This window comes from Streptomyces sp. NPDC008163 (genome assembly GCF_042956885.1).
Lineage (GTDB): Bacteria > Actinomycetota > Actinomycetes > Streptomycetales > Streptomycetaceae > Streptomyces > Streptomyces drozdowiczii_A.
The window spans coordinates 1-54,625 of sequence record NZ_JBIBHG010000007.1 but is presented as its reverse complement, the minus strand read 5'-3'; the positions used below and the strand labels follow the sequence as shown (position 1 = coordinate 54,625).

Here is a 54,625-nt window from a genome sequence, read left to right as displayed (position 1 = left end):
GCGCCACATCGACCACATCGGCGGCCCCGACCGGAACGTCATCTCCTCGCGGACCTCGAAGCCGTGGCGGCGGTAGAAGGTGAGGTTGCGGCTGTTGCTCGACTCCAGGAAGACCGGGCGCCCGTCCGCGTCCGCCCGTTCCAGCAGGCCGCCGAGGACCACCGAGCCGCGTCCCGTCCCGCGTGCGTCGGCGTGGGTGCCGATGTACTCCACGTACCAGTGCGCGGGGCGGGCCGGGTGCCGGTGCTCCAGGGACAGCAACCGCCCTGCGGTACGCGGGAGTTGTGTGCGGGCCGCCCGCAGCAGCGTGCCCGCGTTGCGCAGCAGGTAGGCCGTCGGGAGCTTCCACGCGCCGGGCTCCGCCCAGACGGCCGCCACCGTGCGGTCCCGGTCCGTCCACACCCGGCCCGCCGGGACCTGCTGTTCCAGGTGCGCGGTGAACAGCAGCCGCAGCCGCCGGTCCCGGTCCCGGGGCATCAGCCAGGACCAGACCGGGTCCTCGGCGTACGCGCTGGCCAGGACGCCCGCGAGCGCGGGGACGTCGGACGCGGTGGCGCGGACTATGTGGTCGGTCATGGCCGGGGAGCGTAGCGGCGGTCCCGGACCGGCGGCCAGCGTCCCGGCAAGACCGGCCGACCGGCCAATGGGGCACGACTTTCGGCTATCACCGTGCGGGATCTCGACTGGGTGCCAGGGCCATGTAAATCTGCCGGTGCCTCAGGAATACCTCCGCGGTTCGCCCGCCGTTCGCACCGGCGGCCTAGTTTTCGCAGGCGCGCAGACGTCCCTCCCCCTTGTGAACCACTCTCCCCCAGAGGTGCCCCGATGACCCTTCAGATCAGCGAGATCCCCTGCCCGGACACCGACGCCGACGACACCGGCGAGCTCACCAATGAGATGCGCATCAGCCGCCGCCGGATGCTGCAGACGGCCGCCGTCTCGCTCGGCGCACTCGCCGCGGGGCCGGTGGCCGACGCGGTCGGCGGCGCCCGGGCCGAGGCGGCCGAATACCGCTTGCCCAGAGGCTTCAAGGGCGATATCTCCGACCTGAAGCACGTGGTGATCCTTATGCAGGAGAACCGTTCCTTCGACCACTACCTCGGCCAGTTGAAGGGGGTGCGCGGCCACGGTGACAAGCAGGTCCTGACGTTCCAGGACGGCACCGACGTCTTCCAGCAGCGCGACGCCACCGGCGCCATCGTGACGCCCGCCGTCTCGACCGCCACCTGGAGCGACAAGCACAACTTCTACGGCGCCAACGGCGGGCGCTGGAACACCTGGGTACAGGACAAGGGCGACCACTGCATGTGGTACTACACGCCCGACTACATGCCGTGGATGTACTCGCTCGCCTCGCAGTACACCGTCTGCGACATGAACTTCTGCTCGCTGCACGGGCCCACCATCCCCAACCGTTACTACCTGATGAGCGGCGCGGCGGGCGGCGAGACGACCAACGCGGGCCAGAACAACTACACCCGCCGCTGGACCACCGTCCCCGAACAGCTCCAGCAGGCGGGCATCAACTGGCGGGTCTACTCCGACAACAGCGGCAACGGCGTCGGCGGCAGCCTCCAGAGCGGATACGTCGGCGAGTACGGCTGCAACGTCACCAACAGCTTCGCCGCCTTCGACCCCCGCACCGCCGACCCGGCCGAGCTCGAACCGGGCACCGGCCGGATCTGGAAGGCCAACTCCTTCGTCTACGCGGGCGCCACCACGCCGAACGACGACTCCGAGGCCAATCTGGACGCCGTCCTGCGCGACCTGATCGCCGCCTGCGAACCGGGCGCCGAACACCCCCTGCCCGAGGTGTCCTGGGTGGTCATGCCGGCCGCCTGGAGCGAGCACCCGGGCTTCGACACGGTGCACGGCGAGCGGTACATGAACAAGGTGCTGAAGACCCTCCAGAGCAACGAGGACATCTGGAACCACACCCTGGTGATCATCACGTACGACGAGAACGACGGGAAGTTCGACCACGTCCTGCCGCCCCGGCCGGAGGCCGGCACCCCCGGCGAGTTCTCCGGCACCACCCCGTACGGTTTCGGGCCGCGCGTCCCGATGGTGCTGGTCTCCCCGTGGACGCGCGGCGGCTACGTCGCCTCGGAGGTCTTCGACCACACCTCGACCGTGAAGTTCCTGGAGACCTGGGCCGCGCACCTGGGCAAGCCGTTCACCTGCCCGAACATCACCCCGTGGCGCCGCTCCATCGCCGGCGACCTGACGAGCGCGATCGACTTCGCGCACCCGCGCCCCGGCCCCGTCGTCATCGCGGACCCGGTCACCGGCACCCCGCCGAGGCCGCCCCGCGACCGGATGGAGCCGCGCGGCCTCTCCTTCCACCCGCACGCCGTGCTCACCGAGGACCGGGCCGCGGGCACGGTGACCGCCGCCATGACGCTTACCGGCGGTCCGGAGGGCAAGGCGGTGAGCCTCCAGGTCTTCCCCGACCGGTACCTCCCGTTCGAGAACATCCCGCACACGGTGAGCGCGGCGGCCCCGCGCTCGTACACCTGGGACACGACCGCCACCGACGGCCGGTACGCGTTCTCGGTGTACGGCCCCGACGGGTTCCTGCGCTCCTTCGCCGGGCAGCTGCTCCCCGAGGACGCGCACACCCACCACATCGGCCTGCCGCGCGTCGAGCCGCGGCTGGTCCGGGGGTGGCGCCCGGTGGTCCGCCTGGCGCTGCACAACGACGGCCGCCACCCGGTCCGCTACACCCTGGAGGCCAACGACTACGCGGGCGGCACCCGGAAGGTCACCGTCCCCGGTGGTCACTCCGCGGTCGTGGACTGGCCCACCGAGCACGGCTACTACGACGTGGTGCTCACCGCCGACACCGGCACCGGCTGGACCCAGCGGTACGCGGGCCGGGTGGCGACGGTGAACGACCGCTGACGGACGGGGCTGGCCCCGGAGCCCCGGTCAGCCCGCCAGCTCCGCCAGGACCGCGTCGGTGAACGCGGGCCACACCTCGACCGCCCACGGGCCGAAGGCCCGGTCGGTGAGCGCGACGCAGGCCGCGCCCGCCGCCGGGTCGACCCAGAGGAAGGTGCCCGACTGCCCGAAGTGGCCGAAGGTCGCGGGGGAGGAGGAGGCGCCCGTCCAGTGCGGGGACTTGGCGGCGCGGATCTCGAAGCCGAGGCCCCAGTCGTTGGGGTTCTGGTGGCCGTAGCCGGGGAGGACGCCCTTGAGGCCCGGGTGGACCACGGTCTGCGCGGCCAGCACCGTGCGCGGGTCGAGGAGGCGGGGGGCCTGCACCTCGGCGGCGAAGCGCGCGAGGTCGGCGACCGTGGAGACGCCGTCCTTGGCGGGGGAGCCGTCCAGGGCGGTCGCGGTCATCCCGAGAGGTTCCAGGACCGCCTGTCGCACGTACTCCGGGAACGGGATCTCGGTGGCCTTCGCGATGTGGTCGCCCAGCACCTCGAAGCCCGCGTTGGAGTAGAGGCGCCGGTTGCCGGGCGGGGCCATCACCCGGTGCTCGTCGAACGCGAGGCCGCTGGTGTGGGCGAGGAGGTCGCGCACGGTCGAGCCCTCGGGGCCCGCCGGTTCGTCCAGCTCCACGGCACCCTCCTCGTACGCCACCAGCGCCGCGTAGGCCGCGAGCGGTTTGGTGACGGAGGCGAGCGGGAAGCGGTGCGCGGTCGGGCCGTGCGTACCGGCGACCGTGCCGTCCGCTCGTACGATGGCCGCCGCGGCGGTGGGGACGGGCCAGTTCTCGATCATCGCCAGGCTCTGCATGCGTACGAGAGTAGATTCCAGGTCCCACCTGTCGGAAACCGCACCCGGTGATGCTTGCTTCGAGTGCACTCCAAGGTCTTAGCGTGGGGGTATGACCGTGATGGAGACCACCGCGAGCCGGACCGACCTCTGCGCCTCCGCCCCGTCGGGGCACCCCCGCCCCGACGGGCAGGACCGCTACACGATCAGCGAGGTCGCCGCGTTCACCGGCCTGACCGCCCACACCCTGCGCTGGTACGAGCGGATCGGGCTCATGCCGCACGTCGACCGGTCGCACACCGGCCAGCGCCGCTTCAGCAACCGGGACCTCGACTGGCTCGCCTTCGTCACCAAGCTGCGGCTGACCGGGATGCCGGTCGCCCACATGGTCCGGTACGCCGAGCTCATACGCGAGGGCGACCACACCTTCGAGGAACGGCAGGAACTGCTGGAGGCGACCCGCCGCGACGTGAAGACGCGGATCGCGGAGCTCCAGGACACCCTTGCCGTACTGGACTACAAGATCGACTTCTATGCGGGCGCCCGCCGGGCGCCGGAAGGGCCGAGTGCCTGATGACTGACAACAAGATCGCCACCGTCGAACTCGGCCGGGGAGGACCCCGCGTCGGGGTCCAGGGCCTCGGCTGCATGGGCATCAGCGAGTTCTACGGGGACACCGACGAGGTTTCGGCCCGCGAGACGCTGGAAACGGCGCTGGCGGCGGGCGTCACCCTCTTCGACACCGCCGACATCTACGGCAGCGGAGCCAACGAGACCTTCCTGGCGCCGTTCGTCGGGGCGCACCGCGACGAGATCACCCTCGCCACGAAGTTCGGCATCGAGCGGCGCGACGACGACCCCGACTACCGGGGCGTCAACAACAGCCCCGCGTACATCCGCAAGGCCGTCGAGGCGAGCCTGCGCCGCCTGAACACCGACGTCATCGACCTCTACTACATGCACCGCCACGACACCGCCGTCCCGTTCGCGGAGTCCGTCGGCGCCATGGCCGAGCTCGTCCGGGAGGGCAAGGTCAAGCAGCTCGGGCTCAGCGAGGTCACCGGCGCCGAACTGCGCGAGGCGCACGCCGTGCACCCGATCGCCGCCCTCCAGTCCGAGTGGTCCCTCTTCAGCCGGGACGTGGAGCGCAGCGCGGTGGCCGCGGCAGCCGAGCTGGGCGTCACGGTCGTGCCGTACTCGCCGCTGGGCCGGGGCTTCCTCACCGGCTCCTTCGCGGACGCGGGCAAGGAGCTGTCCCAGGGCGACTTCCGCGCCTCGCAGCCCCGGATGACCGGCGAGAACGCGAAGGCCAACGCGGCGCTCCTGGAGCCCGTCCACAAGATCGCCGCCGCGCACGGGGCGACCGCCGGGCAGGTCGCGCTCGCCTGGGTCCAGCAGCGCGCCCAGGTCCACGGCATCACCGTCGTCCCCATCCCGGGCACCCGCAAGAGCCACCGTCTCCTGGAGAACGTGGGCGCCACCCGCCTCACGCTCACCGACGACGAGCTGGCCCTCCTCGAACCGATCGCCGGGCAGGTCGCGGGTGACCGTTACCAGGACATGAGCCTGACCTCCCTCGCTCGCGAGTAGCGCGGGGTAGCGTCCGTACGAGGAAGCGACAGAGGAGGCAACGGCATGGCGATCCAGCGGATGGACAACGTCGGCATCGTGGTCGAGGACCTGGACGCGGCCATCGCGTTCTTCCGGGAACTCGGCATGGAGCTGGAAGGCAAGGGCGAGGTCCAGGGCGGCTTCGCCGACCAGTGCACCGGGCTCGACGGCACCCACTGCGAGATCGCCATGCTCCGGACCCCGGACGGGCACAGCCGCCTGGAGCTGGCGAAGTACCTCAGCCCCGCGCTGATCGACGCCCCGCGCGACCGGCCGCACAACGTGCTCGGCACGCACCGCGTCATGTTCGCCGTCGACGATGTCGAGGACACCGTGGCCCGGCTGCGCCCGCTCGGCGGCGAAGTCGTCGGCTCCATCGCCCGGTTCGAGGACACCTACCTGCTCTGCTACCTGCGCGGCCCGGACGGCGTGATCGTCGGGTTGGCGGAGGAGCTGGGCGGGAAGAGCTAGGCCGTTTCCGGAAAGTCCCGTCTGGCCTGCGGGTCAAGACGCCCCCTAGGGCCTTCCCGCCGGCTCAGCCCCGGTCGTACGCGCCTTCGGCGATCGCGGCGAAGGCGCTGAGCGACTGGGTTCCCGGTGCGAAGTAGCCGGTGTGCCCCGCCGCGTCGGCGGCGGGCACCCGGCGGGCGCCGAACTCCGGCGACGCGGGGTCCGCGCCGTGGCCGAGCCCGGCGAATTCGACGTGCGGGACCTTGCCGATCCAGTCGCCGGGGTCCTTCGCCGCCCACACCCGCGCCCCGGTGCGCAGACCGGCCACGCTGTCCGCGCGCATCCCGGGGGAGCCGAGGACCACCAGGTCGGCGACGCGCAGCCGGTGCGCGGCCAGGCCGCAGACGACGGAACCGTAGCTGTGGCAGAACACCGTGGTGACCGACACCCCGGCCGCCTCCAGCCCGTCCGTGAACCGGGTCAGCCGCGCGGCACCGGCCTCCGCCAGCGCCCCCCGTGCGGCGTCGAGCCCGAGGCCCACCGGTGTGGTGTATCCGGCCCAGGCGACCACGGCGGTGCCCGGCCCCGTCCGGGCGTACAGCGACCTGGCCATGCCGGCCGGGGTGCCGTACACGTCGGTCGTACGGTCGAAGGTGCCGGCGTCGATGTCGGACCCGGGCACCACCACGGAGACCCGACGGGCGGCCGTCAGGTCGCCGAAGACCTCCGCGACCTGGCCCCGGCCGCGCGGGTCGAACGCCAGGAAGCGGCGGGCCGGGTCGTCGGCGAGGTGGGCGTAGCGGGGGTCGTGCGAGGCCTTCAGGGCAAGGGCGTTGGCGCGATAGCGCAGCTGGACCGGGGCGCCGTCGAGGTTCCCGGCGACGAGCGGGTGCCGTGCGGCCAGGGCCTGCTGCTCGGTGTCGGTGAGACTCGCGAAGAACCGGGCCGCTTCGGCGGGCGAATCCCCCTCCGGGTCGGGCAGTTCGCGGCCCAGCGTGTGGTCGGCCCGCCAGGAGGCCGTGCCCCGCGGCGGGCCCGTGACCGCCTGCTGGGCGTTGCCCGACACCCACCCCGCCGTCCCCGACATCACGGTGACCGCCAGCGCGGCCGCGACCAGGGTCCTCGCGTAACGCCGCATCCGCCCCGCCCTCCCTCTCCGGCCGAACCGGCCGGTCCCCGCACGCCGTTCGGCGCGACGGGAGGAAAGTAGGAACGCGGTGGGGGCGCGTGCGTCACACCGGGGAGCCAACTGCCCTGTGCTACCCGGGTAGGGGGTGGGGCGGGTGCGTCAGGCGGAGCCGGGGACGACCAGACCCGCCTCGTACGCGAAGATCACGGCCTGCGCCCGGTCGCGCAGGGACAGCTTCGCCAGGACGCGCCCGATGTGCGTCTTCACCGTCTGCTCGGCGAGCACCAGCTTCCCGGCGATCTCCTGATTCGACAGGCCGCGCGCGATCAGCCCCAGGACCTCCGTCTCGCGCGGTGTCAGCCCGTTGAGCCGCAGCGCCGCCCCGCCCCGGGCCGCCGCCGAAGGACCCTGCTTCGCGAAGTCGGCGATCAGCCGTCGCGTCACGGACGGCGCGAGCAGCGCGTCGCCCGCCGCCACCACCCGGACCGCAGCGATCAGGTCGGCCGGTGGCGCGTCCTTCAGCAGGAAGCCGGACGCCCCGGCCCGCAGCGCCTCGTACACGTAGTCGTCCACGTCGAACGTGGTCAGCATCAGCACCCTGGGCACATGGACCACGCCCGGCGGCGGGTCGAGGAGTTCGCGCGCAGCGGCGAGGCCGTCCATCTCGGGCATCCGGACGTCCATCAGGACCACGTCCGGGTGGACCCGGCGGCTGACCTCGACGCCCTGGCGCCCGTCGGGCGCCTCGCCGACCACGTCGATGTCCGCCTGCGCCGCCAGCAGGGCCGCGAAGCCCGCCCGCACCATGGCCTGGTCGTCGACGATGATCACACGGATGGTCACGGTTCCTCCGGACTCAGGGGGCGTCGTCGGGCCCGGCGGGGGACAGCGGCAGCCGCGCGACGACCCGGAACCCCCCGTCCGGCAGCGGCCCTGCGTCCAGTGAGCCGCCCGTCAACCGTACGCGCTCCCGCATCCCGACCAGACCGTGGCCCGTTCCCGCCGACTCCAGCGGCGAAACCGGCTTCCCCGGCGGTTCGTTGACGACCGATACCGTCAACTGCCCGCCGTCCGAGGTGACCGAGACCCGCGTCCGTGCCCCCGGCGCGTGCCGGACCACGTTCGCCAGCGCCTCTTGAACGATCCGGTACGCAGACAAGTCAACGGCCGACGGTACGTCACCCACATCGGCGGCCAGCGCCAGTTCGGCGGGAAGCCCCGCGCGTACCGTCGCCTCCACCAGCTGCTGCAAGCGGTCGATTCCCGGCTGCGGGGCCCGCTCGCCCTCCACGCCGTCACCGCGCAGCACCACCAGCAACCGCCGCATCTCGGCCAGGGACTCCCGCGCGCTCGCCGCGATCGTCCCGAACTCCTCGCGCGCCTCGTCCGACAGTTGGGCGAGCCGGTAGGGCGCGGAGTCCGCCTGGACGGTGATCACGGACATGTGGTGGGCGACCACGTCGTGCAGCTCCCGGGCGATCCTGGCCCGCTCCTCCAGCAGCGTCCGCCGGGCGCGCTCCGCCTCGCTGACGGTCTCCTGTTCGGCGAGCCGGCGCTGGGCGACGCGCCGTTCCCGTACGGCCGCGCCGATCACCAGCACCACGGCCGCGAACAGGGGCAGCAGCAGCGCGCTGCCGTTGCTGCGGTCCGCGCGGACCAGGTGGAGGATGAGGCTCGCCGCTCCGGTCGCCAGCCAGACGGCGACGAGCACCCGCCGGGACCTGCGCAGGGCCAGCGCGAGGAGCAGGAAGAGATAGGCGATGAGCGGCGCGGGCGGCCACGGCCACACGTCGAATGCGCGGGCCGGCTGTCCCAGGATCACCAGCGCGCCCGCGATGTCCGCGGGGAAGACGATCCACCAGGCCAACAGCGGCCGGTGCGCCACCAGCAGCAGGGGCCCGGCCTGGGTGACGGCCAGGGTGGTGGCGGCCGCGCCGCCCAGCCCGTACTGGTCGAGGAGATTGGCCAGGGTGACGGGGAGGAAGAGCGCCGTCAGCAGGACGGCGGCGGTCTGCGGCAGGAATCTCGTCCAACGTCGCGAACCGGTGGTGTGCGCGGAGACGGCAGCGGGTATCGGCTCGGTCATCTCGGGTGGCTGCCGGTTACAGCTCGGCCAGGAGCTGCGCCTTCTTGGCGCTGAACTCCTCGTCGGTCACCAGGCCCGCCCGGTGCAGCTCCCCGAGGTGGTGGATGCGCTCCGCGATGTCCGCCGGATCGCGCCGCGCCGCGGCGGTGAGGGGAGCGGCCGCCGGGGGCGCGGACTGCTTCCTGCGTACGGATTCGAGGACGGCCGCCGCGAAGGGCAGCGACTCGTGGACCGGGCCGTAGCCGAGCCCGAAGATCACCGCCGCGGGGTCCTGGTCGGCCCGGGCGGGCCGGGGTATCACCGGCTGTACGCCCGTGGCCGTCCCGCCCGTCGCGGTGCCGGTGAGCCCTCCGGGCGTGTGGGCCACGGCGTCCGAGCCCCTGGGCAGCAGCCGCAGATACCCCTCCAGGCCCTCCGGCGAGCGCCACTCGACCCCGCACAGATCCGTGACCGGGAACGTCTGGTCGCCGGCCTTCCACTTCTCCGATGAGGCGCCCGTCCAGAACCAGCGGAAGGAGATTCGCTCACCGTCGAAGCCGGCCCGTCCGTCGTACGCCTTGAACTGCATCGGGGCCTCGGGGGCCGCGACCAGGAAACGGTCGGCGGGCTCGCCCGCGTCCGCGCCGATACAGGCCCGCAGCTCGTCCGCGTAGTACTCGGCGAGGGTCTCGCGGGCCGCGGGGAGCACCAGCCGGTACGGGTCGCAGCCGTCCTTCAGCTGACCCGCGGCGGCTTCGAGGAGCGGGTCGGCTCCGGGACGCGGGACGGCACGCAGCACCACCGTGCCCCGCTTGCCCGGGGTCAGCGTCACCGACGACAGCGCCGCGTGCGGGACGCGGCGCTCACGGAGGCTCTGGAGGAGTCTCGGTGTGCGGATACCCCGTTCGTAGCGGATGAGCACGGAGTCGGCGTCGAACTCCCAGGTGGCATGAATTCCGGCCAGCACATCACCCATGCGCTTCATCGTATGCGGCACTTGCCCGCCCCGTCCCCTCTCGGAGTCGACCGCTTCCGGAGGCCGGAAGCGGTGTCTCTACGCGCGTCAGGCTGTCGAGTTGGCGTACACCCCGTCGTTGCAGGTGCTGTCGGCCGGTGCACAGGTCACCGACGTGTACGAGCCAACACCGATCGCGGCGAAGTTGTCCAGACTCTCGGTGCCCGGCTCGAAGTAGCCGCTGTGACCGACCGCGCCGTCCGCGGAGACGACCCGGGCGCCGAAGCCGCGGTCCACCGGATCCGCTCCGTGTCCCAGGCCCCCGAACTCCAGGTTCGGCACGTCCGCGATCCAGTCGCCGCTGTCCCGCATCGCCCACACGTGCGCCCGGGTGCGCAGCTGACCCGCGTTGTCCGCCCGCATTCCGGGGCTGCCGGCCACCGCGATGTCCTCGACCCGGCCGGGCAGCCTGCGCGCGGCGACCCCGCACAGGACGGAGCCGTAGCTGTGGCAGAACAGCGAGACGGCTGCCGGTCCCGGGAGGGCCCGGACGAGCGCGTCGAGCCGGACCGCCCCGCGCTCGGCGAGGTTGCCGAGGGCGGCGTCCATGCCGATGCCGACGGGCGTGGTGTAGTCGGCCCAGGCGATGACGGCGGTGCGCACCCCGGGGCTCGCGGCGCGCTCGGCGGCGTAGAGCGACTTGGCCATGCCGACGGGCGCGGCGTTGGTCTTGGCCCCGGTGCGTTCCAGGGTCAGCAGATTCGTGTCGACGCCGGGCACGACGAGCGAGATGCGCCGCGCCCGGTCCAGGTCGCCGAAGACCTCGGCGGCGAGCCCGCGCCCCGACGGGTCGAACGCCAGGAAGTGGCGGTCCCGGGCGAGCATCGAGCGGAAGCGGTCCAGGCGGTGCCGGGCCTCGGCGCGGCCGGACGCGGAGAGTCTGGTGTCGTGGACACGTGTGCGCTCGACCGCGCTCGCCTGCCCGATCGCCCGCCGGTTCGCACGGTAACGGGTGGTGACCGGGGCGCCGTTGAGGTTCCCCACGACGAGTGGGTACCGGTCGGCGAGGCGGGCGCGCTGCGCCGGTGTCAGCGTGGCGAAGAAGTGCGCCAGCTTGTACGGCGGGGTGTCGGCGTCCGGCAGCGGCTGTCCCGCTATCGACCCCTTGGCCCAGGCGGCCAGCGCGAGCGCGCGGGAGTCGCCGGAGCGCTGGTGGTGCACGGCGGTCCAGCCGGTCGTCGCGAGCATCACGAAGACGACCGCGACGGCGAGCAGGGCGCGCCAGGCGGTGAGCGTGGGGGAGGAGTCGAAGGAAGTCACTCCGGACCACCCTAGGAGACGGGTGGAGCCGGTTCGGGAGCAGGGTGACGTACATCACCCGACTGTGCGGAAGGACACGGTGGTTGTCTCACCCTGCGTACGGCCTTGCGGCACGCTCCGCGCCTTTCGCGTCAACTCTGTGCGGGGCGTCACCTTTCGGAGTGGACCTGGCCTCCAGCCCTTCCGATTACTCTCCGTAACGGCGCAGGGTGGGTGCAGGGAGATCCGCATCGGTGGACGCCCGCATCAGCAGTTCCGTCACGGCAGTTTCATCATCACGGGGGTTCCACTCGCATGCGTAAGACCATCGCCGCGGCCGTTCTGGCCGTCACCGCCCTGTTCCTGCTCGCACCCGCCGGGGCGACCGCGCCCGCCGAGGCCGCCGCGCCGGTCTCCCTGGGGAACTGCGCGAGCGGGCAGCTCTGCCTCTGGGCCCAGCCCGACTTCACCGGCGCCCGGCAGACCCATGAGCTGTCCACCATCGACATCGAGAGCTGCGTCCCGCTGAAGCCCGGCACCACCGCCCAGGCCCTGGCCAACCGCACCGGCCGGCCCGTCACCACCTACCAGTCCGCCGAGTGCGCGGAGACCGGCGAGTTCGAGACCTACCCGGGCGGCGGCACCTGGCTGCCGCGCTCGCCGTACCAGGTGCGCGCCTTCAAGGTGTGGGAGAACTGACCGGACCCCGACGCGCCGCGGGGCGGCGGCACCCTTTCCGGGTCCCGCCGCCCCGCACCGGGCGAGTCTCCGCGCCCGCGTTACGCGTCACCGCCCGCGGCCCCCGGATCGGCCGAGGCCACGTCCAGCAGGTCGTAGCGGTCGACCGCCGTCTTCAGCGCCGACCGGTCGACCTTCCCCTCCTTCGCCAGCTCCGTGAGCACCCCGAGCACGATCGACTGCGCGTCGATGTGGAAGTACCGCCGCGCCGCGCCCCGGGTGTCCGCGAACCCGAACCCGTCCGCGCCCAGCGACTGGTAGGTGCCGGGCACCCAGCGGGCGATCTGGTCCGGCACGGACCGCATCCAGTCCGACACCGCCACGAACGGCCCCTGCGCTCCGGACAGCTTGCGCGTCACGTACGGCACACGCTGCTCCTCCTCCGGGTGCAGCAGGTTGTACCGCTCCACGTCCACGGCCTCGCGCCGCAGCTCGTTCCAGGAGGTCGCCGACCAGACGTTCGCCTTCACATTCCACTCGTCCGCGAGGATCCGCTGCGCCTCGACGGCCCACGGCACCGCCACGCCGGACGCCAGGATCTGGGCCGGGATCTCGCCCTTCTCCCCGCCGCTGTAGCGGTAGACGCCCTTCAGGATGCCCTCGACGTCGACATCGGCGGGCTCCGCCGGGTGCTGGATCGGCTCGTTGTAGACGGTGAGGTAGTAGAAGACGTCCTCGTTCTCCTCGGCGGTCCCGCCGTACATCCGGCGCAGACCGTCCTGCACGATGTGCGCGATCTCGTACCCGAACGCCGGGTCGTAGGCCACGCAGGCCGGGTTGGTCGACGCCAGCAGCTGGGAGTGCCCGTCGGCGTGCTGGAGCCCCTCGCCGGTCAGCGTCGTCCGGCCGGCGGTCGCGCCCAGCACGAAGCCGCGCGCCAGCTGGTCCGCCATCTGCCAGAACTGGTCGCCGGTGCGCTGGAAGCCGAACATCGAGTAGAAGACGTAGACCGGGATCAGCGGCTCGCCGTGCGTCGCGTAGGCGGAGCCCGCGGCGATCAGCGAGGCCGTGCAGCCCGCCTCCGAGATGCCGTCGTGCAGCATCTGCCCGGTCGGCGACTCCTTGTACGCGAGCAGCAGATCGCGGTCGACCGACTCGTACTGCTGCCCGAGCGGGTTGTAGATCTTCGCGCTCGGGAAGAAGGCGTCCATGCCGAACGTGCGGTACTCGTCGGGCGCGATCAGCACGAAGCGCTTGCCGATCTCCTTGTCCCGCATGAGGTCCTTCAGGATCCGGACGAACGCCATGGTGGTGGCGATCGACTGCTGGCCCGAGCCCTTCTTCGCTGCCGCGTACGTCTTGTCCTCGGGCAGCGGCAGGGGCTTGGCGCGCACCACACGGGTCGGGACGTAACCGCCCAGGCCCTTGCGGCGGTCGTGCATGTACTGGATCTCCTCCGAGCCGCGGCCCGGGTGGTAGTACGGCGGGTTGCCGTCCTCCAGCTCCTTGTCCGCGATCGGGATGTGCAGCCGGTCCCGGAACCGCTTCAGGTCCTCGGCGGTGAGCTTCTTCATCTGGTGGGTCGCGTTGCGGCCCTCGAAGTTCGGACCGAGGGTCCAGCCCTTGACCGTCTGCGCCAGGATCACCGTCGGCTGGCCCTTGTGGGCCTTGGCCGCCGCATAGGCCGCGTACACCTTGCGGTGGTCGTGACCGCCGCGCCCCAGGTGCAGGATCTGCTGGTCGGTCATGTCCTTGACCATCTCGCGCAGCCTCGGGTCGTCCCCGAAGAAGTGCTCCCGGATGTACGCGCCGGTCTCCGTGGCGTACGTCTGGAACTGCCCGTCCGGCGTCGTGTTCAGCTTGTTGACCAGGATGCCCGTGCGGTCCTGCGCCAGCAGCGGGTCCCAGGACCGGTCCCAGACCAGCTTGATCACGTTCCAGCCGGCGCCCCGGAACTGGGACTCCAGCTCCTGGATGACCTTGCCGTTGCCGCGCACCGGGCCGTCGAGGCGCTGGAGGTTGCAGTTGACGACGAAGGTCAGGTTGTCCAGGCCCTCGCGGGCGGCGATGGACAGCTGGCCGAGCGACTCCGGCTCGTCCATCTCGCCGTCGCCGAGATACGCCCACACATGCGAGTTCGAGGTGTCGGCGAGGCCGCGCGCCTCCATGTAACGGTTCATCCGGGCCTGGTAGATCGCGCCGAGCGGGCCGAGGCCCATCGACACCGTCGGGAACTCCCAGAAGTCCGGCATCAGCCGCGGGTGCGGATAGCTGGACAGCCCGTTCGGCGCCTTCGACTTCTCCTGGCGGAACGCGTCGAGCTGCGCCTCGCTGAGCCGGTCCAGCAGGAAGGCGCGGGCGTAGATCCCGGGGGACGCGTGCCCCTGGAAGAAGATCTGGTCGCCGCCGAGACCGTCGTCCTTGCCGCGGAAGAAGTGGTTGAAGCCGACGTCGTACAACGAGGCCGAGGAGGCGAACGTGGCGATGTGGCCGCCCACGCCGATCCCCGGCCGCTGGGCGCGCGAGACCATCACGGCCGCGTTCCAGCGGGTCGCGTTGAGGATCTTGCGCTCGATCTCCTCGTCGCCGGGGAAGAACGGCTCGTCCTTCGTGGCGATCGTGTTGACGTAGTCCGTGCTGCGCATCTCCGGCACGGCGACGCGCTTCTCGCGCGCTCGCTCGATGAGCCGGAGCATGAGATAGCGGGCCCGCTCACGGCCTCGCTCGTCGACGGCGGCGTCGAGGGAGTCGAGCCATTCCTGGGTCTCTTCGGGATCAAAATCCGGGACCTGACTCGGAAGGCCGCCAATGATGATCGGGTTGCGATCGGATCCGGAAGCCACGCTGTTCCTTCGCTGTTCGGTGCTGCGCTTCGGGGCCTGTTACGGGAGTCCTGCCCCCGGACATGAGGATGTGTACGCCAACCCCATCGTGTACCGCCGAAACGCGTACGTCATCTCTACCGAGAGGTAACCCCGAACGCGTCCCCGGCCCGGTTCCGCAGGGACGGATGGACGACCGCCGAGTGGGTATCGGTGCAGGCAGAAGGTGTCGGACAGGATGGGGCAGGCAGGATGAGAGGGGACGGAACGCAACCATACGCCCAAGGCGTGCAAGTGTTCCCAAAAGCTGCTCGGCTCCGAATGCCGGACCGAAACGGCATAAGCTGTCCAAGGACGAAGGACACGACAGGAGTGGAGGAGGACGCGGGCCCTCGCAGGGAGCCTGCCTGAAGGACGGCGACGTGACAGGAAACGTCACCGTTTAGGCGGTCTCGTACGCTGGGTACTTGCGCGATCCGCCGCTCCCGTGTGGACTACGGCCAACGCCCCGCGCACGCGCGTGGCTGAAGCATTTTCCGAAACATGATCAGGAGGCAACCCGTGAGCGCGACCGCGGACCACGCGGAGGAGCGGACCAACCCGGCTGCACGCCTGGGGTTCGAGCCCGGACAGGTGGTCCAGGAGATCGGCTACGACGACGACGTCGAGCTGGAGCTCCGTGAGGGCATTGAGGCCATTACCGGCCAGGATCTCGTCGACGAGGACTACGACGACATCGCTGACGTCGTCCTGCTGTGGTTCCGCGACGAGGACGGCGACCTTACGGACGCGCTGGTGGATGCCATTGGTCTGCTCGAGGACGGCGGCGTGGTCTGGCTGATGACGCCCAAGACCGGCCGCGACGGATACGTCGAGCCGAGCGACATCAACGAGGCCGCCCAGACCGCAGGGCTCGCCCAGACCAAGAGCGTCAACGCGGGCAAGGACTGGTCGGGAAGCCGTCTCGTCACGCCCAAAGCGGCCAAGGCCAAGCGCTGACCCCACCAACCCCTGAAGGCCCCCGACTGGCATCGCGCCGATCGGGGGCCTTCGTACATCCGCCTCGTACATCCGTATCCCGGTTACTCACTGGCTTGATCCGCTCCCGCGCGGGAAGCTTTCCCGGGTGCCGCGCGGGCGCCCGGGGGGTCTGCGTAGGGTGGGGGTCACCCGGACAGCCCAGCCCGGTGACGTAGCGAAGGGACGCGTTTTCATGGCGATCGAGGTCGGCACTCAGGCCCCGGATTTCGAGCTGAAGGACAACCACGGCCGGACCGTGAAGCTGTCCGATTTCCGCGGTGAGAAGAACGTGGTGCTGCTGTTCTACCCGTTCGCCTTCACCGGCGTCTGCACGGGCGAGCTGTGCGCGCTCCGTGACGAGCTGCCCACGTTCGAGAACGACGACACGCAGCTGCTGGCCGTGTCCAACGACTCGATCCACACCCTGCGCGTCTTCGCCGAGCAGGAGGGCCTGGAGTACCCGCTGCTCTCCGACTTCTGGCCGCACGGCGAGACCTCGCGGGCCTACGGCGTCTTCGACGAGGAGAAGGGCTGCGCGGTGCGCGGCACCTTCATCATCGACAAGGAGGGCGTGGTGCGCTGGACGGTCGTCAACGGCCTGCCCGACGCGCGCGACCTCAACGACTACATCAAGGCGCTCGGCAGCCTCTGATCCGGCTCCGGGCGGATCGCCGGCCGAACCGGGGCGGAAAGCCTGTTTCGGCCGGGAACCGGTCACTAGGATCCAGTCGTTGATCGGATGTCAACACGACGTGGAGGCGCCGGCACCGGCCGGCCCCCAAGAAACCAATGGGAGGACTCGTGGGAGTCAGCCTCAGCAAGGGCGGCAACGTCTCGCTGACCAAGGCCGCGCCCAACCTGACCGCGGTCATCGTGGGTCTCGGCTGGGACGCCCGTACCACCACCGGCGGGGACTTCGACCTCGACGCCAGTGCTCTGCTGACGAACGCCGAGGGCAAGGTCGCCAACGACGGCAACTTCGTCTTCTTCAACAACCTCAAGAGCCCCGACGGCTCCGTCGAGCACACCGGTGACAACCTCACCGGTGAGGGCGAGGGCGACGACGAGGTCATCAACGTCAACCTGGCCACGGTGCCGGCCGACGTCGACAAGATCGTCTTCCCGGTCTCGATCTACGAGGCCGAGTCCCGCCAGCAGAGCTTCGGCCAGGTCCGCAACGCGTACATCCGCGTCGTCAACCAGGCCGACAACAGCGAGCTCGCGCGCTACGACCTGTCCGAGGACGCCTCGACCGAGACCGCCATGGTCTTCGGCGAGCTGTACCGCAACGGCGCGGAGTGGAAGTTCCGCGCCATCGGCCAGGGGTACGCCTCCGGTCTGCGCGGCATCGCGCAGGACTTCGGCGTCAACGTCTGACCTGCCCGGGGTTCCTGCCCCGGCACCAGCATCTCCGTCCGGCGCCGCACCACGTGCGGCGCCGGACGTGCTCGAAGGACAGTTCTTCCGGCCGCACGGGTTCGGCCGGCCGCTCCGTCCGGTACAAAGACGGTTCATAGACTCGGGGAGGACACACCATGGGCGTCACGCTCGCCAAGGGAGGCAATGTCTCCCTCTCCAAGGCCGCACCCAATCTCACCCAGGTGCTGGTCGGGCTCGGCTGGGACGCACGATCCACGACGGGGGCCGACTTCGACCTGGACGCCAGCGCGCTGCTGTGCCAGTCGGGCCGGGTCCTCGGCGACGAGTGGTTCGTGTTCTACAACAACCTCACGAGCCCCGACGGTTCCGTGGAGCACACCGGTGACAACCTCACGGGTGAGGGCGAGGGCGACGACGAGTCGATCATCGTGAACCTCACGCAGGTGCCGGCCCATTGCGACAAGATCGTCTTTCCGGTCTCGATTCACGAGGCCGACAATCGCGGTCAGACATTCGGCCAGGTCAGCAACGCTTTCATTCGCGTAGTGAATCAGGCCGACGGTCAGGAACTCGCGCGTTACGACCTCACCGAGGACGCCTCCACGGAGACCGCGATGATCTTCGGCGAGCTGTACCGCTACAACGGCGAGTGGAAGTTCCGTGCAGTTGGTCAGGGGTACGCATCGGGGCTGCGTGGCATCGCTCTAGACTTCGGGGTCAACGTTTCGTAAAGCCGCGCACGGCGCGGGGGAGCCCCGTGCACATCGGGGGAGACCCGTTACATACATGATGGGGTAGCCAGTGCTTCTGAAAACCTTCGGGTGGTCGTTCGCGATCACCGTGATCGGCCTTGTGGCCGCGTGGTTCTACGGGGGGTGGGAAGCCTTCGGTGTGGTGGCGATTCTTTCCGTCCTGGAGATCTCGCTGTCCTTCGACAACGCCGTGGTCAACGCCGGAATCCTGAAGAAGATGTCCGCCTTCTGGCAGAAGATCTTCCTCACCGTCGGCGTGATCATCGCGGTCTTCGGTATGCGGCTGGTCTTCCCCGTCGTGATCGTCGCCATCACCGCGAGTCTGAACCCGATCGACGCCATCGATCTCTCCTTCAACGACCCGGACCGCTACAAGGAACTGGTCACCGACGCCCACCCGGCGATCGCCGCGTTCGGTGGCATGTTCCTGCTCATGATCTTCCTCGACTTCATCTTCGAGGACCGTGACATCCAGTGGCTCCGCTGGCTGGAGCGCCCCCTCGCCAAGCTGGGCAAGGTCGACATGCTGTCGGTCTGCATCGCGCTCATCGTCCTGCTGATCTCCGCGATGACCGTCGCCACCCACGCCCACCAGCACGGCGGCGGACATGTGGACAAGGCGGAGACCGTCCTGCTGGCCGGTATCGCGGGTCTGATCACGTATCTCATCGTCGGCGGGCTCTCCGGTTACTTCGAGGACAAACTCGAAGAGGAGGAGGAGCGCGAGCACGAGGAGGAGGAAGAGGCCAAGCGGAGCGGCAAGAAGATCTCCGCGGTCGCCCTTTCCGGCAAGGCCGCCTTCTTCATGTTCCTCTACCTGGAAGTTCTTGACGCGTCCTTCTCGTTCGACGGCGTGATCGGCGCCTTCGCCATCACCAACGAGATCGTGCTCATGGCGCTCGGCCTCGGCATCGGCGCCATGTACGTCCGTTCGCTCACGGTCTACCTGGTCCGCCAGGGCACCCTGGACGACTACGTCTACCTGGAGCACGGCGCGCACTACGCGATCGGCGCGCTGGCCGTCATCCTGCTCGTCACGATCCAGTACGAGATCAACGAGATCATCACCGGTCTCGTCGGTGTCGTCCTGATCGCCTGGTCCTTCTGGTCCTCCGTCCGCCGCAACAAGGCGCTGGAGGCGGAAGAGGGCAAGAGCGAAGTGACCGCCGGGGTGTGACCCGGTAGGAATTGAGGGAACGCTCTCTGCGGGGCGGCTCGTACGGCAACGGCTCCGGGACACACCCGGAGGCCGGCCCGGAGCCGCCCCGCAGTGGTGCGTGCGTCGTATGCGCCGCGTGCGACGGGTGAGGGACCGAGAGGGCGGGGTCGGGGATGGCGTTCTGGAACAGCCTGTGGCCGGGGCGGGAGACACAGTTCGAGTCGGGCAACGCGGCCACCAATTCCATCGTGCTCACCCGGCGGCACGCCACGGTCTCGCTGACCAAACAGGGGGCGCTGAGCGGCAACCTCCGCGTCAACCTCTCCTGGCGCATGCGCACCTCGGACATCGGGGGCCGCTCCCGGCAGAGCGGCCGGCTGCTGCGCCCCTTCAAGCTCTTCCAGCCGGAAGCCGTCCAGGCACACACCCAGGGGATGGTCAACGTCGACCTGGACCTCGGCTGCATGTACGAGCTGGCGGACGGCACCCGGGGGGTGGTGCAGCCCCTGGGCAATCTGCTCGGCGATCTGAACGGGCCGCCCTACATCCGGCTCAGTGGCGACGACCGCTTCGGCGCCCCCTCCGGCGAGACGCTCTACGTCAACCTCGATCAGCGCGAGCACATCAAGCGGCTGCTGTTCTTCGTCTACATCTACGACCAGACGCCCGCCTTCGACCGTACGCACGCCAAGGTGACGCTCTACCCCGGCAACGGGCCGCGCATCGAGATCGAGCTGGACGAGCGCGCCCCGCAGGCCCGCTCCTGCGCGGTGCTCACGGTGGAGAACGTCAAGGACGAGCTGATCGTGCGGCGCGAGGTGAAGTTCGTCTACGGCTTCCAGTCCGAGCTGGACCGGATGTACGGCTTCGGCATGCAGTGGGGGCGCGGCTACAAGAGTCGCGCCTAGATGTCCTCAGGGCCGTATGAACTGCGGACCCTGCGGGGGCAGCACGAAATTCGGGTCGGGAGCGGGGGCCGCCGCCGCTGCGGGCTGCGGGTAGCCGTAGGCGGGCTGCGCGGACGCCGGCTGGGGATAGCCGTACGCGGGCTGGGGCGCCGGGGCCGCGGTGGGCTGCGGATAGCCGTACGAGGGCTGCTGGTGCAGCACGGTCGCCTGCGAGTCCGGTCCGGGGGCCGGGGCGGGCGGGACCGAGGGCGGCGCCGGGGTGTGCTGCTGGGGCTCGGGCTCCGCCTCGTCGACCGAGATGCCGAACGCGGTCGCGAGGCCGATGAGCCCCGTCGGGTAGCCCTGCCCGACCGCCCGGAATTTCCAGCCGTCGCCACGCCGGTACAGCTCGCCGCAGATGATCGCGGTCTCCTCGCCGGTCTCCGCGCGCACGTCGAACACGGCGAGCGGTTCGCCGCCGGCCGCCGCGGCGTCGTAGACCAGGATGCGCAGGTCGCGTACCGCCCCGAAGGCGGCCCCGTCCGAGGACGCGGCGATGACGACCTGGTCGACCGAGGGGTCGAGCGCGTTCAGATCGGCCTCGATGGTGTCCGTCAGGCCCTCGGGCAGGCTGCGCTTGGGCAGCCGGCGCACCAGGCCCGAGGGATGGCGCGGCTGGTTGTAGAAGACGAAGTCCTCGTCCGAGCGCACGCGCCCGCCCGCGCCGAGCAGCAGGGCCGAGGCGTCCACATCGGGCACCCCGGCACCCGGCGTCCAGCGCAGCACGGCCCGTACGGCCATGGCGTCGAGGGGGACGTTCGAGCCTTTCACCATCGCGTGCGTCATGCCGGTCATCCTGCCTGCTGGCGGCCCGCGCGGACAACGCGGGGGCGGGGTCCGTGTCCCGCGCTTCGGGCGGATTCACCCACTCCGCCACTTTTGAAATTCGTGCGAAACGGTCACGACACCCGGAATTCACCCAGGCCGGGAACTGCCGACACCCGTTCGTACGTACTATTACCGGCCACACGTTGTCCGGTCGGTCAGAGAGTACGGGGGGAATTGCATGCGTCATTTCGGGCATATTGCAGCGGCTGCGAAGGACGGGCTCTTCTTCCAGGAACCCTGTGCATTCGACGCGGACTCACCGGCCCCCCTCCTCTCCGCCGCCCTGGGAGCCACGCTCTACAGCCCCGCCACCCGTCCCCGGCTCGCCGACGACATCGTCAAGCTGGCCGGGCGCGGCGTCGTCTCGATGGTGCTGTGCCTGGAGGACTCGATCGACGACTCCGAGGTCGCCGGGGCCGAGGAGAACCTGGTCAGGCAGTTCGCCGAGCTGGACGCGCGCTCCATCGAGCTGCCGCTGCTGTTCATCCGGGTCCGCGAACCGGAACAGATCACCGACCTGGTGCGCCGCCTCGGCGCGACCGTCCGGCTGCTGTCCGGATTCGTGCTCCCCAAGTTCACGCGCGCACGGGGCGTGCCCTTCATGGAGGCCCTGACCAAGGCCGAGGCCGCCGCGGGCCGCCGCCTCTTCGCCATGCCCGTCCTCGAATCGCCCGAGCTCCTGCACCTGGAAACCCGCCGCGAAACCCTCCGGGGCATCGCCGAGACCGTCACCGCGCACCGCGACCGGGTCCTCGCCCTCCGCCTCGGCGTCACTGACTTCTGCTCCGCCTACGGGCTGCGGCGCTCCCCCGACATGACGGCGTACGACGTCGGCATCGTCGCCCATGTCATCGCCGACGTCGTCAACGTGCTCGGACGGGCCGACGGGACGGGCTTCACGGTCACCGGCCCCGTCTGGGAGTACTTCCCCCGCCAGGAGCGCATGTTCAAGCCCCAGCTCCGGAACAGCCCCTTCCAGGAGAACCGGGCCGAGTCGCTGCGCACCGCGCTCATCGCGCACGACCTGGACGGACTGCTGCGCGAGATCGACCTCGACCGGGCCAACGGGCTGCTCGGCAAGACCTGCATCCACCCCTCGCACGTCGCCCCCGTGCACGCGCTGTCCGTGGTCAGCCACGAAGAGTTCAGCGACGCCCAGGACATCCTGCGGCCCGAGAGCAACGGCGGCGGGGTGCTGCGCTCCGCGTACACGAACAAGATGAACGAGGTGAAGCCCCACCGGGCCTGGGCCGAGCGCACCCTGCTGCGCGCCGAGGTCTTCGGCGTGGCCCGGGAGGACATCGGTTTCGTGGACCTGCTGGCGGCCTGCCTCGCGGAGTGAGCGGGACCGGCGGGACGATCGGAGAGGGACACCGGCGCCGAGCACGGCACCGGGTCCGACGGACGAGTGGAAAGAGGGACTGCGGACGTGGTGTGGTCGGGTAGCTGGGTGGCGGAGCGACTGGGCGTCGGGCTGGTGGGCGACGGGGAGCTGCGCGAGCTGCTGGGCCTCGCCCTGCGGCGCAACCCCAAGCGGGCACACCTGCTCGTGTCCAACGTGCTCGGCAAGCACGTGCCGCAGCGCCCTTCCGTGGTGTACGGAGCCGGCGTGGAGCTGGGCCGCCGGGTGCGGGCGCTCCTCGGCGAGGAAGGCGCGCCGCGCGCGGTCGTCGTCGGGTACGCGGAGACGGCCACCGGCCTCGGCCACTCGGTCGCCGACGGCCTCGGCGGGGCGCCCTACCTCCACTCGACCCGCAGGCCCGTGCCCGGCGTGGCCCGGGCGGGCGGCTTCGAGGAGGCCCACTCCCACGCCACCTCGCACCTGCTGCTCCCCGAGGACCCGGAGCTGCTGGCGGCGGACGGGCCCGGCTCGGCGCTGGTCCTGGTGGACGACGAGTTCTCCACCGGCAACACCGTCCTCAACACGATCCGCGCCCTCCACGAGCGCTACCCCCGCGACCACTACGTCATCGTCGCCCTGGTCGACATGCGCTCACCCGCCGACCGGGGCCGCCTCACCGCCTTCGCGGCCGAGATCGGCGCCCGCGTCGACCTGGTCGCCCGCAACACCGGAACGGTCACCCTCCCGGACGGCGTCCTGGAAAAGGGCCAGGCCCTCGTCGCGGAGCGGGAGGCCGAAGCCGAAGCACCCCAGGACGGGCCCCCGCACCCGCGCCCCCACACCCGCCTCGACCTCCCCTGGCCCGCCGGCGTCCCCGACGGCGGACGGCACGGCTTCACCGAGGCCCACCGCGCCCTCCTGGAGCCCGCGCTCCCCGCCCTCGCCGACCACGTCGCCCAAGCGCTCGGCGACCGGCCCCGCCGCGTCCTCGTCCTCGGCTTCGAGGAGCTGATGTACGCGCCGCTGCGCCTGGCCACCGCCCTGGAGGAGCGCACCGACGCCGAGGTCCGCTACTCCACGACCACCCGCTCCCCGGTCCTCGCCGTGGACGACCCGGGCTACGCGATACGCACCCGGCTGGTCTTCCCGGCCCACGACGACCCGGCCGACGGCCCCGGCGAGCGCTACGCGTACAACGTGGCCGGCGCCGGCTTCGACGCCGTCGTCCTCGTGGTCGACTCCACCGCCGACACCCCGGCCCTGCACGCCCCCGGCGGCCTCCTCGACCGCCTCGCCCCGCACACCGCGCAGGTCCTGCTCGCGGTGATCCCCTCGTACGTACCGGGGGCGCCCGCCTCCGAACGCCAGGAAGAAGCCCCCATGCAGCTGCCCGAGCCCCTGCGCGGCCCCGCGTTCTCCTCGTACGCGCCGGACGAGGTCGGCTGGCTGCTCCAGGACCTCTCGGACACCCGCCTCGAAGCGCCCACGGAGGAGCGCGAGGAGGCGATACAGAGGGGGGGCGCGCACTACGCGGAATCGCTTCCCGTCGAGTACCAGCCCTCCGCCGCGTACCAGGAACTCTTCAAGAGCGCCCTCGCGGTGTCGGCCGCCCGCATCGCCCGCGCCGTGGGCACCGTCACCGAGACCGTCCTCGCCGAGCGCGGCCCGCGCCCGGTCCTCGTCTCGCTCGCCCGGGCCGGCACGCCGGTCGGCGTGCTGATGCGCCGCTGGGCCCGGGCACGGCACGGCATCGACCTGCCGCACTACGCCGTCTCCATCGTGCGGGGACGCGGCATCGACGCCAACGCGCTGCGCTGGCTGGCCGGTCACCACGACCCGGCCGACGTCGTGTTCGTGGACGGCTGGACCGGCAAGGGCGCGATCACCCGCGAACTGGCCGCCGCCGTCGCCGAGTTCGAGAAGGCCGGGGGAGTGGCGGGCTTCAACCCGGAGATCGCGGTGCTGGCGGACCCGGGCGGCTGCGTGCGGACGTACGGCACCCGCGAGGACTTCCTCATCCCCTCCGCCTGCCTCAACTCCACGGTCTCCGGCCTCATTTCCCGTACTGTCCTGCGCGCCGACCTGGTCGGCCCGGACGACTTCCACGGCGCGAAGTTCTACCGCGAGCTGGCCGGCGCCGATGTCTCCGGCCTCTTCCTCGACACGGTCGCCGCGCGCTTCGACGAGGTCGCGGACGCGGTGGACACCGAGGTGAAGGAGCTGCTCGCCGCCGACCGGGCCCCCACCTGGGAGGGCTGGGCGGCCGTGGAACGCATCAGCGAGGAGTACGGCATCCACGACGTCAACCTCGTGAAGCCCGGCGTCGGCGAGACCACCCGGGTCCTGCTGCGCCGCGTCCCCTGGAAGATCCTCGCCCGGCGCGGCGCCGGCCCGGACCTCGACCACATCAGGCTCCTGGCCGAGCAGCGCGGCGTGCCCGTCGAGGAGGTCGACTCGCTCCCGTACACCTGCGTCGGGCTCATCCACCCCAAGTACACCCGCGGGGCGACCGGCGCCGACGGCAAGGCGGTGGAGTCCGCGTGACGGCCTCCCCGGTCACCCTCGTCGCCAGCGACCTCGACCGCACCCTCATCTATTCCTCGGCCGCGCTCCAGCTCACCATGGAGGACGATCGGGCGCCCCGGCTGCTGTGCGTCGAGGTCTACAACCACAAGCCCCTCTCGTACGTCACCGAGACCGCGGCCGGGCTGCTCACCGACCTCACCGCCGCCGACTCCACGGTGTTCGTCCCGACGACCACCCGCACCCGCGAGCAGTACCACCGCATCCGGCTCCCGGGCGCCCCGGCCGAGTTCGCGATCTGCGCCAACGGCGGCCACATCCTGGTGAAGGGCGAGTCCGACCCGGACTGGCAGCGGACCGTGGCGGGCCGCCTCGCCGACGAGTGCGCCCCACTGGCCGAGGTCCGCGCCCACCTCGTGGCCACCGCCGATCCCGCGTGGCTGCTCAAGGAGCGCGTCGCCGAGGACCTGTTCGCGTACCTCGTCGTCGACCGCGCCGAACTGCCCCCGGAGTGGACCAAGGAGCTCGCCGCCTGGGCGGAGCCGCGCGGCTGGACCGTCTCGCTCCAGGGCCGCAAGATCTACGCCGTACCGCGCCCGCTCACCAAGAGCGCGGCCATGCGCGAGGTCGCCCGTCGCACCGGCGCCACGCACACCCTCGCCGCCGGTGACTCCCTCCTGGACGCGGACCTCCTGCTCGCCGCCGACCAGGGCTGGCGCCCCGGCCACGGCGAACTCGCCGACGCCGACTGGGACGCCGACCACATCGAGGCCACCGCCGAACGGGGCGTGGCGGCGGGCGAGGAGATCCTGCGCCGCTTCCTGCGGGCCTCGGGGGTCCGGTAAATCACCTGGGCGACCGTAGAGTTGTGCGATGACCAAGGGAAACTCCACCAAGATCACCGATGAGCTGTACGCGTACATGCTGGCGCACAACCCGCCGCTGGACGCCGTGCAGCGCGAACTCGTCGAGACGACCTACGCGCGGCTGCCCGAGCACGCGGGCATGCAGTCGGCCGAGGAGCAGGGCCCGCTGCTCGCCTTCCTCGTCCGGCTGACGGGCGCCCGGCACATCGTGGAGGTCGGCACGTTCACCGGCTTCTCCGCCCTCGCCATGGCCCAGGCGCTCCCGGCGGACGGACGGCTGATCGCCTGCGACGTCTCGGAGGAGTGGACGGCGTACGGCCGGGAGGCGTGGCGGAAGGCGGGGGTCGCCGACCGCATCGACCTGCGTATCGCCCCCGCCCTGGACACCCTGCGCGCGATGCCGGAGGAGCCCCACATCGACTTCGCCTACCTGGACGCGGACAAGGGCAACTACATCGCGTACTGGGAGGAACTGGTGCCGAGGCTGCGGCCGGGCGGGGTCATCACCACGGACAACGTGCTGTTCCACGGCCGGGTGACGGACCCGGACGCTACGGGCGCGGCGAAGGCCATCCAGGAGTTCAACGACCATGTCTCGGCGGACGCGCGGATGGACAGCGTGCTGCTGACGGTGTCGGACGGGCTCACGCTCTCGCGCAAGCGGTAGCCGCCCGGGGGCGGCGGTTCCGGGCGCGGTGGTCCGGTGGTGCCGGCGGCGTGCGGGGGTCGCGGCGCCGCCGGTGCCTCGGGTACCGCCCCGGTTCAGCCGCAGCAGCCTCCGCCGCAGCAGCCGCCCCCGCCGCCGCCGGCCGACGGCGCGGGCCGGGAGCCGCCGCCCGCCGTGCCGCCGACAGCGACGGCCGAGAGCAGCTTCACGGTGTCCTCGTGCCCGGCGGGGCAGGAAGCGGGAGCGGAGGACTCGGCCATGGGGCGGCTGAGCTCGAAGGTGTCTCCGCAGGAGCGGCAGCGGTACTCGTAACGAGGCATGACGCCAGGTTATCGGCGCCGGGCCCCGGGCTGTCCACAGCGCGGCGCCCGCGACCGTCCGGGGCGGACGGCGTCAGTGACTCCCCGCGCCACGCTCCTCGCGGATGTCGGCCACGACGTCGGCGGCGATCCCGCGCAGGCCCTCCGTCACGGTGAGGAAGTGCCAGTAGTCCGGGTGCCGGTTCTCCAGGGCCGTGATCGCCTGGTCCAGGCGGGCCACCGCGTCGTCCAGCGGCCGGGCGTGCCGCGGCTCGGGCGTCTGGCGCCCGGCCATGGCGAGGCGCTGGGCGTCGCGGATGGCGAACCGGGTGCGCTGGATCTCCTGCTGCGGGTCCTTGGCGACGTCGTCGAGCCGGCGCAGGCGGTCACCGGCGGCGGACACCGCCTCGTCGGTCGCGTTGAGCAGGGCCCGTACGGTGCTCAGCCGGGAGGTGGCGTCGGCCCAGCGCTGCTCGTCGCGGGCCTGGGACGCCTCCTTCAGCTTCTCCTCGGCCCGGCGCACATTGACCGCGGCCTGCTCCGGGACCGGCTGGAGGTCCTGCCAGCAGGCGGCGGAGAACCGGCGCCGCAGCTCGCTGAGGACGGGCTCGACGGACGCGGACCGGGTGGTCAGCGCTTGGGCGCGGGTACGCAGGGTCACCAGCCGGCGGTCGATCTCGGCGGCGCGCTCGGGCAGCTTCTCGGCCTCGGCCCGTACGGCTTCGGCGTCGCGCAGCACGCGGTCGGCGCGCTGCAGGGTCTCGGGCACGCCGTGGCGCCCGGCGCCCTGGTTGAGCTTGGTCAGCTCGGGGGCGAGGGCGGCGAGCCGGGCGGCGAGATCGTCGGCCCGCAGCCCGGACGCCCGCACCGAATCGAGAGCATTGCTCGCGCCGAGGAGCGCCTGTCGCGCGCGTTCGACGGCGGGGGCGAGCCGGGCGAGCTGCGTCTCGGCGCTCCCGAGGAGCGGCCCGAGCCCGGCGCCGAACCGGTCGAGCTCCCCCTTGACCCGTATCAGCTGCTCCTTCGCGGAGGTCAGCTCGGCCCGGGCCCGGGACGCGACGGACGATTCGAGATCGTCGCGGTCGAGGTCGTGGGCGTCGACGGCGGTGATGTACGCGTGACTAGCCTCGTCGATGCGCCGGCCGAGCGCGGCGAAGTCGTCCACGGCCTTGCGGGCGGCCGGGGAGCTGTCGACCGCGGTGATGGTCTCGATGGAGATCTTGAGGTCGCGCTGGGCGGTGTCCAGCTCGTAGAACGCCTCGGCGGCCGCGTCCTTCGCCGCCTGCGCCTCGGCCCGCTGCCCCTCGCCGCGCCCGCCGAACCACCGCCGCGTACCGCCGCCGGTGACGGCGAGGGCGAGGAGGGGGAGGGGCGCGAGAACGAGAACGCACAGGTCACTCAGGGCGGTGGCACGCCGGGCGCGCGGGGCGGGGGTGCGGCGGTCATGCGGGTCCGGGGCGCGCCGCCCACTCGGGTCGGCGGTGTGGCGCTCGCGCGGGCCGGGAACGGACCGGGCACCCGGATCAGCCCCCACCGCACGACGCCGACTCCGCTCCCGGACCGCTCCGGCGTTTCCCGCCTGCGGCTGCGCGTCTGTCGCCGTCACATGCCTCTCCCGTGCCGTTTCGCCCTGCCGGATACATTCTCCCACCAGTAAGGACGAACACACGTGCCGGTTAGTTCACGACGGGGCCGGTGACCGTGCCCCTTTCTCAGCTCGCGTGCCGGACGGCTCTCAGCTCGCGTGCCGGACGGCGACCCCGCCGTTGTCGCTGTGGGCCTTCACCACGTGGCGGCTGCTGTCACTGCGGGGCACCTTCACATCGACGTGCCCGTTGTCGGCCGACGCGGAAACGGCGTACGAGGTCGTGCCGGCGGGCAGGTCGATGGCGATGCGCCCGTTGTCGCTGTCGGCGTCCACGAGGTCCGGAACCCGGGTGAGGCCGAGCTGCACGGACCCGTTGTCCGACCGCGCCACCACGGACCGGGAGGAGACCCGCTCGGCGCGGACGGACCCGTTGTCGCTCTTCAGGTCGAGGGGCCCGCTGACGTCCCGGGCGACGACGCCGCCGTTGTCGGCGTGCAGCTTGAGCGGCGTGGTGAACTTGGACGCGGTGACCTTCCCGTTGTCCGCGTCCACGGTCAGCGCGAGCCCGCGGGGCACCTTCACCGTGTGGCGCGACCCGCAGTTGCTGATCAGCGCCTTGCACTTCACGTGGAGGGTGAGCGTGTCCCCCTCCAGCTTCCACACGGGGTCCGGCCCGCTCCCGAGGACCACCCACCCGTCGACCCTCCGGGTCACCTGGACCTCGTCCACGTCCGCCGGGACGACCTCCACGGTGGAGTTCTCCGCGTCGATGGTCAGCGCCTTTCCCTCGAACGCGAATGACTTGTGCTCGACGGGCGCGTCGTCCACGTCCGTGCTCCCGCACCCGGTGAGCGCCGCGACGAGCAGAACGGTGCCCCCGACGGCCACGATTGCGCTGCGATTACGGATGGTCATGGTGATCAGGTCCCCCTGGGGCCGGCGCTGCGATGTGTCCTCACGGTAGGCAACCGGGCCCACCCCGGACGATCCGGACGGCTACCGTCTCCGGGGTGGGGCTATCCCCCGTACGCCCACCCGAAACCGATTGTCGACATGCCCCGCGAGCCATGTAACCTGTTCCTTCATCCACGGGTGCGTAGCTCAGGGGTAGAGCGCTGCTCTTACAAAGCAGATGTCGGCGGTTCGAAACCGTCCGCGCCCACCAGTGCGAAGGCCCCCGGCCGATCATGGCTGGGGGCCTTCGGCGTCCGTATCTGCCGCGTGACCGGTCGGGCAGGTGGGGGCGGGTGGTCGGTTAGCCGCGGGGGCGAGTTCCCTCGGGCCGTAGCAAGCGGTGGGGTTGCCCGTGGTCAGGGCCCAGTAGCGGTCGCCGAAGGACCAGTGCCACCATTCTGTGGGGTAGTTCACCAGGCCGGCCGACGTCAGTGCGGAGCCCAGTAGTCGGCGGTTGGCTCTGGCCTCTTCGCTGATGTTGGCAGCGTGGGTGTAGCAGGCGCCCCCGCTCTCCTCCGGGTTCGCGTTCATCCTTGTGCCCAGGTCGAGTTCGTTCCCGGCCGTGTCGGCCAGGGTGAGGTCGACGGCCGCGCCGGCGCTGTGCGGGGCGATGCCGGGCGGTGATACGTACCGGCTCGCTGCTGAGTGGATCTGCTGGGCGGGCCATTCCGGGTGGGCGGTTCGCAGTTGGCTCGCGTACTCCTCGAAGTACTCCCGCTGGAGAGACGGGGGCCGGTATCCCTCGACGAACAGCAGCCGCAGGTCCTGGGGGAGTCCCGCCTGGGCCTTGAGCAGCCGCTCCAGTACTCCTTCGCGCAGGTAGACGAAGGAGTCTGCCGGGTCCTGCTTGCGTGCGTCGACCAGCAGCGAACCGGTGGTGCGCACGTCCACAAGGCGCTCACCGCACTCCGAGACGGGAATGGCGGCGACCTTCGGGTCCGACATCAAAACGATCTCACTCATGATGCGATCATCTCGCAGACCTTCGGCACGGCGATCTCATCGACGGTCGGTAGGTTGCTCCTGTCGACCTACTGAGCGTGGAGGGGAACGTGCTGATCACCGTCGCGGATGTGGAAGCCGAGGCCGAGCGGATTGCCGCGTATGTGGTGCGGACGCCGACCGTGGTGAGTCCCGGGCTCTCCGCATTGCTGGGGGCGCCGGTCACCGCGAAGCTGGAACTGCTGCAGCGCACCGGTTCCTTCAAGGCCCGTGGGGCGACGGCGAAGCTGCTGGCGCTCGGTGAGGCCGAGCGTGCCGCGGGGGTCGTCGCCGTGAGCGGTGGCAATCACGGCATCGCGGTCGCGGAGATGGCGGGTGCGCTGGACATCAAGGCGACCGTCGTCATGCCCCGGTCCGCCCCCGGCCGCGCCGTGGAGATCGCCGAGGCGGCCGGGGCGAGTGTCATCCTCGCCGACACGATGGGCGGCGCCTTCGCCCTCGTGGACGAACTCCAGCAGTCGGGGCTCGCGTTGGTCCATCCCTTCGGCGACCCCGTCGTCGTCGCGGGCCAGGGCACGGTGGGCCTGGAGTTCGCGGAGGATGCCGGTGAGCTCACCGACGTACTCGTCAGCATCGGTGGCGGGGGGCTGATCTCCGGTGTCGCGGCCGCGCTGCACGCGCGCCGTCCCGGGGTACGGATCTGGGGCGTCGAGACCGAAGGCGCGCGGGCCATGTCGGAGGCGCTGGCCGCCGGCGGGCCGGTGCCGGTCGAACTGTCGTCGATCGTCTCGACGTTGAGCGCCCCGAGCGCCTCGCCGCTCACCTACGAGCACGTCTCGGCCCTCGTCACCGACGTCCTCACCGTGACCGACGCCGAGGCCGTGCAGGGCACCCTCGACCTGGCCGACCACGCGAAGGTGTGGGCCGAGCCCGCCGCCGGATGCCTGCTGCCCGCGGCCCGCCAGGTGCTGGAGCGCGTCGGGGACGGTGCCAGGCTCGGCCTGGTCGTCTGCGGCGGCAACGCGACCACCGCCGATGTGACCGCCTGGGCCGAACGGTTCGGGCTGCGCTGAGCCGGGCCGTACGGAGCACAATGGCCGGGTGACGTTCACGATTTGGGTCGATGACTGGCAGATGCAGTGCTGCGGGGAGCCCTTCGCGCCCGGGGGCGTCGTGTCGTGGACGTTGATGGAGGTCGATCCCGAGGACTACGCCGACCTCGTCGGCGAGGAGCGTGCGGATGGGATCGACTTCCGCGAGGAGCATCACGGGGCTGAGGAAGGGCGCGCGCCTGCCTCCCTGGAGGTGCTGTCGGTTGTCGAGGTGCACTGCCGTTACGGGGTGCCTCCGGGGGCCACGGACCGGGTGAACTACGCCGTTCCGGGCACGACCGTGCTGGTTCCGGTCGAGGCGGCGGCGGACGGGTGGGCGAAGGCCCGGGAGGGGGTCGCCTTCGCGGGCTACCTGGTGACGGCCAGGGCAGTCGCAGATGTGCCGGGGGGAGCGGCTGGTCGCCGGACATGAGAGGGCGGACGCCCGGCGAGGTGAGGTCGAGAGCCGTGGCAGGCTGGTCCGACAGTCGTGCCCGCACCCGTGGAAGGTGAGCCGTGTCCGAAGTCCTGGTCCGTCCCCGGGAGGTCGCCGATCTGGGTGCGGCGGCTGCCGTGCTCGCCGGTGTCCACGAGTCCGACGGGTATCCCGTGGAAGGGGTGGCGGACCCCGAGGCGTGGCTCTCGCCGGACGGCCTGATCGCGGCCTGGGTCGCCGAGCTCGACGGGCGCGTCGTGGGGCATGTCGCGGTCAACCGGGCCCGGCGCGGGGAGGATGTGGCACGGCTCTGGCGGGAGAGCGGTGGTGCCGGGGATACGGAGATCGCGGTGCTGGCCCGGTTCTTCGTGGGGCGGGACGCGCGGGGCGCTTCCGCCGGAGCGCGGCTCATGGACGCGGCGGAGGCGTATGCCCGGGCGCACGGGCTGCCGTTGGTGCTGGAGGTCCTGACCAAAGACGCCGCTGCCATCCGGCTGTACGAGCGGCTCGGATGGCAGCGGATCGGTGGGCTCCGGCACTTCTTCGCCGGGCGGCACTTCGACGCGCTGTGCTTCGCGGCGCCGGGTGCGTGAGAGAGGGCCGGAAGCGGTCAGGCGGCCGGTGACGTGTGCGCGTACCACGTCTCCGTCTCGTCCGGCGGCAGTACGCGGATGAGCTCCGCCCGGCCCGGCAGATGCGGGAAGAAGCGGTCGGCGTTCCAGGTGCGTGAGTAGGACGGGTCGTCCAGGACCAGCAGGCGGCGGCCGTCCACCACCGGGATGTCGTCCGGCAGGCCCTCGTTCCAGATGCGGGTGCCGTCCGGGGTGAGGAGTTCGAAGCAGCCGGTCGCCACCGCGTCCGATTCGCTCTCGGCGGGTTCGGGGCTCGTCGCCAGGCGGACGCTCTCCGGGGAGGGGGCCGCGCCGGGGACGTGGCCGCCGCCCACCAGGACGTGGCCGAGCAGGGTGTGGAGCTGGAAGTTGTCGCCGATGCCGGCGATCCGTATCTCGAAGCCCGTCCCGGTCGGACGGTGGAGCACGATCACGGGTTCGTCGTCGAGCACCGCCAGGGCGTACGAGAGGCACTTGAGGTCGTGCCGGTCCAGGGCCTCCACCGCGCGGCAGAGCGGGAGGAGGTCCGACGCGTGCCGGCGGCGTACCTCCGTGCTGCGGCACAGCACCGCGAGGGCGGGCGGCTGCCACTGCTCCAGGGCGCACCAGGCGAGGGCCAGGCGGGTCGCCTCGTACGTGTCGTCCCCCAGCCGGGCCAGGAACGCGTCGTCGATCGACCCCTCGTCCGGGGCCGGGAGTTCGTCGCCCGTCGCCGTCCAGCGCCGCGCGAACTCCGCCGCGTCCAGCAGGTCCCGGCGGACACCGTCCAGGATCGGTTCCGCGCAGGCCTGCGGCTCGGCGCCCCGTTCGACGCAGTAGCCGGCGGCCATCGCCAGCATCGGGCGCGGGCCGGTCGGCGGGAAGGCGGGGAGCAGGGCCGCGAGGCGGGGCCCCGCGTCGCGGCACTCGGCGTCCGACGCCGGCTGTGCACTGTTCATCACGTCGCCGAACGCGCGCCCGGTGCGGTCGCCGTCGCGGGCGGCGACCGCCTCTTCCAGGTCGGACACGGCGGCGGTGAGGCGCGCGGCCTCGGGCTTCCTGTTGAAGATCACCGCCACACCCTAGGCCGTGTCCGAAAAGTCCCGTCGTACACCCGCAGGGCGTCGCGGGCCAGACGGGACTTTCCGGACACGGCCTGGGGTGTGCCCGTCACGCCTCCGCCGCCCGGGCCGCCGTGACCAGGACGGACAGGGACGAGCGGGTTTCCTGGAGTGCGGAGATGCGGTCGTCCAGGCCCTGGAGGTGCTGTTCCAGGGTGTCCAGCTTGCACAGGGCCACCGTGCCGTCCTGCCGTACGCACGGGAGCAGATCGCGGATGGTCCGGGTCGGCAGGCCCGCGTCCAGCAGGGAGTGGATGCGGCGGACCACGGCGGGTGCGTCGGCGTCGTAGCGGCGGTGGCCGCCGGCGAGGCGGTGCGAGGCGAGGAGGCCCTGCTCCTCGTAATACCGCAGCAGCCGGACCGAGGTGCCGGTCGCCGTGGCCAGATCACCGATCTTCATGTGGCGTACCTCACGCGCTCCGGGCCTCGGGGGCTCTTGAACCTCACACCGGTGTCAGATCCTAGCGTGGAGGCATGACACAACACAGCACCAACTCCCTTGCGCTTTACGGCTTTCTGCGGCCGCGCCCGGAATGCGCCGACGAGGTCCGGCGTACGCTGTCCGCCCTCGTCGGACCCACCCGGAGCGAACCCGGCAACCTGGCCTACCACCTGCACGAGCAGGAGGACGGGCGGTTCTTCCTGTACGAGGTGTGGCGCTCGCAGGAGGACCTCGACCGGCACAACGCCCTGCCCGCGCTGCGCGCCTTCCTCGACAACCTGTCGACCTTCCTGGAAGGGGCGCCCGAGGTGTACTTCGACACCATGATCAGTCCGTACGCGAACTCCGCGGGGAGCGCCGCGCTCGGTACAGTCCCCGTGTGAGCAGCGAGCCCGAACCGACGATTCCCGAGATCACCCGCACCGACTGTGCGCGGTGCGGCACCGAGGTGCACGGTCTGGCCGGGCGGTACGCCTGTGCGCTCTGCGGGTGGGTCAACCACTACTCGGAGGGGCACGAGGAACTGCCCGGCCTGGACGCGGACCCCGACCACGGGCGCCGGTAGGGCGCGTCCGAAACCGGATGCCTTTCCGGCCTGCCGCCCCTACCCTGCCGGGATGGCTGACGCGCGAGCTGGACTGACGACCACCGTCGACCAGGGCGTTTCGCCGCTGCGACTGCCCGCCTTCCGGCGGTTCCTGCTCGCCCACCTCGTCTCCGCGACCGGCTCCGCGATGGCCCCCGTGGCGCTGGCGTTCGCCGTGATCGAGCAGGGCGGGGGAGCGCGGTCGCTCGGGATCGTGCTGACCGCCAACACCGTGCCCGCCCTGGTCCTGCTGCTCGTCGGCGGGGTGCTGGCGGACCGGGTCTCGCGCAGCCGGATCCTCTTCCTCGGCAATCTCGGCGCGGGGGCCGCGCAGGCGGCCGTGGCCGTGCTCGTCGCGACCGGGACGGCGACCACCGCCGCGATGAGCCTGTGCGCGTGCGTCTCGGGGGCGGCGGCCGCCTTCACCGCACCGGCGGCCCAGGGGGTCGTTCCCCGGCTCGTGGAGCCGGGGCGGCTTCAGCAGGCCAACGCGCTGGTCCGGGTGCCCAGGAACGCGGTCAAGGTCGTCGGTCCCGTCGTCGGCGGGTTCGTCGTCGCGCTGACCGGCCCCGCGTGGGCGCTCGGGTGGGATGCCGTGACCTTCTTCGTGGCCGCGATCCTGCTGGCCGGGCTGCGGCTCGCGGGGGCGGTGTCCGTCGGTGGCCCGCGCGCGGGGCTCGTGGCCGATCTGCGGGTCGGGTGGGCCGGGTTCAGGTCCCGGGCCTGGCTGTGGAGTTTCACGCTGTCCGGTACGGCGGTCGTGGCCGCCTGGCTGGCCGGGTACCAGCTGCTCGGGCCGCTCGTGGCGGACAGCGGCTACGCGGGCGCCGGTTCCTGGGGGCTGGTGCAGGGGGCGTTCGCGGCGGGGCTGCTCGCGGGGACGCTCGTCTGTCTGCTGTGGAAGCCGCAGCGGCTCGTGCTGGTCGCCGTGGTGACGAGTTCCGGACTCTTCCTGCCGCTGGCCGCGTTGGGGCTCGGGCTGCCGCTGCTCTGGGTGCTGGGGGCCGCCTTCGTCGCCGGGGTCGGGATGGACGTGGCCATCGTCGCCTGGTCCACCGTCATGCAACAGCAGGTCCCCGACGAGGAGTTGGGGCGGCTCAACGCCTTCAACTCGCTGGGCGAACAGCTCGCCATCCCGGCCGGCTACCTGCTGGTCGCGGCCGCGTCCGCGCACTGGTCCAGCGGGCACATCCTCCTGGTGTGCTCGGCCGTCGTCCTCGCCGCCGGGGTGGCCAACGCCTGTGTACGCGATGTGCGCCGGATCAGGCGGAGTTGAGGCGTTCACGGGCGGGCCCGAGGGCGCGGACCCAAGGGTCGCTGGTTTGTATATGTCGTTCACCGGCCTATAGTGACGCCATGGCATCCAAGAAGAACCTCGTCGCCAACCGTGAGTCCCTGGCCCACAAGGTCCGTTACGCCGCGAGCCGGCCGGACCGCATCGCGCCCTACCTGAAGCGCGCGGCCCGTGACCGGTGGCTGGCGTTCAGGCACCCGGACCACGTGAACTACTACCGTGCCGTGATGGCCTCGGACACGCGGCGCAACCCGGAGGCCGCCGTCGGCAGCCAGACCCACGAACGGTGGCTGGCGCTGGGGCAGATGCAGTTCGACTACCTCGTCGAGCACGGACTCACCCCCGGGGCCCGGATGCTCGACATCGGGTGCGGGAACCTCCGGGCCGGCTGGCGGTTCATCGACCATCTGGAGGCCGGGCACTACTACGGCATCGACATCTCGCCCGACATCCTGATCGCCGCCAAGCGGACCCTGACCGAGCGGGGGCTCCAGGCCAAGGTGCCGCACCTGACCATCACCAAGGACCTGACGCTGGACTTCCTGCCGGACGCGTACTTCGACGTCGTCCACGCGCACAGCGTCTTCTCGCACTCGCCGATCGAGATCATCGAGGAGTGCCTGGCCCATGTGGGGCGCGTGCTGGCGCCCGGCGGGTACTTCGACTTCACCTTCGACCGGACCACCGGCGCCGAACACCAGGTGCTGCGCGAGGACTTCTACTACCGGACCGAGACCCTGACCGGCCTCGCGGCCAGGCACGGGCTGCGGGCGCGGTTCATGGAGGACTGGGAGCAGTTGGGGCACGGGCAGTCGAAGATCCGCGTGACCGCCTGAGCCCCCGCCCCTCAGCCCGTGCTCCTCCCGCCCCGCAGCCGCCACAGCCGCAGCGCCACCCCCGCCGCCGCCACGGCGGCCAGGACCGGGACCACGGTGTCCCGGTCCACCGCCCCGGCGCAGTACCCCATCGCGACGAACGGCGCCCCGGCCAGCGCGAACCGGCCGGGCGTGCGCAGCCGGGCCAGCGCCGGGCGGCCCGCGAGGAGCAGGGCGGCGGCCACCGGGACGCCCAACCGCCAGAGCACGTACGCGAGATGGCTGCCGGTCTCCGCCAGGGTCAGGGCGGCCACCAGGAGCCCGGTCCACAGCAGCAGCGCGACCCGGGCCGCGGCACCCTGGGCGCGCCCGGGCGGGCGCAGGTCCGGCGGGCAGGCCAGCGGCAGCGCCGCCACCGCGACCGGGGCCAGGAGATACGGGGTGATGGCGGGCGGCGGCAGCACCCCGGCCGTCAGCGGGACCACGACGAGCGCGCACTGCTGGGCCAGCGCGCCCGCGAACGCGCCCCGCGCCCCCGCCGCGAACCGCCCGCCCAGCGCCAGGACCGCCCCGGCCAGCGTCACCAGGTCGCAGCCGATCATGACGAAGCTGAGCGGGACCAGGAAGTCCGGATTCCCGCTCAGCCGCCAGTCGCCGAGCATCGAGACCAGGCCGAAGGCGGCGTACGCGGCCGTCGCGGCCAGCGCGAAGGGCGCGACGGCCGCGAACAGGCGTCCGGCGCGCTGGGCGGACCCCAGGCGCATCCGCATCCGCAGCGCGTGCGCCACGATGTCGCCCGCCTCCCGCAGCCGGGCGGCCCGGCCCGCGCCCTCGGTCGCCTCCCGGTACGCCTCCGCGATCTCCGCCCCGAACGCGCGGCGGTAACCGGGCGGGTAGAGCCGCAGCAGCGGGGTGCTCACGTGGTGGCCGGCTTACCGGCGGCGCCCAGGCGCCGGGTGGCCTCGCGTGCGGTGGCGGCGATCCGGCGGGCCTCGGCGGCCAGGGTCTCCCGGCCGGTCGCGGTGAGGGTGTAGGTGCGGCGGAGCCGGCTGTCCACGACCTCCTCCGCGTACACCTCGACCAGGCCCTCGTTCAGCAGCCGCTCCAGCGCGCCGTACAGCGTGCCGGTGCGCATCTTCACCCGGCCGTCCGAGATCGTCTCGACCTCGCGCGCGATGGCGTATCCGTGCCGGGGCTCGTCCGCCAGGGCGGTCAGGAGGAGGAGGGTCGGTTCCTGCATCGCGCGTTCGCTCATGCCCGTATCGTACGCGAAGCATGGGTCACTCACCGGCATATGACGGGCCGCCCTGAGCTGCGACGGGAAGCACCTTGCCCAGGCGCGCCAAGGGGGAGAGTGCCATGAACAGCGGGGACAGGGCGAGCGCGACCGCGGTGACGAGGAGGCTCGGGCGCAGACCCCACGTACTCGCCAGGAAGCCGCCGAGCAGGGAGCCGAAGGGGGTGAGGCCCATCCCGGCGAAGTTGATCGTCGCCACCACCCGGGCCTGGATCCCGACCGGCGTGACCGCCTGCCGAACGGACATCACCGTGACGTTGACGAGCTGCCCGAACGTACCGAAGACGAGGTTGACGGCCATCAGCGCCGGCAGGACCAGGGGCCCGGAACCGTGCAGCGCCGGTACGCCCAGCATCACGCCGTCCGCCAGCACCGCCGACCCGACCAGCACCACGCCGTATCCCAGCCGCTCCGGCAGCCTCGCCGCGAGCAGCGACCCCAGCACCGCGCCCGGGCCGGTCGCCGCCAGTGCCAGGCCCACCTCGGCGCCGGACAGGCCCAGTTCGCGGGGGAGGAAGAGCAGATAGACGGTCATCAGGGCCGCCAGCGAGAACTGGAACAGGGCCGACGCCAGTCCCACCGCACGCAGCGCCGGGTGCCGGGCCACGAAGCGGAGCCCTTCGTGGATGCGTCGCAGGACCGGCCCCGGGGTCCCGGCGGGCGCGGGCACACGTTCCGGGCGCCGGATACGGCCGATCGACACGGCCGACAGGACGAAGAAGCCCGCACCGGTGACGACCGCGAGCAGCGGCGAGAACACCGACATCAGCGCCCCGCCCAGCGCCGGGCCGCCGATCCGCGCCGCCGACCTGCTGCCCTCCAGCGCGCTGTTGCCCCGCATCAGCAGCTCGCGGTCCACCAGCCGCACCAGCGACGCCTGGTACGCCACATCGAAGAACACGCTCCCCACCCCGAGCAGGGCGGCCGCCACGAGCAGGACCGGCAGCCCGAGCACGCCGAGCAGCAACGCCAGGGGCACCGCCGCCAGGGCCAGCGCCCGGCCGAGGTCCGCCGCGACCATCACCGTACGGGTGCGGCGGCGGTCCGCCCACGCGCCCGCGAACAGCGAGAGCAGCAGGATCGGCGCCTGCTCCACCGCACGCAGCAGGCCGAGCGCGCCCGCGTCGGCGTGCAGCGTGACGACGGCGACGAGCGGCAGGACGACCAGGAGCGCCTGCTCGCCGAACTGGGAGGCGGTCTGCCCGGCCCACAGGCGCAGGAAGCCGGAGTCCCGCCGGAGTGCGGGGGAGGGGATACGCGAAACGGGATGCACAAAGGGCCCCTTGGGCTGCGGACGGCAAGGCTCCGCCGCCACCCGACGCGCAGGTGCGCGCCGGCGGTCCGGCGGGAAGGGCTCGCTGTGCCGCGCTCGGAGGCAGCACGCGATGACGGGTCGGTCTACGGCGTCAGCGCGTGCGAGGGCTACCGGGCAACTTCCCCTCCTCGGGTCGTCGGCCAATCCTCGGGTCCTCGGTCGGTCGGAGGTTAGCCGCCCGGCGGGACGGGGGACAGCGGATTTCCGGCGTCGCCGTCCGGAGCCTCCTCGCGGGCCAGCCGGCGGAAGCACTCCCGTAGCCAGGCGTGGGCCGGATCGGCGTCGTGGCGCGGATGCCAGGCCATGCCGAAGGGGAGCGGCGGCAGCGGCAAGGGGATCTCGAACGTCCGCAGACCCAGGGGTTCCGTCAACGGGCGCGCCCGCAGGGAGGTCAGCCCGACCAGATCGCTGCTGAGCAGGATGAACAGCGAAGAGGGCAGGGTGCCCACACTGGCCACCACCCGTCTGCTCAGGCCGAGTTCCGCGAGGGCGGTGTCCACCGGGCCCGCCGTCCGGCCGCGACGGGACACCGTCAGATGGTCGGCGGCGGCGAACCGGGACGGGGTGATCTCCCCGTCCAGGAGCGGGTGGCCCGGGCGCACGACGCCCATCATCCGGTCGTTGTAGAGGTGTTCGCGGTGCACCTCCGGGGAACGCGTGTCGAGCACACCCACCTCCAGGTCGGCGGCGCCCTCGCGCAGGAACGGGCCGTCCACATGGCTCTCCATCAGGAACCGGAGCCGTACGCCGGGCGCCTCGTGGGCGATCCGGGCGAACAGCGCGGGTCCGGAGACCGCCGCCAGGGTGTCCTGGGCCAGCACCGTGAACGTCCGTGACAGGGCGCGCAGATCCACCTTGCCGCCCGACAGGAACAGCCCGCGCGCCCGCTCCACGACCGCGCGCACCTCGCCGTGGATGGCCAGGGCGTGCGGGGTGGGCACCATCGTGCGCCCGGCGCGCACCAGCACCGGATCGCCGAGCGCCTTGCGGATGCGGCCGAGGGTGCGGCTCATCGCGGGCTCGGACAGATGCAGCCGGGCGGCCGCCCCGGAGACGCTGCATTCGTCGAGTAGGACGTCCAGGGCGACCAGAAGATTGAGGTCAAGGCCGGATTGCGTCACGCGCATACATCCCTTGTCGAAGATGCATTGGAAAGCAAGTCGCGCCAACTCTACGGTGGAAGCACATCCCACCCGTCACGGCTCCCAGGAGGAGCGTTGTCCCCGTATGCCCAGAAGCCCCCGCGCCTTACCCCGGCCGCGCAGTACGCGCTCTGCGCCTGTGTGCTCGTCGCGCAGGGCATGGTCGCCGCCGTCAACCTGCTCATCCCCCAGCTCGTCGCCTCCCCTCTGCACCCGTCCTCCAGCGAACTGCTCTGGTCGGTCGACGCGTACGTCATCGTCTTCGCCGGGCTGCTGATCCCGGCCGGTGCGCTCGGCGACCGCTTCGGCCGCAAGGGCGCCCTCCTCGCCGGACTCGGCCTCTTCGCCGCGGGCGCCGCCACCAGCGCGCTCGCCACCGTCCCCGCCGCGCTCATCGCGGGACGCGGGGTGTGCGGGGCCGGGGCCGCGCTGATCATGCCCGCGACCATGTCCCTCCTGATCACCCTCACCCCGCCCGCGCGCAGGTCCCAGGCGCTCGCGACCTGGACGCTCGCGGCCGGACTCGGCGGCCTCGCGGGCAACGTCGGCGGCGGCCTCGCCGGCCAGTTCTCCACCTGGCGCGCCCTCTTCTGGGCGATGGTGCCGCTCGCCGCGCTGCTCGCCCTCGCCGTCGCCCGTCTCACGCCCCGCAGCCCCGAACGCAGCGACTCCGCACCCGACCCGCTCGGCTCGCTGCTGCTCGTCGCCGCCCTCACCGCCCTGGTGTACGGGATCATCGAGGGCCCGCCGCAGGGCTGGGGCTCGGCGCGGGTGCTGACCGCCTTCGGCCTCGGAGCCGTACTGCTCACCGTCTTCACCGTGCACGGGCTGCGCGCCGCACGGCCGCTGCTCGACCCCCGGATCTTCGCCTCGCCGGTGGTGCGCGCCGGGACCCTGGGCATCGCCACCGCCTTCTTCGGGCTGTTCGCGCTGTTCTACGTCAACTCCCAGTACCTCCAGTACGTGAAGGGCTTCCCGGTCGGCCTCGCCGGGGTCGCGATCGTGCCGCTCACCGTCGGGATGGCCGTCATGCCGAAGTTCGGGGCGCGCTGGCAGGACCGGTACGGCATCCGCCCGGTGGCGGGCGGCGGGCTCGCGGTCATCGGCCTCGGGCTGCTCCTCGTCTCGACCGCCGACGGCAGTACCCCGTACGCCCTGTACGCCGTCTACCTCCTGGTCATCTCGGCCGGTACGGGACTCTGCGCGCCCGCCCTCACCGTGGCCGTCGTCGCCGGGCTGCCCGCGCACCGCAGCGGGCTCGGCTCCGGGCTCAACACGGCGGCGCGCGAGATCGGGGCGGCGCTCGGTGTCGCCGTCGTCGGCACCGTGCTGGCCGCCGGGACGGGCACGGAGCACGGCGGGGCCGCCCGCGCCGCCGCCTTCGCCCCGGCGATGTCCGACGGGCTACGGGTCGTGGCGGCGGTGCTCCTGGTCGCCACGGTGTTCGTGGTGCTGGGGACGTCGGGGCGGCCGCGTGGTGCGGCGCAAGAGGCGCGGAGCGGGGACGCGGCGGAGGCCGGGAGCGTCACCCGTACGGGGGTTTCCACGTAGCCGTGCCGGGAAGGGCGGCGCATGGTCGGTCTGACCTGTACGTCCCCTCCGGCTCAGGAGTCCTCATGGCACAGACCGCGCCCCCGCCGGGCACCCCCTCCTCGCCCACCCCGCCGCGCGCGGGGGACGAGAACCCCTGGGCGTCCGGCGGGGTCATGTTCGCCGGTGTACTGCTGCTGGTGGACGGGGTGCTCGACGCGATCAAGGGCATCGCCGGCATTGCCTCGGACGACGTGTACGCGCGGATCAACGACTACGTCTTCAAGTTCAACGTGACGGCCTGGGGCTGGATCCACCTCATCCTCGGCATCGTCATCGCGATCGTCGGCTGGGGCATCCTCAAGGGCTCCGCCTGGGCGCGCGGGGCCGGTGTGGGGCTCGCGGCGCTCAACATGATCGCCAACTTCATGTGGCTGCCCTACCAGCCGGTCTGGGCGGTGGTCTCCCTCGCCATCGACACCTTCGTCATCTGGGCCCTGTGCACGGCGCGGAAGCCGGTCGTCTGACCGGCCGCTCAGGGCGGACCCGGTGCCGTTGTCAGTGGCGCGGGTCACACTGGAGACATGTGCCGCAGTATCAAGACGCTCCGACCGCCCGTCCTGCCCGAAGAGGCCACCGAGGACGAGATCCGCGCCGCCGCCCTGCAGTTCGTCCGCAAGGTGTCGGGCTTCCGCGCCCCGGCCGCGCACAACAGGGAAGTCTTCGACCGTGCCGTGGACGAGATCGCCGAGGCGACCGCCCGGCTGCTCGACGGCCTGGAGATACGGGGTGGTGTCAGGACGCCATAGGGGGCGCGGCGGCCGCGGCGGCGGCCGGGCGCCGCATGAGCAGCGCGGCGAAGGAGCCCGCGAGGAACAGGGCGAGGACCGAGACGGCCGTGCCCAGCCAGCTCGCGCCCAGCCACTGCGCGCCGAAGTAGCCCAGCCCCACGCTGTAACCGGCCCAGGCCACGCCCGCGACGGCCGACCAGGGCAGGAATTCCTTCACCTTGCGGTGCGAGGCACCCGCGCCCAGCGAGACGACCGAGCGCCCGGCCGGGGCGAAGCGCGCGATGACGACGAGGATGCCGCCGCCCCGGCTCAGGGCGGCGCCGAGGCGCTCCTGCGCGGAGGTCAGGCGGCGGGAGCGGGCGATGGCGCGGTCCAGCCGCTCGCCGCCGTGCCGGGCCAGCCGGTACGCGGCGAAGTCGCCGAGCACCGAGGCGGTGGCGGCACACAGGACGAGGGCCAGCAGGGAGGGGACCTCGGTCACCTGGCGGGCGGCGCCCGCCGCGTCGGCGGCGACCCCGGTGGTGCCGGCCGCGGCGGCCGTGGCGGCGGTGATCACCAGCACACCGCTGGGCAGTACGGGGAGGAAGACGTCCAGCAGCACGGAGAGGGCGACCGCTACGTAGATCCATGGGCTGCCGGTCAGCGCACCCACACTCTCTAGCACCTTCTACTCCCCGATCGTTAACAACGCCGCGACGTCGCAGGGGAGCGGCAGGAGCGGCAGGGTCAGCTGTACAGCGTACGCCTGCCGTTCACCCGGTGATCCATATATATGCGTGATGTTGGGCACCCCGGCCGAGGGCGCCTGGAGCGCGTACCGCCGGGGAGCGGTTTTCCCGGCGGTACGCGAGGGGAGTGCGGGGCCCGGTCGGTCCGGCGGGCCCGGGGGAGCGGGGAGGGAGGGTCAGACGGTGACCGGGGAGTTCTGTTCCCGCGTGCGGTCCCGGTCCTGACGGTCCGGGGTGCGGGCGGTGAGGAGGTTGTCCAGGGCCAGGGCGCCGGGGCCGGTGAAGACCAGGAGCAGGAAGACCCAGCAGAAGACGGCCGAGGGTTCGCCGCCGTTCTGGAGGGGGAGGAGGGCGTGCGACTGGTGGACCGTGAAGTAGGCGTAGGCCATGGAGCCGGAGGAGATCAGGGCGGCGGCGCGGGTGCCGAGGCCCAGGGCCACGAGGACGCCGCCGACGAGCTGGATCACCGCCGCGTACCAGCCCGGCCAGGTGCCGGCGGCTATGGAGCCGCCGCCGTGGGCGCCGCCGAGGACGCCGAAGACCGAGGCGGCGCCGTGGCAGGCGAAGAGCCCGCCGACGACGATGCGGAAGAGAGCGAGGACGTAGGGCTGTGCTCGGTGGAGGTGTGGGGTCATGGGGGGAGCTCCTTCGGTCTGGTGGGGACGTGAACCGACTGGGCGCAAAAGATTAGGTAGACCTCACCAATACTTGCAAGTTCAACGTTTCGTCGCCTGGCTGAAATCCGACGGTCGGTTGTGCGTCGTTCGCCGCCCCAATACCGCCTCGAACTGGGCAGCCTCGTTCCTTCGCTTGGCCTGAACCAATGGCGGCGCAGCTTTCCGGCCATGGGCGCCCCGTTCCGGCGGCGAGGGCCCCCACCACGGCACCCCCGGCTTTCACTGGAGTCCCACGGGAGTTCCGGGCCCCTCGCGCCCCGTTGGCGGACTGTGGGCCCGCCGGCGCGCCTGCGGAGCGGTGTGCGGCTTGTCATGAACAGCAGTAGTAGGCCGAAAACACATCGGTGGCCCCGCCGGCCGGCCCGTCGTGCGGGCATCGGCCGGTGGGGCCACCGGGATTGGGGCCGCGGTCGGGTGTTCCTCGGTTCAGCAGCCGCTGAGCGCGGACTGCAGGGCCGACTTCTCGGCCGAGTCGACGGACAGGTTGTAGTAGTGCTTCACGTGGATCCAGGCGCGCACATAGGTGCACTTGTACGCGGCGCGCGGCGGCATCCAGGACGCCGGGTCCTGGTCGCCCTTGGACTGGTTGACGTTGTCCGTGACCGCGATCAGCTGCGGGCGGGTCAGGTCATTGGCGTACGACTGCCGTTGGGCGGTCGTCCAGCTGGACGCGCCGGAGCGCCACGCCTCGGCGAGCGGCACCATGTGGTCGATGTCCAGGTCGGACGCGGCGGTCCAGGTGGCACCGTCGTACTCCGAGTACCAACTGCCGCCGGTCGCCGAGCAGCTGGAGTTCTGGGAGACGTTCGCGCCGTCCCGCTTCAGGACGACCTCACGGGTGTCGCAAGCTCCCGACTGGGTGATCCAGTGCGGGAACTTGTCCCGGCTGTACCCGCTGGACGAGCCCTCCGCCTTCACGGTCAGCTCGCTCAGATAGGTGCGGGCCGTGGAAGCGGAGACCGGCGTGGGCATGGCCGCCTGGGCGCTCGGCGCGGTGAGCAGGCCCGTGGTGGCGGCGAGTGCGGCGGACGCGGCGAGGACGGCTATGCGACGCGCGTAGACACCTGACATGCGAACTCCCTTGATGTGGGGGGATGTGGACGGGCTGTCATGAACGGCCCGGCCATCGTGGCGGCGCCGGGTTTCCGTGGGGTGGGCGCCAGGTAACAGGGTGGCGACATGGGCACGTCACATCAAGGGATCTGACAAAGGGGTTCGTGGTGCGGGGGGCGTACGGACCCGTGCGCGCGGGCGCGGTGAGCCGGGCCGACGCGGCGCCGACGCCCTTGACCTGCGCGGGTGTTCATGCGTACGGCCCCCGCCCGGGGTGGGCGAGGGCCGTACGGAGGTTCGTGGTGCTGGTGTTTGACGTGGGGTCAGCGGCCCCGGCGCGTGCGGTGGGCGGGGCTTCGGACGCCCCGCCGGGAGACTACCGCGCCTCGACGTGCAGCGTGATCGTGCCGTCCGCCGCCGCCTCGACGCGCAGCCGCGTCAGGTCGGCCACGTGGGCGTCCGGGGAGTGGGCGCCCGCGCGCGGGCCGACGCCCACCACGCGCATGCCGGCCGCCCGGCCCGCCGCGATGCCCGCCTCGGAGTCCTCGAAGACCACGCAGTCCTCCGGGGCGAAGCCCAGCGCCGCGGCGCCCTTGAGGAAGCCCTCCGGGTCCGGCTTGCTGGCCCCGACGCTCTCGGCGGTGACGCGGAGGTCCGGCATCCGCAGCCCGGCGGCGCCCATCCGGGCCGTCGCCAGCGCGAGGTCGGCCGAGGTGACCAGGGCGTGCGGAAGGGCGGCGATGGCGTCCATGAACGCGGGGGCGCCGCCGATCGGGACGACGCCCTCGGTGTCGGCGGTCTCCTCGGCGAGCATCACCTTGTTGTCCGCGTAGTTCTGCTCCATCGGACGCTCCGGCAGCAGGACCGCCATCGTGGCGTAGCCCTGGCGGCCGTGGACCACCTTCAGCGCCTCTTCCGGGTCCAGCCCGTTCCGCAGCGCCCAGCGGCGCCAGCAGCGCTCCACGACGGCGTCGGAGTTCACCAGGGTGCCGTCCATGTCGAGCAGCAGGGCGCGGGCGGTGAGGGCGGTGGCCGGCATGGGCGGGCTCCAGAAACAGAACGGGGGAAGCGAACGCCGCGGGGGTGAGCGGCGCGGGATATCAAGCGGCCCCCGCCCGCCGGTCAGGGTGTGCGCGCAGGGGCCACTTTGTTTCTCCACGATACAAAAAAGGGGCCGCACATGCGAATCCCCTCCCGGAGGCGGTCCGTCAGCGGCGCCCGCGTCCGGTCGTCATCGCCTCCAGGCGGCTCCGGGTGTTCGGGCCGTAGACGCCGTCCGGGTCGCCGTCGATGTTCCACCAGGTCTGGAGGTCGCTCACGGCCTGCTCCGTGCGGTCCCCGTACTCCGAATCGACCGGCCCGTTGTACACCCAGACCTCCCGGAGCCGGTTCTGGAGCTCCGCGACCTCCGCACCCTGGTCGCCCCGCCGCAGCGTCCCTGCCTCGTCCGGCGACGAGGGGGGCGGGGCCACGCCCTCGACCGGGGCGCTGGAGCTCGCGGTGGCCGACGGCGACGACGTGGTGTCCGCGCCCGGTGCCGAGGCGGACGGGCCGGTGGAGCGGGACGGGGAGGCGGAGGGCGAGGCGGAGGCGGAGGCGGACGCGGAGGCCGATGCCGACGAGGTGGGGGAGGCGGAACCGCTGGGCGGCGCGGAGGCGGAGGACGAGGCGGACGGCGCGGGCTCGCCGCTCTCCTCGGGGAGGCTGGTCACCGTGGAGGGCAGGGCCTGGTCCAGGTCGGCCTCCCCGCCGCCGTCCCCGTTGAACAGCCCGCCGACGAAGGCCGCCGTGCCGACCACGGCGACCACGGCGGCCCCCGCGACGACGGCGGCGAACGGTCTGCGGCGGCGCGGGGCCACCGGGTCGGGCCCGGTGAGGAGGAGGGCGGTGCCGGGCTCCCCGGTCTCCGGTGCGGCGCCCGCCGCCGGGTCCAGGAACAGCGGCATCGTGGTCGCCGCGTCGGGGCCGTAGACGTGCGGAGCGCCCGGCGGGGGCGTCGCGGGCGCCGCCGAGGCGCCGTCGCCCAGGGTCACGTAGGGGCGGATGCGCAGCGGGTCGAAGTCCTCCGCCGCCGCCATCTCGGCGGACCGGCCCGCGTGGTGCTCGTCGGCGACGCGCTGCTGCTCGGCGGCCCGCTCCGGGTCGGTGACGTAACCCGGCGTACCGGTGTTCCGGCCCGCGCAGGCGCAGCCGGGAGCGGCGCCCGGTCTGCTCTCCGTACCGCACTCCGGGCATATCTGTCCGGCCATCGTGGGTCCCCTCCCCTTGAACTGCCTGCGATTATGCAGCCCGCCGCCGAGAAGCCCAATCATCCGGCCTCCCGGCAGGCCATAACGGGGCAGAACAGACAGGATGGGGGTGTAGCGGATCCGAGGAGATGTCTCATGGCCCAGCAGCTGAGCCCGACGGCCCAGGCCCCCGGCGGGGACCGCTCCACGCGGTCGGTCCTGGTGGCGATCGGCGCACTGCTCCTCGGCATGCTGCTCGCGGCACTCGACCAGACCATCGTCTCCACCGCGCTCCCCACCATCGTCAGCGACCTCGGCGGGCTCGAACACCTGTCGTGGGTGGTCACCGCCTATCTGCTGGCCTCGACCGCCGCGACCCCGCTCTGGGGGAAGCTGGGCGACCAGTACGGGCGCAAGAAGCTGTTCCAGACCGCGATCGTCATCTTCCTGATCGGCTCCGCGCTCTGCGGTCTCGCCCAGAACATGCCCCAGCTGATCGGCTTCCGCGCCCTCCAGGGGCTCGGTGGCGGCGGTCTGATGGTGCTGTCGATGGCGATCGTCGGCGACATCGTCCCGCCCCGTGAGCGCGGCAAGTACCAGGGGCTCTTCGGTGCCGTGTTCGGTGCGACGAGCGTCCTCGGGCCGCTGCTCGGCGGCTTCTTCACCCAGCACCTCAGCTGGCGCTGGGTCTTCTACATCAACCTCCCGATCGGCGTCGTCGCCCTGCTCGTGATCGCCGCCGTGCTGCACATCCCGGTCCGCCGGACGAAGCACACCATCGACTACCTGGGCACCTTCCTCATCGCCTCGGTCGCCACCTGCCTCGTGCTCGTCGCCTCGCTCGGCGGCACCACCTGGCCCTGGGGCTCGTGGAAGATCATCGGCCTGGCGGTGCTGGCCGTGCTGCTCCTGATCGCGTTCGTGTTCGTGGAGCGCCGTGCCACCGAGCCGGTGCTTCCGCTGAAGCTGTTCCGGATCAGGACCTTCAGCCTCGTCGCCGTGATCAGCTTCGTCGTGGGCTTCGCGATGTTCGGCGCGATGACCTATCTGCCGACCTTCCTCCAGGTGGTGCACGGCATCACGCCGACGATGTCCGGTGTCCACATGCTGCCCATGGTGTTCGGGCTGCTCATCACCTCGACGGTGTCCGGGCAGATCGTCAGCCGTACGGGCCGCTGGAAGGTCTTCCCGGTCGCCGGCACCGGCATCACCGCGATCGGGCTGCTGCTCCTGCACCGGCTGACGGTGTCCAGCGGCACCTGGGAGATGAGCGCCTACTTCTTCGTGTTCGGCGCGGGCCTCGGCCTGGTGATGCAGGTCCTCGTCCTGGTCGTGCAGAACGCCGTCTCGTACCAGGACCTCGGCGTGGCGACCTCGGGGGCGACGTTCTTCCGGTCCATCGGGGCCTCGTTCGGCGTGGCGATCTTCGGCACCATCTTCACCAACCGGCTCACCGACAAACTCGGTGACGCGCTCGACGGACGGCCGCTGCCGCCCGGTGTGGACGCGGACAGCCTGGCCGCCGACCCGCGCGCCATCGGACAGCTGCCGGACGCCCTGCGGGGACCGGTGCTCCAGGCGTACTCGACGTCGATCACGGACGTCTTCCTGTACGCGGCACCCGTCGTCCTGGTCGCCTTCCTCTTCGCCTGGCTGCTCAAGGAGGACAAGCTGCGCGGCTCGGTGACGGCGCCGGACCCGAGCGAGACCCTGGCGTCCAACCCGGTCGAGCGCTCCTCGTACGACGAGTGCGCCCGGGCCCTGTCCGTGCTGGCCACCCGGGAGGGACGCCGCGAGGTGTACGTCAGGATCACCGAGAAGGCGGGCTTCGACCTGCTGCCCGCCGCCAGCTGGATGCTGCTGCGGATCAAGCGCCACGGCACCGTGGAGCCCGCCCGGCTCGCCGAGGTGGCGCCCGTGCCGCTGCGGGTGATCAACGACGCGGCCCGGCAGCTGGAGGGGCGCGGGCTCGTCCGGCGCGTCGGGGTGCAGATGGTGCTCACCGAGCCGGGCGCCGAGGCGGTGGTGAAGCTCGCCCAGGCCCGCGAGGACTCCCTCGCCGAGCTGCTGGGCGACTGGTGGGGGCCGGACCGGCCGACGGACCTGGTCGCGCTGGTCTCCGAGCTGACCCGGGAGACCAGCGGTTCGAGCAAGGAGCGCCCGCACAGCCCGGAGCCGAAGCGCGACCACGCGGCGGGGCACCCGTACCGGGATTGACCTGCGGTCATACGGGAGAAGCCGCAGCCCCCGGGGCCACCTCCTTGGCGAACCAGTGCTCCGCGTACGGCCCCCGGTTGAACGCCGGGACCTCCCGGAAGCCGTGCTTCGCGTACAGGCCGCGCGCCTCCACCAGGTCGTGCCGGGTGTCCAGCCGGAGCAGGGCCGCCCCCAGCGCCCGGGCCCGTTCCTCCAGCACCGCGAGCAGCAGCCCGCCGCCGCCCGTGCCCCGGAACTCCGGGCGGACGTAGACCCGGGTGAGCTCCGCCGTGTCCGCGGCCACGAGGATCAGGCCCGCGCAGGCCGCCGCCCGGCCCCCGGAGCGGCCGACGACGAAGTCACCGGTGGGGGCGGTCAGCAGGGCGGCGCCGTCGTCGGTGAGCCCGTCCTCGATCTCCTCGGCCGTCGCCGGGCGTCCCCAGTAGCGGCCGGCGACCTCGGCGTAGTAGTCGCGCCGGAGCAGGGCCGCGTCCGCGGAGTCGAAGGGTTCGGGTGCCACGGTCCAGGTCATTGGGTCATTCTTGCTACCGCACGTATGTATGAGCCAAGCGATTTCGAGGGGGCGGCGCGGTGGCGCGGGAGAACGGGGCCGAAGCGGTCCGGCGGCTCGGCGAGCGGTGGGTCCGGGAACTGGCCGGTCCTGGCGGTGACTTCGTCTGCTCGCCCGCCGGGCTCTGGCTGGCCCTGACCGCGCTCGCGGCCGGGGCGCGCGGGGAGACCGCCGACGAACTGCGGGCCCTGCTCGGGGTGGCCGGGGACGAGGCGGCCGGGGCGGCCACGGCCACGGCCCGGGCGCTGGCGGCCACCGACGGGCTGGGCGTGGCGACCCGGGTGTGGACGCGGACCCCGGTGCACCGCAGGCTCCGGAAGGCGCTGCCGGACATCGGCTTCGGGCCCATGGAACCGGACGAGGCGGACGCCTGGGCGCGGAAGACGACCGGCGGGCTCATCGAGCGGCTGCCGGTGACCGTGAACGAGCAGATGCTCCTGGTGCTGGTCAACGCGCTCGCGCTCAAGGCGGACTGGGCGATGCCCTTCGAACGGGAGGCGACCGAGGACCGGCCGTTCACCGGCGCGGACGGCGTCACCCGCGAGGTGCCGACGATGTTCGGGACGCCCTTGTCGTGGATGGTCTGGATGACCGCAGGCGCGTTCGTCGTCGATCTGCGGTGCGCCCGGCGGGGGCCGGACGCGCCGCCGCCGGTCAAGGTGCGCCTGGTGCTGGGGCGGCCGGGTGAGGGGGCGGCCGACGTGCTCCCGGCGGGCTGGGCGCCGAAGGAGGCGCGGACCGCCCTGAACGCGGACGTCGTGACCATCGCGGTCCCGCGCTTCACCCTGCGTACGCACATCCGGGCCACCGATCAGCTGCCGGCGCTCGGGATCCGCCTCGCGTCGACCCCGGCCGCCGACTTCTCCGGGCTCTCGGCCACCCCGCTGATGCTCTCCGAAGCGGTCCAGGAGGCCGTGCTGACGGTGAACGAGGAGGGTCTGGCGGCGGCCGCCGTGACGGTGCTGCCCGCACCGGCCGGCGCGGAGCCGGGAGCGCCCCCGCGCCGCCTGCACCTCGCCTTCGACCGGCCCTTCGGCATCGTCGTCCTGGACCCCGGCGAGGAGGTTCCGCTCTTCGCCGGCTGGCAGGCGGAGACCCCCTCGTGCACCGAGGGCTAACGCAGCGGCGGCGGTGTGAAGACCGGCGGCGGAGGCAGGACCGGACGCCGCCGCCGGGCGCGTACGAACAGGAACAGGGGCAGGGCCACCAGCAGCAGCGCGCCGCCGAGCAGCGTCAGCAGCCAGGCCGGCAGGCCCGCCCAGGTCAGCAGCGCGTCCCGGTACACCACGGTCCGGTACGGGGTGTCCTCGGCCGTCGCCCGCAGCTCGTGGTCGCCGTCGATCCGCTCCGGCGACGGGAAGTACTGGTCGATGGCCGTCACGAAGACCGGCTTGTCCCCGGTGACCGCCCCCAGCGCCCCGTACGGCTCCCTCGCGGGGTCGACGCGCCCCGCGAACGCGACCTTCGGGGGCCGCCCGCCGATCGCCCCGCGCGGTTCCATGCGGTGGTCGGCCAGCACGTACAGCCCGAGCGACTGCGGGGTGGCGGCGAGCTTCGACAGGCGCATCGGATAGACCAGCCGGTCGCTGGCGAACCGCAGCCGCAGCGGGTCGAGCGTCCCGCTCAGCGTGCCCCCCTGCCGCTCCGGCGCGAGGCGTACCGCCACGTACTCCCACTTCTGCTCGACGTACGGGCCCAGAGCCGTCGCGAGGCGGTCCGGCAGCTCGAAGCCGTTCTCCTTCAGCCAGCTCTCCAGCGCCTCCGGGTCGGTCGCCGCGAGCCGGGCCACGTCGAACGGGCCGAGCCGTTCCCGGCCGACCACGTCGACCGGGGCACCCGGCTCGGGGGCGGCGGCGCTGTCGCCCGCGGAGTTCCCCGAACCACCGAACGGCCAGTCCTTGTCGCGGGGCCAGAAGTAGTGCCGCTCCTCGGTGACCGGCGCGGTGATGGCCTTCAGCTCGTCGAACAGCTTCGCGTCGCCCAGCTCGACCGTGGCGCGGTGCGGCACCGGCATGATCCAGGCCGCGTCCGGCGCGTTCCCCCGGACGCTCAGCTGCATCACGATCTGCTCGGTGCGGCCGTCCCAGCCGACCGCCGAGGTCTCCCGGTCGACCGCCACCTGGCTGTTCCGGTTCACCACCATCGCCCCGCAGCCGCAGGCGTACGCCGGTGCGATCAGCGATCCCACCTGGAGCGACACCAGCATCAGGAGCAGGGAGAGCGCCCGGACCGGCCAGCCCCCCGTCCTTCCGTTTCTCCCCGCGCGCCGCATCTTCCGCCCTCCCCGTCGTTACTGATCACGGGCTCAGACGTGCGCGGGCCACGGCCGGTTCCGGCCCCACCCTCCGCCCGGGCGGGCGGACTTTCGGACAAAGCCGAGTGACAGTCAGGCGTAAAGCAGGTTGATTGGGTCTACCCAAGAGCACAATGCGAAGGTTTCACACATGCCGGACAATCGCCCGGCAACAGACCTTGGAGGGTCGGCGCAGCGTGGCGAACGCGGAGCACGGTGGCAGCACAAGCGCGACGGCGGGAGCGAGAACCGGAACGGTACGGGCGGTGCTCTGGCTGCTCGTGGCCGCACTGGCCGTCCGGCAGATGGCGGTGGTGCTGCGGCAGCCGCCGGGCGAACGGCTCACCGATCTGGAGACCTGGATCGGTGACAACGGGGTGCTCCATGTGACCGGTTCGCTGTACGACACCGACCGGTTCACCGGCACCCCGTTCTCCGGGCTCGTCCTCAAGCCGCTGACCCGCACCGCCGAACAGAGCCTCGGGGTCGCCTGGACCTTCGGCTCGCTGCTGCTCGTCGCCGCCCTCGGCCTCGTCGCCGCCCGCGCCCTGCCCGGGCCGGTCGGCCGGCGCACCGCGCTGCTCGCCGCGCCCGTCGCGATCAGCCTGCTGATGCTCTCGCTGCCGGTGCGCAACGCCCTCCACCTCGGCCAGGTCAGCATCCTGCCCGTCCTCCTGGTCCTCGTCGGCCTGTTCGCGGTCCGGGGGGAGCGCACGGCCGGGGTGCTCATCGGCGCGGCCGCCGCCCTCCAGCCGACCGTGCTCCTCTTCGCGCTGCTGCTGTGGCTCACCGGAAGACGCCGCTCAGCCCTCACCGCGGCCGGTGCCTTCGCCGCCTGCACGGCCCTGGCGTGGGCCGCGATGCCGCACGACTCGTGGACGTACTGGGTGCACCACGTCGCCGGGGCGGGCCTCGGCGACCAGGCGGACAGCCTCGCCAACCAGTCGCTGCACGGCGCGCTGCTGCGCCTGGGCCTGGCCGGGCCGCCGGAGATCGCGCTGTTCGTGGCGCTGGCCGCCGCCGTCTGCGTCATCGGCCTGCGCCGCGCCGTGCGGTACGCGCGCGACGGGCAGCTGCTGCTCGCGGTGGCCGTGACCGGCTGCGTGGCCGTCGCCGTGTCCCCGACCGCCTGGCAGCACCAGCTGCTGTGGGTGCTGCTCGCCGTGGTCGGACGGGCGGGCCGCAGCGCCTCCGACCGCCTGGTGTGGCCGGCCGTCGTGGTCCTCGTGACGACCCTGCCGGGCACGATGCTGCTGCCGAACGTCGGGGCGCTCTTCCCGGTACGCGACAACGTGCTGCTGCTCGCCGCGCTCGGAGCCGCCTGCGCGACGCCGTTCCTGCCGCGCACCTCCCCGTACTGGCTGAAGCCCGTACCCACCGCGTACGCGGAGCCGGTCCCGGCCCGCTGGAGCCGGGTGCCGCTGCTGCCGGTCTGGCGGCGGGTGCTCAGCCGGCCCAACCTCCTCCTGGAACTCCTCCTGATCCGCGTCGTCTACTCCGCGTACGGACACGTCAGGCTGGCCGCCACGGCCGGGCGGGACACCGCCGAGCGGCACGGGCACCAGATCCACTCGCTCGAACAGTGGCTGCACATCGACATCGAGCACCGGATCAACCACGCGGCCGCGGGCGTCGGCCCGCTGCGGGGCTTCTTCGACTACTACTACTCGACGTTCCACTTCTTCGTCCCGCTGGCGATCCTCGCCGTGCTGTACGTGCGCCGCCCCGCCGACTACCGCTGGGCCCGGTCCACCCTCGGCTTCGCCACGATCCTCGCGCTCGTCGGCTTCTGGCTCTATCCGCTGGCCCCGCCGCGCCTGATGCCCGGCCTCGGCTTCATCGACACGGTCCACGGGGTCCAGGACTTCACCAAGCCCGACTACGGGGCGCTGACGGCGGTCACCAACCAGTACGCGGCGATGCCCTCGCTGCACTTCGGCTGGTCCCTGTGGTGCGGGGTGATCATCGTGCTGCTCGCCCCCAAGGTGTGGATGAAGGCGCTCGGGGTGCTGCATCCGCTGTTCACGGTCTCCGCGATCGTCGCGACCGCCAACCACTGGGTGCTGGACGCGGTGGGCGGGGCGGCCGTCGTCGCGCTCGGGTTCCTCGTCGCGTACGTGCTCGCCGGGCCGCGGCGGCTGCGGGTGGCGCCGGAGGCGGCGGAGGGCGAGGCGGTCCGTGCGCCGGAGGGCGGGGCGCCGGCGGGCAGGCGGTAGCCCGCGCGCGGACGAAGGGGTGCGGGAGACGTGAAAACGTCCTCGCACCCCTTCGTCCTGTGGATCGTCGCCCCTCCAGCATCCGCCCACCGCCCGCGCCCCGCCACCCGGACGCCCCCTAGGTGTATTGACCACGAGCGTTGTTAACTCGGATCAGGTCTTGATCATGACGAAGACCTCCGGTGTGGTGGAGGTGTCTAGGCTCCACACC

General features: G+C 72.2%; 54 protein-coding genes and 1 tRNA gene (1 of these 55 cut by a window edge). 29 read left to right on the top strand and 26 right to left on the bottom strand.

Annotated elements, in window-relative coordinates:
• On the bottom strand, positions 1-576 hold the 5' portion of the coding sequence (locus ACFZAT_RS17230; protein ID WP_391265080.1) for a GNAT family N-acetyltransferase. The gene continues 6 nt to the left of window position 1, outside the view; the window shows 576 of its 582 coding nt (coding positions 1-576); the start codon lies at positions 574-576; the stop codon falls past the left edge of the window.
• A 249-nt stretch (positions 577-825) separates the two neighbouring features.
• On the opposite strand from ACFZAT_RS17230, the gene ACFZAT_RS17225 reads away from it, so the two are divergent.
• Positions 826-2,904: an alkaline phosphatase family protein gene (locus tag ACFZAT_RS17225; protein ID WP_391265079.1), complete on the top strand. Its 2,079-nt coding sequence runs from the start codon at positions 826-828 to the stop codon at positions 2,902-2,904.
• Positions 2,905-2,931: 27 nt separating this feature from the next.
• Here the strand turns inward: ACFZAT_RS17225 and ACFZAT_RS17220 are convergent, their stop codons facing one another.
• Positions 2,932-3,747, bottom strand: coding sequence for a serine hydrolase (locus ACFZAT_RS17220; protein WP_391265078.1), 816 nt, complete (start codon positions 3,745-3,747; stop codon positions 2,932-2,934).
• A 91-nt stretch (positions 3,748-3,838) separates the two neighbouring features.
• Here ACFZAT_RS17220 and ACFZAT_RS17215 point away from each other — a divergent pair, with 91 nt between their 5' ends.
• Genes ACFZAT_RS17215 through ACFZAT_RS17205 form a run of 3 tightly spaced genes read left to right on the top strand, consistent with a single transcriptional unit; the run spans position 3,839 to position 5,808 of the window.
• A complete protein-coding gene (locus ACFZAT_RS17215) occupies positions 3,839-4,300 on the top strand; it encodes a MerR family transcriptional regulator (protein ID WP_391265077.1) in 462 nt (153 codons plus the stop codon).
• Positions 4,300-5,316 carry an aldo/keto reductase gene (locus ACFZAT_RS17210; protein WP_391265076.1) on the top strand — a complete coding sequence of 339 codons (1,017 nt, stop codon included), beginning with the start codon at positions 4,300-4,302 and terminating at the stop codon, positions 5,314-5,316. Before ACFZAT_RS17215 ends, ACFZAT_RS17210 begins: the two co-directional genes overlap by 1 nt.
• 45 nt (positions 5,317-5,361) lie before the next feature.
• Positions 5,362-5,808, top strand: a complete 447-nt coding sequence (locus ACFZAT_RS17205; protein ID WP_391265075.1) for a VOC family protein — start codon at positions 5,362-5,364, stop codon at positions 5,806-5,808.
• 64 nt (positions 5,809-5,872) lie between these two features.
• Here ACFZAT_RS17205 and ACFZAT_RS17200 read toward each other — a convergent pair whose 3' ends face one another.
• The 5 genes from ACFZAT_RS17200 to ACFZAT_RS17180 all read right to left on the bottom strand — a co-directional run bounded on the left by ACFZAT_RS17200 (position 5,873) and on the right by ACFZAT_RS17180 (position 11,256).
• On the bottom strand, positions 5,873-6,925 hold the full coding sequence (locus tag ACFZAT_RS17200; protein WP_391265074.1) for an alpha/beta hydrolase: 1,053 nt from the start codon (positions 6,923-6,925) through the stop codon (positions 5,873-5,875).
• A gap of 150 nt (positions 6,926-7,075) precedes the next feature.
• Positions 7,076-7,759, bottom strand: a complete 684-nt coding sequence (locus ACFZAT_RS17195) for a response regulator (RefSeq protein ID WP_391265073.1) — start codon at positions 7,757-7,759, stop codon at positions 7,076-7,078.
• Positions 7,760-7,772: 13 nt separating this feature from the next.
• Positions 7,773-9,002 carry a histidine kinase gene (locus ACFZAT_RS17190; protein WP_391265072.1) on the bottom strand — a complete coding sequence of 410 codons (1,230 nt, stop codon included), beginning with the start codon at positions 9,000-9,002 and terminating at the stop codon, positions 7,773-7,775.
• 16 nt (positions 9,003-9,018) lie between these two features.
• On the bottom strand, positions 9,019-9,957 hold the full coding sequence (locus ACFZAT_RS17185) for a DUF4429 domain-containing protein (RefSeq protein ID WP_391265071.1): 939 nt from the start codon (positions 9,955-9,957) through the stop codon (positions 9,019-9,021).
• A gap of 87 nt (positions 9,958-10,044) precedes the next feature.
• Positions 10,045-11,256: an alpha/beta hydrolase gene (locus ACFZAT_RS17180; RefSeq protein WP_391265070.1), complete on the bottom strand. Its 1,212-nt coding sequence runs from the start codon at positions 11,254-11,256 to the stop codon at positions 10,045-10,047.
• Positions 11,257-11,550: 294 nt separating this feature from the next.
• On the opposite strand from ACFZAT_RS17180, the gene ACFZAT_RS17175 reads away from it, so the two are divergent.
• On the top strand, positions 11,551-11,934 hold the full coding sequence (locus ACFZAT_RS17175; RefSeq protein WP_391265069.1) for a peptidase inhibitor family I36 protein: 384 nt from the start codon (positions 11,551-11,553) through the stop codon (positions 11,932-11,934).
• An 80-nt stretch (positions 11,935-12,014) separates the two neighbouring features.
• On the opposite strand, the gene aceE is transcribed toward ACFZAT_RS17175, so the two are convergent.
• Positions 12,015-14,756, bottom strand: a complete 2,742-nt coding sequence (gene aceE / locus ACFZAT_RS17170) for a pyruvate dehydrogenase (acetyl-transferring), homodimeric type (protein ID WP_391265068.1) — start codon at positions 14,754-14,756, stop codon at positions 12,015-12,017.
• A 540-nt stretch (positions 14,757-15,296) separates the two neighbouring features.
• Here aceE and ACFZAT_RS17165 point away from each other — a divergent pair.
• The 6 genes from ACFZAT_RS17165 to ACFZAT_RS17140 all read left to right on the top strand — a co-directional run bounded on the left by ACFZAT_RS17165 (position 15,297) and on the right by ACFZAT_RS17140 (position 19,954).
• Entirely contained in the window at positions 15,297-15,734 is a 438-nt protein-coding gene (locus ACFZAT_RS17165) for a DUF3052 domain-containing protein (RefSeq protein WP_018103344.1), read from the top strand.
• Between the two features lie 214 nt (positions 15,735-15,948).
• Positions 15,949-16,407, top strand: a complete 459-nt coding sequence (locus ACFZAT_RS17160) for a redoxin domain-containing protein (protein WP_391265067.1) — start codon at positions 15,949-15,951, stop codon at positions 16,405-16,407.
• 149 nt (positions 16,408-16,556) lie between these two features.
• Complete coding sequence (locus ACFZAT_RS17155; RefSeq protein WP_164402590.1) at positions 16,557-17,132, top strand: TerD family protein; 576 nt, start codon at positions 16,557-16,559, stop codon at positions 17,130-17,132.
• Positions 17,133-17,290: 158 nt separating this feature from the next.
• Positions 17,291-17,866, top strand: a complete 576-nt coding sequence (locus tag ACFZAT_RS17150; protein ID WP_018103347.1) for a TerD family protein — start codon at positions 17,291-17,293, stop codon at positions 17,864-17,866.
• 70 nt (positions 17,867-17,936) lie between these two features.
• Positions 17,937-19,064, top strand: a complete 1,128-nt coding sequence (locus tag ACFZAT_RS17145; protein WP_391265066.1) for a DUF475 domain-containing protein — start codon at positions 17,937-17,939, stop codon at positions 19,062-19,064.
• Between the two features lie 155 nt (positions 19,065-19,219).
• Positions 19,220-19,954, top strand: a complete 735-nt coding sequence (locus tag ACFZAT_RS17140) for a Tellurium resistance (RefSeq protein WP_391265065.1) — start codon at positions 19,220-19,222, stop codon at positions 19,952-19,954.
• Between the two features lie 6 nt (positions 19,955-19,960).
• Here ACFZAT_RS17140 and ACFZAT_RS17135 read toward each other — a convergent pair whose 3' ends face one another.
• Complete coding sequence (locus ACFZAT_RS17135; RefSeq protein ID WP_391265064.1) at positions 19,961-20,779, bottom strand: TerD family protein; 819 nt, start codon at positions 20,777-20,779, stop codon at positions 19,961-19,963.
• A gap of 220 nt (positions 20,780-20,999) precedes the next feature.
• On the opposite strand from ACFZAT_RS17135, the gene ACFZAT_RS17130 reads away from it, so the two are divergent.
• From ACFZAT_RS17130 to ACFZAT_RS17115, 4 genes are all read left to right on the top strand, one after another.
• Positions 21,000-22,163 carry an HpcH/HpaI aldolase/citrate lyase family protein gene (locus tag ACFZAT_RS17130; RefSeq protein WP_391265063.1) on the top strand — a complete coding sequence of 388 codons (1,164 nt, stop codon included), beginning with the start codon at positions 21,000-21,002 and terminating at the stop codon, positions 22,161-22,163.
• Between the two features lie 66 nt (positions 22,164-22,229).
• Positions 22,230-24,707, top strand: a complete 2,478-nt coding sequence (locus ACFZAT_RS17125; RefSeq protein ID WP_391265062.1) for a phosphoribosyltransferase domain-containing protein — start codon at positions 22,230-22,232, stop codon at positions 24,705-24,707.
• A complete protein-coding gene (locus tag ACFZAT_RS17120) occupies positions 24,704-25,531 on the top strand; it encodes an HAD family hydrolase (RefSeq protein ID WP_391265061.1) in 828 nt (275 codons plus the stop codon). Before ACFZAT_RS17125 ends, ACFZAT_RS17120 begins: the two co-directional genes overlap by 4 nt.
• 28 nt (positions 25,532-25,559) lie before the next feature.
• The gene (locus ACFZAT_RS17115) at positions 25,560-26,219 is read left to right on the top strand and encodes an O-methyltransferase (protein ID WP_365679803.1); all 660 of its coding nucleotides are present in this window, start codon (positions 25,560-25,562) and stop codon (positions 26,217-26,219) included.
• A 95-nt stretch (positions 26,220-26,314) separates the two neighbouring features.
• Here the strand turns inward: ACFZAT_RS17115 and ACFZAT_RS17110 are convergent, their stop codons facing one another.
• From ACFZAT_RS17110 to ACFZAT_RS17100, 3 genes are all read right to left on the bottom strand, one after another.
• Positions 26,315-26,539, bottom strand: a complete 225-nt coding sequence (locus ACFZAT_RS17110) for an FmdB family zinc ribbon protein (RefSeq protein WP_391265060.1) — start codon at positions 26,537-26,539, stop codon at positions 26,315-26,317.
• Between the two features lie 73 nt (positions 26,540-26,612).
• The gene (locus ACFZAT_RS17105; RefSeq protein WP_391265059.1) at positions 26,613-28,124 is read right to left on the bottom strand and encodes a hypothetical protein; all 1,512 of its coding nucleotides are present in this window, start codon (positions 28,122-28,124) and stop codon (positions 26,613-26,615) included.
• Positions 28,125-28,253: 129 nt separating this feature from the next.
• Positions 28,254-29,021 (bottom strand): DUF4097 family beta strand repeat-containing protein, encoded by a 768-nt coding sequence (locus ACFZAT_RS17100; protein WP_391265058.1) that lies wholly within the window; start codon positions 29,019-29,021, stop codon positions 28,254-28,256.
• Positions 29,022-29,196: 175 nt separating this feature from the next.
• Here ACFZAT_RS17100 and ACFZAT_RS17095 point away from each other — a divergent pair.
• A tRNA-Val gene (locus ACFZAT_RS17095) sits at positions 29,197-29,271 on the top strand.
• 20 nt (positions 29,272-29,291) lie between these two features.
• Here the strand turns inward: ACFZAT_RS17095 and ACFZAT_RS17090 are convergent.
• Positions 29,292-30,023, bottom strand: coding sequence for a M15 family metallopeptidase (locus ACFZAT_RS17090; RefSeq protein WP_391265057.1), 732 nt, complete (start codon positions 30,021-30,023; stop codon positions 29,292-29,294).
• A 77-nt stretch (positions 30,024-30,100) separates the two neighbouring features.
• On the opposite strand from ACFZAT_RS17090, the gene ACFZAT_RS17085 reads away from it, so the two are divergent.
• The 3 genes from ACFZAT_RS17085 to ACFZAT_RS17075 all read left to right on the top strand — a co-directional run bounded on the left by ACFZAT_RS17085 (position 30,101) and on the right by ACFZAT_RS17075 (position 32,122).
• Positions 30,101-31,075: a pyridoxal-phosphate dependent enzyme gene (locus tag ACFZAT_RS17085; RefSeq protein WP_391265056.1), complete on the top strand. Its 975-nt coding sequence runs from the start codon at positions 30,101-30,103 to the stop codon at positions 31,073-31,075.
• 28 nt (positions 31,076-31,103) lie between these two features.
• Complete coding sequence (locus tag ACFZAT_RS17080) at positions 31,104-31,526, top strand: DUF6578 domain-containing protein (protein WP_391265055.1); 423 nt, start codon at positions 31,104-31,106, stop codon at positions 31,524-31,526.
• 83 nt (positions 31,527-31,609) lie between these two features.
• A complete protein-coding gene (locus ACFZAT_RS17075) occupies positions 31,610-32,122 on the top strand; it encodes a GNAT family N-acetyltransferase (RefSeq protein WP_391265054.1) in 513 nt (170 codons plus the stop codon).
• 17 nt (positions 32,123-32,139) lie between these two features.
• Here ACFZAT_RS17075 and ACFZAT_RS17070 read toward each other — a convergent pair whose 3' ends face one another.
• Complete coding sequence (locus ACFZAT_RS17070) at positions 32,140-33,192, bottom strand: hypothetical protein (RefSeq protein ID WP_391265053.1); 1,053 nt, start codon at positions 33,190-33,192, stop codon at positions 32,140-32,142.
• A 97-nt stretch (positions 33,193-33,289) separates the two neighbouring features.
• Positions 33,290-33,640 (bottom strand): MerR family transcriptional regulator, encoded by a 351-nt coding sequence (locus ACFZAT_RS17065; RefSeq protein ID WP_391265052.1) that lies wholly within the window; start codon positions 33,638-33,640, stop codon positions 33,290-33,292.
• A gap of 74 nt (positions 33,641-33,714) precedes the next feature.
• On the opposite strand from ACFZAT_RS17065, the gene ACFZAT_RS17060 reads away from it, so the two are divergent.
• The 4 genes from ACFZAT_RS17060 to ACFZAT_RS17045 all read left to right on the top strand — a co-directional run bounded on the left by ACFZAT_RS17060 (position 33,715) and on the right by ACFZAT_RS17045 (position 36,398).
• Positions 33,715-34,065 carry an antibiotic biosynthesis monooxygenase gene (locus ACFZAT_RS17060; RefSeq protein ID WP_391265051.1) on the top strand — a complete coding sequence of 117 codons (351 nt, stop codon included), beginning with the start codon at positions 33,715-33,717 and terminating at the stop codon, positions 34,063-34,065.
• Positions 34,062-34,247: a hypothetical protein gene (locus ACFZAT_RS17055; RefSeq protein WP_073965347.1), complete on the top strand. Its 186-nt coding sequence runs from the start codon at positions 34,062-34,064 to the stop codon at positions 34,245-34,247. The genes ACFZAT_RS17060 and ACFZAT_RS17055 overlap by 4 nt, the downstream gene beginning before the upstream one ends.
• 52 nt (positions 34,248-34,299) lie before the next feature.
• Positions 34,300-35,544, top strand: a complete 1,245-nt coding sequence (locus ACFZAT_RS17050) for an MFS transporter (RefSeq protein WP_391265050.1) — start codon at positions 34,300-34,302, stop codon at positions 35,542-35,544.
• Between the two features lie 80 nt (positions 35,545-35,624).
• Positions 35,625-36,398 (top strand): methyltransferase, encoded by a 774-nt coding sequence (locus ACFZAT_RS17045; protein ID WP_391265049.1) that lies wholly within the window; start codon positions 35,625-35,627, stop codon positions 36,396-36,398.
• An 11-nt stretch (positions 36,399-36,409) separates the two neighbouring features.
• On the opposite strand, the gene ACFZAT_RS17040 is transcribed toward ACFZAT_RS17045, so the two are convergent.
• From ACFZAT_RS17040 to ACFZAT_RS17025, 4 genes are all read right to left on the bottom strand, one after another.
• Positions 36,410-37,297: a hypothetical protein gene (locus tag ACFZAT_RS17040; RefSeq protein ID WP_391265048.1), complete on the bottom strand. Its 888-nt coding sequence runs from the start codon at positions 37,295-37,297 to the stop codon at positions 36,410-36,412.
• Complete coding sequence (locus tag ACFZAT_RS17035; protein WP_391265047.1) at positions 37,294-37,632, bottom strand: helix-turn-helix transcriptional regulator; 339 nt, start codon at positions 37,630-37,632, stop codon at positions 37,294-37,296. Before ACFZAT_RS17035 ends, ACFZAT_RS17040 begins: the two co-directional genes overlap by 4 nt.
• A 25-nt stretch (positions 37,633-37,657) precedes the next feature.
• Positions 37,658-38,947 (bottom strand): MFS transporter, encoded by a 1,290-nt coding sequence (locus ACFZAT_RS17030; protein ID WP_391265046.1) that lies wholly within the window; start codon positions 38,945-38,947, stop codon positions 37,658-37,660.
• A 212-nt stretch (positions 38,948-39,159) separates the two neighbouring features.
• The gene (locus ACFZAT_RS17025; RefSeq protein WP_391265045.1) at positions 39,160-40,116 is read right to left on the bottom strand and encodes a LysR substrate-binding domain-containing protein; all 957 of its coding nucleotides are present in this window, start codon (positions 40,114-40,116) and stop codon (positions 39,160-39,162) included.
• 90 nt (positions 40,117-40,206) lie between these two features.
• On the opposite strand from ACFZAT_RS17025, the gene ACFZAT_RS17020 reads away from it, so the two are divergent.
• The 3 genes from ACFZAT_RS17020 (at position 40,207) to ACFZAT_RS17010 (ending at position 42,470) form a co-directional block, all read left to right on the top strand.
• Positions 40,207-41,682, top strand: a complete 1,476-nt coding sequence (locus ACFZAT_RS17020) for an MFS transporter (RefSeq protein WP_391265044.1) — start codon at positions 40,207-40,209, stop codon at positions 41,680-41,682.
• A gap of 65 nt (positions 41,683-41,747) precedes the next feature.
• Positions 41,748-42,188 carry a hypothetical protein gene (locus ACFZAT_RS17015; protein WP_391265043.1) on the top strand — a complete coding sequence of 147 codons (441 nt, stop codon included), beginning with the start codon at positions 41,748-41,750 and terminating at the stop codon, positions 42,186-42,188.
• Positions 42,189-42,245: 57 nt separating this feature from the next.
• The gene (locus ACFZAT_RS17010; RefSeq protein WP_330311870.1) at positions 42,246-42,470 is read left to right on the top strand and encodes a DUF2277 domain-containing protein; all 225 of its coding nucleotides are present in this window, start codon (positions 42,246-42,248) and stop codon (positions 42,468-42,470) included.
• On the opposite strand, the gene ACFZAT_RS17005 is transcribed toward ACFZAT_RS17010, so the two are convergent.
• From ACFZAT_RS17005 to ACFZAT_RS16985, 5 genes are all read right to left on the bottom strand, one after another.
• On the bottom strand, positions 42,457-43,116 hold the full coding sequence (locus ACFZAT_RS17005; protein ID WP_026171563.1) for a DedA family protein: 660 nt from the start codon (positions 43,114-43,116) through the stop codon (positions 42,457-42,459). The two genes, ACFZAT_RS17010 and ACFZAT_RS17005, sit on opposite strands and share 14 nt — an antisense overlap.
• Positions 43,117-43,356: 240 nt before the next feature.
• A complete protein-coding gene (locus ACFZAT_RS17000) occupies positions 43,357-43,815 on the bottom strand; it encodes a DoxX family membrane protein (protein ID WP_391265042.1) in 459 nt (152 codons plus the stop codon).
• Between the two features lie 468 nt (positions 43,816-44,283).
• Entirely contained in the window at positions 44,284-44,928 is a 645-nt protein-coding gene (locus ACFZAT_RS16995) for a DUF1524 domain-containing protein (RefSeq protein ID WP_391265041.1), read from the bottom strand.
• Between the two features lie 358 nt (positions 44,929-45,286).
• Entirely contained in the window at positions 45,287-45,949 is a 663-nt protein-coding gene (locus ACFZAT_RS16990) for an HAD-IA family hydrolase (RefSeq protein WP_391265040.1), read from the bottom strand.
• 169 nt (positions 45,950-46,118) lie between these two features.
• Positions 46,119-47,159: a peptidoglycan-binding protein gene (locus ACFZAT_RS16985; RefSeq protein WP_391265039.1), complete on the bottom strand. Its 1,041-nt coding sequence runs from the start codon at positions 47,157-47,159 to the stop codon at positions 46,119-46,121.
• 33 nt (positions 47,160-47,192) lie between these two features.
• Between ACFZAT_RS16985 and ACFZAT_RS16980 the strand changes: the two genes are divergently transcribed.
• Positions 47,193-49,355 carry a DHA2 family efflux MFS transporter permease subunit gene (locus ACFZAT_RS16980; protein ID WP_391265038.1) on the top strand — a complete coding sequence of 721 codons (2,163 nt, stop codon included), beginning with the start codon at positions 47,193-47,195 and terminating at the stop codon, positions 49,353-49,355.
• A 7-nt stretch (positions 49,356-49,362) separates the two neighbouring features.
• Here ACFZAT_RS16980 and ACFZAT_RS16975 read toward each other — a convergent pair whose 3' ends face one another.
• Positions 49,363-49,866, bottom strand: a complete 504-nt coding sequence (locus ACFZAT_RS16975; protein WP_391265037.1) for a GNAT family N-acetyltransferase — start codon at positions 49,864-49,866, stop codon at positions 49,363-49,365.
• 59 nt (positions 49,867-49,925) lie between these two features.
• On the opposite strand from ACFZAT_RS16975, the gene ACFZAT_RS16970 reads away from it, so the two are divergent.
• Entirely contained in the window at positions 49,926-51,023 is a 1,098-nt protein-coding gene (locus ACFZAT_RS16970; RefSeq protein ID WP_391265036.1) for a serpin family protein, read from the top strand.
• Here ACFZAT_RS16970 and ACFZAT_RS16965 read toward each other — a convergent pair.
• Positions 51,020-52,111, bottom strand: a complete 1,092-nt coding sequence (locus ACFZAT_RS16965; RefSeq protein ID WP_391265293.1) for a DUF2330 domain-containing protein — start codon at positions 52,109-52,111, stop codon at positions 51,020-51,022. The genes ACFZAT_RS16970 and ACFZAT_RS16965 overlap by 4 nt on opposite strands.
• Before the next feature lie 353 nt (positions 52,112-52,464).
• Here ACFZAT_RS16965 and ACFZAT_RS16960 point away from each other — a divergent pair, with 353 nt between their 5' ends.
• A complete protein-coding gene (locus ACFZAT_RS16960) occupies positions 52,465-54,414 on the top strand; it encodes a phosphatase PAP2 family protein (RefSeq protein WP_391265035.1) in 1,950 nt (649 codons plus the stop codon).
• Positions 54,415-54,625 lie beyond the last annotated feature (211 nt).

What these genes read in the sequence shown, in the direction of transcription:
- ACFZAT_RS17225 (WP_391265079.1), top strand. Translation starts at nt 826, where the DNA reads ATGACCCTTCAGATCAGCGAGATCCCCTGCCCGGACACCGACGCCGAC.
- ACFZAT_RS17220 (WP_391265078.1), bottom strand. Translation starts at nt 3,747, where the DNA reads ATGCAGAGCCTGGCGATGATCGAGAACTGGCCCGTCCCCACCGCCGCG.
- ACFZAT_RS17215 (WP_391265077.1), top strand. Translation starts at nt 3,839, where the DNA reads ATGACCGTGATGGAGACCACCGCGAGCCGGACCGACCTCTGCGCCTCC.
- ACFZAT_RS17210 (WP_391265076.1), top strand. Translation starts at nt 4,300, where the DNA reads ATGACTGACAACAAGATCGCCACCGTCGAACTCGGCCGGGGAGGACCC.
- ACFZAT_RS17205 (WP_391265075.1), top strand. Translation starts at nt 5,362, where the DNA reads ATGGCGATCCAGCGGATGGACAACGTCGGCATCGTGGTCGAGGACCTG.
- ACFZAT_RS17200 (WP_391265074.1), bottom strand. Translation starts at nt 6,925, where the DNA reads ATGCGGCGTTACGCGAGGACCCTGGTCGCGGCCGCGCTGGCGGTCACC.
- ACFZAT_RS17190 (WP_391265072.1), bottom strand. Translation starts at nt 9,002, where the DNA reads ATGACCGAGCCGATACCCGCTGCCGTCTCCGCGCACACCACCGGTTCG.
- ACFZAT_RS17185 (WP_391265071.1), bottom strand. Translation starts at nt 9,957, where the DNA reads ATGGGTGATGTGCTGGCCGGAATTCATGCCACCTGGGAGTTCGACGCC.
- ACFZAT_RS17175 (WP_391265069.1), top strand. Translation starts at nt 11,551, where the DNA reads ATGCGTAAGACCATCGCCGCGGCCGTTCTGGCCGTCACCGCCCTGTTC.
- ACFZAT_RS17160 (WP_391265067.1), top strand. Translation starts at nt 15,949, where the DNA reads ATGGCGATCGAGGTCGGCACTCAGGCCCCGGATTTCGAGCTGAAGGAC.
- ACFZAT_RS17150 (WP_018103347.1), top strand. Translation starts at nt 17,291, where the DNA reads ATGGGCGTCACGCTCGCCAAGGGAGGCAATGTCTCCCTCTCCAAGGCC.
- ACFZAT_RS17140 (WP_391265065.1), top strand. Translation starts at nt 19,220, where the DNA reads ATGGCGTTCTGGAACAGCCTGTGGCCGGGGCGGGAGACACAGTTCGAG.
- ACFZAT_RS17135 (WP_391265064.1), bottom strand. Translation starts at nt 20,779, where the DNA reads ATGACGCACGCGATGGTGAAAGGCTCGAACGTCCCCCTCGACGCCATG.
- ACFZAT_RS17130 (WP_391265063.1), top strand. Translation starts at nt 21,000, where the DNA reads ATGCGTCATTTCGGGCATATTGCAGCGGCTGCGAAGGACGGGCTCTTC.
- ACFZAT_RS17115 (WP_365679803.1), top strand. Translation starts at nt 25,560, where the DNA reads ATGACCAAGGGAAACTCCACCAAGATCACCGATGAGCTGTACGCGTAC.
- ACFZAT_RS17110 (WP_391265060.1), bottom strand. Translation starts at nt 26,539, where the DNA reads ATGCCTCGTTACGAGTACCGCTGCCGCTCCTGCGGAGACACCTTCGAG.
- ACFZAT_RS17100 (WP_391265058.1), bottom strand. Translation starts at nt 29,021, where the DNA reads ATGACCATCCGTAATCGCAGCGCAATCGTGGCCGTCGGGGGCACCGTT.
- ACFZAT_RS17090 (WP_391265057.1), bottom strand. Translation starts at nt 30,023, where the DNA reads ATGAGTGAGATCGTTTTGATGTCGGACCCGAAGGTCGCCGCCATTCCC.
- ACFZAT_RS17065 (WP_391265052.1), bottom strand. Translation starts at nt 33,640, where the DNA reads ATGAAGATCGGTGATCTGGCCACGGCGACCGGCACCTCGGTCCGGCTG.
- ACFZAT_RS17060 (WP_391265051.1), top strand. Translation starts at nt 33,715, where the DNA reads ATGACACAACACAGCACCAACTCCCTTGCGCTTTACGGCTTTCTGCGG.
- ACFZAT_RS17050 (WP_391265050.1), top strand. Translation starts at nt 34,300, where the DNA reads ATGGCTGACGCGCGAGCTGGACTGACGACCACCGTCGACCAGGGCGTT.
- ACFZAT_RS17045 (WP_391265049.1), top strand. Translation starts at nt 35,625, where the DNA reads ATGGCATCCAAGAAGAACCTCGTCGCCAACCGTGAGTCCCTGGCCCAC.
- ACFZAT_RS17035 (WP_391265047.1), bottom strand. Translation starts at nt 37,632, where the DNA reads ATGAGCGAACGCGCGATGCAGGAACCGACCCTCCTCCTCCTGACCGCC.
- ACFZAT_RS17025 (WP_391265045.1), bottom strand. Translation starts at nt 40,116, where the DNA reads ATGCGCGTGACGCAATCCGGCCTTGACCTCAATCTTCTGGTCGCCCTG.
- ACFZAT_RS17015 (WP_391265043.1), top strand. Translation starts at nt 41,748, where the DNA reads ATGGCACAGACCGCGCCCCCGCCGGGCACCCCCTCCTCGCCCACCCCG.
- ACFZAT_RS17010 (WP_330311870.1), top strand. Translation starts at nt 42,246, where the DNA reads ATGTGCCGCAGTATCAAGACGCTCCGACCGCCCGTCCTGCCCGAAGAG.
- ACFZAT_RS17000 (WP_391265042.1), bottom strand. Translation starts at nt 43,815, where the DNA reads ATGACCCCACACCTCCACCGAGCACAGCCCTACGTCCTCGCTCTCTTC.
- ACFZAT_RS16995 (WP_391265041.1), bottom strand. Translation starts at nt 44,928, where the DNA reads ATGTCAGGTGTCTACGCGCGTCGCATAGCCGTCCTCGCCGCGTCCGCC.
- ACFZAT_RS16990 (WP_391265040.1), bottom strand. Translation starts at nt 45,949, where the DNA reads ATGCCGGCCACCGCCCTCACCGCCCGCGCCCTGCTGCTCGACATGGAC.
- ACFZAT_RS16985 (WP_391265039.1), bottom strand. Translation starts at nt 47,159, where the DNA reads ATGGCCGGACAGATATGCCCGGAGTGCGGTACGGAGAGCAGACCGGGC.
- ACFZAT_RS16980 (WP_391265038.1), top strand. Translation starts at nt 47,193, where the DNA reads ATGCAGCCCGCCGCCGAGAAGCCCAATCATCCGGCCTCCCGGCAGGCC.
- ACFZAT_RS16975 (WP_391265037.1), bottom strand. Translation starts at nt 49,866, where the DNA reads ATGACCTGGACCGTGGCACCCGAACCCTTCGACTCCGCGGACGCGGCC.
- ACFZAT_RS16965 (WP_391265293.1), bottom strand. Translation starts at nt 52,111, where the DNA reads ATGCTGGTGTCGCTCCAGGTGGGATCGCTGATCGCACCGGCGTACGCC.